Below are 57341 nucleotides of genomic sequence, written 5' to 3' on the forward strand. Positions count from 1 at the left end.
AGCTGGCGGCGCTGGGCGAAGCGGTGGCCGTAGCGCACCAGGGCGGCGCCGTGCTCGTCGCCGAGGCAGACCATCAGCTTGCCTCTCAGCGGCAAGGTGGTCTTGCCGGCGGCCTGCCACTGCAGCTGCAGATCCCCCTCCACGTGGCTGGCGGCGGTCTGCATCGCCAGCTCCCGCAGGGCGGTCAGGTTGTTGAGGGAGAAGAAGGACTGCAGGGCGGCCTTGGCCTGGTGGGGCACATAGACCTTGCCCTCCTTGAGGCGGCCGAGCAGCTCCTTGGGGGGGAGGTCGATCAGCACCAGGCTGTCGGCCTCCAGCAGCACCTGGTCGGGCAGGGTCTCCTTGACCCTGACCCCGGTCAGCTGCCACACCAGATCGTTGAGGCTCTCCAGGTGTTGCACGTTGAGGGTGGTGTAGACGTCGATACCGGCCCCGAGCAGCTCCTCCACATCCTGCCAGCGCTTCTCGTGGCGGCTGCCGGGGGCGTTGCTGTGGGCCAGCTCGTCCACCACGGCGATGGCGGGTTTGCGGGTCAGCAGGCCGTCCAGATCCATCTCCTCCAGCCGCTGCTGGCGGTGCAGGTGCAGCTTGCGCGGCTGGATGGCGAGCTTGTCGAGCAGGGCCAGGGTCTCCTGGCGACCGTGGGTTTCCACCACCCCGATCAGGATGTCGACCCCCTCCCTGGCCTGTTCCCGCACCGCCTGCAGCATGGCGTAGGTTTTGCCCACGCCGGGGGCCGCGCCGAGAAACACCTTCAGCTTGCCCCTGTGCTCCTGTTCCAGGCTCGCCAGCAGGGCGTCCGCCCTCACCTCATCACGCATCCCCGCGCTCCCGTTGCATCGGCCGAACTGCGGCCGTGACCTCATTGCTCATGCTTGTCCCCGTTGTCGAAAGGGAGCCTTCCCGAACGGCAAGGAGCGCCCTCAGGCGCCCTTTTGATGATCGAGTTGCAGGTTCAACTGGAGAATGTTGACCACCTGCGGGCCAAGGATACCAGCTTGTGCCGCCGACTTGACCTGCTCCGTCAACTGAACGGGATCCAGCCCCCGTTGCCCGGCGACCCGCTCCACCTGAGCCAGCACCGCATCGAGCGGCAGATGGGGATCGAGGCCGGAGGCGGAGCGGGTCAGCAGGGCGGGGACCCTGGCTTCCGACTGCGCCTTGGCCGCCGCTGCGGCAAACTCGGCTCGCAGCGGCGAGCTCATCCCCAGGTTGCTGGCGCCGCCACCTATGGTGGCGAAGTCGCTGGCGGAGGGGCGGGAGTGGAAGTAGTCGGCCCGCTCGAATTTCTGGGCCAGCAGGGCGCTGCCGACCACCTGTTGCTTGTCATTGGTGAGCAGGCTGCCATTGGCCTGCCAGGGGAAAATAAGTTGGGCCAGCCCGGTGACGGCTAACGGATAAGCCACCCCCAGCAGTAGGGTCAGGGTCAGCAGGGTTCTGATTGCTATCATGATTCTCTTGCTCCAAATACGTTGGTTGGATGCGGGTCTGCCCCGCATCCGGTGATGCCGTTACACCAGCCCCAGGCCGGTGATGACCAGGTCGATCAACTTGATTCCGATAAAGGGCACAATCAGACCGCCAACGCCGTAGATCAGCAGGTTGCGGCGCAGCAGGCTGGCTGCCGTGCCCTGCAGGCTGACCCCGCGCAGGGCCAGCGGCACCAGTGCGACGATGATCAGGGCGTTGAAGATGATGGCCGACAGGATGGCGCTTTCCGGGCTGCCCAGCTGCATCAGGTTCAGCGCCCCCAGCTGCGGATAGGCGGCGATGAACAGGGCCGGCAGGATGGCGAAGTACTTGGCCACGTCGTTGGCGATGGAGAAGGTGGTCAGGGCGCCACGGGTTACCAGCAGCTGCTTGCCTACCAGCACCACGTCCAGCAGCTTGGTGGGGTTGGAGTCGAGATCCACCAGGTTGCCCGCCTCCTTGGCGGCCTGGGTGCCCTCGTTCATGGCCAGCCCCACGTCGGCCTGGGCCAGAGCAGGGGCGTCGTTGGCGCCGTCCCCGCACATGGCCACCAGCCGGCCGTCGGCCTGCTCCTGGCGGATGTAGGCCAGCTTCTTCTCCGGCGTCGCCTCGGCGATGAAGTCGTCCACCCCGGCCTCGGCGGCGATGGCGGCGGCGGTCAGCGGGTTGTCACCGGTGATCATCACGGTGCGGATCCCCATGTGGCGCAGGATCTGGAAGCGAGCCTTGATGCCCGGCTTGATGATGTCCTTGAGGAACACCACCCCCAGCAGCTTCTCATGGGTGCAGACCAGCAGCGGGGTGCCGCCCTGGCGAGCTATGCTGTCCACCGACTTGAGGATGGGCTCGGGCACCGCCTTGCGATCGAGGGAGAGGTAGCGCAGCACCGCATCCACCGCCCCCTTGCGATATTGATGACCGTTGCGATCCAGCCCGCTCAGCCGGGTCTCGGCGCTGAAGGGGATCAGGATGTCGCTCTCCAGCTGGCTCGGTCTGGTGTGGCTCTTGCCAGCCAGAGTCAGGATGGACTTGCCCTCCGGCGTGTTGTCACCGAGCGAGGCCAGCATGGCGGCCTGGGCCAGCAGGGCCGGATCGATACCGGGGGCCGGGATCAGTTCATCCGCCATCCGGTTGCCGAAGGTGATGGTGCCGGTCTTGTCCAGCAGCAGGGTGCGCACGTCGCCGGCGGCCTCCACCGCCCGGCCCGACTTGGCGATCACGTTGAGCTTCACCAGCCGGTCCATGCCGGCGATGCCGATGGCGGAGAGCAGACCGCCAATGGTGGTCGGGATCAGGGTGATGAACAGGGCCAGCAGGTAGAGCCGGGGCACCTGGGTACCGTTGTAGTCGAGGAACCAGGGCAGGGTGGCCACCACCAGCAGGAAGATCAGGGTCAGTCCCACCAGCAGGGCGTCCAGCGCCATCTCGTTGGGGGTCTTCTGGCGCTTGGCCCCTTCCACCAGCGCAATCATGCGATCCAGGGTGCTTTCACCCGGATTGTTGCTGATGCGCACCCAGATCTCGTCGGAGACGACGGTGGTGTTGCCGGTCACGCCGCTGCGATCGGTGCCCGACTCGCGGATGACGGGGGCGGATTCCCCCGTGATGGCGGCCTCGTTGACCGAGGCGATGCCGGCGACCACTTCGCCGTCGGCGGGGATCATCTCGCCGCTGCGCACCAGCACCAGATCGCCCTTGCGTAGGTTGGTGGCTGGCACCCACTCCCCCTTGTCATCCTGCGGATGGGTGACCCGGCGCGCCCTGAGCTGGCTCATGCCCGCCTTCAGGCTGTCGGCCCGCGCCTTGCCGCGCCCCTCGGCCAGGGTCTCGGCGAAGTTGGCAAACCAGAGGGTGAGCCAGAGCCAGGCGGTCAGCTGCCAGGCCAGTGAAGGGGCGACGCCGGAGACAGGCTGCCCCAGCAGGGATTCCACGCTGGCCATCACGGCCGCCAGCCAGAGGGTGAACAGGATGGGGCTGCCGAGCAGCGCCCTGGGGTTGAAGCGATAGAGGGCTTCCACCATGGCCTGCATGATCTGTGATTTCTGTTTCTTGCCCTTCACCTTGAGGGTGTCGGTGCTCATTGAAGCGGACTTGCTCATTGGAAAGCTCCCAGCATCGAATAGTTGACCACGGCGATCAGTGGGGTGTGCAGCATCAGAAGGCACCTCCCAGCAGGCTCAGGTGTTCCGCCACCGGACCCAGCGCCAGCACCGGCAGGAAGGAGAGGCCCCCCATCAGCAGTACGGTGACGATCAGCAGGGTGATGAAGAGCGGGCCGCTGACGGGGAAGTCCCCCTCGCTTCGCTCCTGGCGCGGGGCGCGGGCCAATTGGCCGGCGATGGCCAGCACCGGAATGATGTAGCCGAAGCGGCCGAGCAGCATGGCCAGCCCGATGGCGATGCACTGCCAGCTGTCGGCGGCGGCCAGGCCGGCGAAGGCGGAGCCGTTGTTGCCGGCGGCCGAGGCGTAGGCATAGATCAGCCGGGACAGGCCGTGGGGGCCGTCGTGACCGATGACGGTGGCGGAGTCCGGCATCAGCAGGGTAATGCCGCCGATCACCAATACCCCGACCGGCATCACCAGCATGCTGGCGACCACCCATTTCATCTCGGTGATGCCGAGCCGTTTGCCCAGATAGGTCGGGGTACGACCCACCATCAGGCCGCACAGAAACACGGTCAGCAGCACGAACAGCATCATGCCGTAGATGCCGGAGCCGACCCCGCCGAAGATGACCTCGCCGAGCAGCATGTTGATCATGCCGACCATGCCGCCGAGGGGAGTGAAGCTGTCGTGCATGGCGTTGACCGCACCGTTGGAGGCGCTGGTGGTCGCCACTTCCCAGATGCTGGAGAGCAGGGGGCCGAAGCGGCTCTCCTTGCCTTCCCAGTTGCCGGCCATGCTGCTGGCGTCAGTGGAGAGCTGGGCGAGGGCAGGGTCCGGTTTCAGCTCCTGGGTAATGGAGACGAAGAGCCCGATCACCATCATCAGGGTCATGGCGACGAGGATGGCGCGGCTGTGGGCCAGGTCCTTCACGTAGCGACCCAGGGTGCAGACCATGGCGGCGGCCAGCGTCAGCAGGGCGACCATCTCCAGCCAGTTGGAGAGGGCGGTCGGGTTCTCGAACGGATGGGCCGAATTGACGCCGAAGAAGCCGCCGCCGTTGGAACCGAGCTGCTTGATGGCGATCTGGGAGGCCGCCGGGCCGAGCGGCAACAGCTGCTCCTGGCCTTCCAGCGCGTGGAACGGCAGGTAGGCCGACAGGCTCTGGGGTACCCCCTGCCAGACCAGCAGCAGCGCCAGGATCAATGCCATCGGCAGCAGCACGTAGAGGCAGAAGCGCACCAGATCCTGCCAGAAGTTGCCGAGGTGGGTGGTCTGCTGGCGGGCGATGCCGCGGAACAGGGCGATGGCGACGGCGGCGCCGGTGGCGGCCGAGACGAAGTTCTGGGTGGTGAGCCCCACCATCTGGCTGAAGTAGGAGAGGCTGGCCTCGCCGGAGTAGGCCTGCCAGTTGGTGTTGGTCATGAAGCTGACCGCGGTGTTGAAGGCGAGTTGCCAGTTCAGCCCGGGCAGCTGTTGCGGGTTGAGGGGCAGCAGCCCCTGCGCCAGCAGGATCAGGAACAGCAGGCCGAAGCCGGCGCCGTTGAAGGCCAGCAGGCTGAGGGCGTAGGACTTCCAGTCCTGCTCGCGCCCGTCCGTGCCGCAGCAGGCCAGGGTGGCGCGCTCGACGGGAGCCAGCCAGCGACTCTTGCCCTCAAATACCCGATACAGGTAGTTGCCAAGCAGAGGCGCCGGCAGCAGCACCAGCAGTACGAACGCGACGGGATAGATGATCTCTTGCCACATATCCGGTTCCTCACTCATGGGTGCGCGCAAGGGCGCGCAGCAGATAGCCCGCGAGGGCGAGGACCAGCAGCAGATATAGCCAATTCATATCGACTCCATTGGTGTAATTGACGACCAAATGGTAGGAATAACCGGCGTAAAGGCGCCATAAAGCCGGATTTGGCAGGCGTAAAATCGGCGTAAAAAAGCAGGTGTGGGCGCGATTTGGGGGAGGGGAAAGATCGAAAAACCCGGCCTGAGCCGGGTTTGGTAGCTGGTCGCTGAGGCTGACCTGATAGTGACAGGCCAGCTTCAAACATGCTTATCGCATTGTCACAAACTCTTCCGCGCTGGTGGGATGGGGAGTGGGAACGCAGTGGCCGGTTTGACCTCTATGCCCTAGCTCCCTCAGCGCATGGTGACAAACTCTTCCGCACTGGTCGGATGGATGGCAACGCAGTTGTCGAAGTCCGCCTTGGTGGCACCCATCTTCATGGCGACGCCGAAGCCCTGCAGGATCTCGTCCATGGCGAAGCCGATGCCGTGCAGGCCGACCACCTTCTCTTCCGGCCCGACGCAGACCAGCTTCATCCGGGTGGGCTGGCGATGCTGGGTCAGCGCCGAGTACATGGCGGTGAACTGGCTGCGGTAGACCTTGACCTGATCTTCACCGTATTCGGCGACGGCTTCCGGCTCGGTCAGCCCTATGGTGCCGATGGGCGGGTGGCTGAACACCACGGTCGGCACCAGATCGTAGTTGAGGTGCTCGTTCGGCTTGTTGTTGAACAGCCGCTCGGAGAGACGGCGGCCCGCCGCGACGGCCACTGGGGTGAGCTGGATGCGGCCGGTGTTGTCACCGACGGCATAGAGGTTGGCGACGGCGGTATTCTGGAACTTGTCGGTCGGGATAAAGCCCTTCTCGTCCAGCGTGATACCGGTGGCGGCCAGGTTGAGGTTGTCGGTGGCCGGGACGCGGCCGATGGCCCAGATCAGGCAGTCGACGGTGAGGTGGCGACCATCTTCCAGCTGCAGGGTCAGGCTCTCGTCGGCGTTCTTGACCACGGCTTTCGGAATGGCGTGGGTGTGCAGCTTGGGTCCTTCCTGCGCCATGATCTCCACCAGGGTCTCGTGGATCATGGGGTCGAAGTTGCGCAGCGGTGCGTGCTTGCGCACCACCAGGTGGGTTTCGGAGCCGAGCGCCTGCATCACGCCGGCGATCTCCACCGCGATATAACCGGCACCCACCACCGCAACCCGCTTGGGTTGTTCTTGCAAGTCGAAGAAACCGTCGGAGTCGATGCCCAGTTCGGCACCCGGAATGGCCGGCACTTCGGGGCGGCCGCCGGTGGCGATCAGTATGTGATCGGCGCTGTACTGCTCGCCGTTCACCTCGATGGTGTTGCTGCTGACGAAGCGGGCGAAGCCCTTGATAACGGTGATCTGGTTCTTGCCCAGCACGTTCTGGTAGGACTGATGAATGCGGCCGATATAGGCCTGGCGGGACTCGACCAGCTTGGCCCAGCTGAAGTGGTTGAGAGTGGTGTCGAAGCCGTAGTCGGCGCCATATTTCAGGGCATCGGCGATCTGGCCGGCATACCACATGGCCTTCTTCGGCACGCAGCCGACATTGACGCAGGTTCCACCCAACTCTTTGGCTTCAATCAGGGCAACTTTCTTACCGTACATGGCAGCCCGGTTGGCCGAGGCGATGCCGCCGCTGCCGCCGCCGATGGCGATATAGTCAAAATGCTGTGCCATTGCGAGGTTCTCCGCTCATTAAGAATGCAATCACAGCATGATGGGGATAAAGCGGCTGGCTCACAAGAGCCAGCACTCAGTTATGTTGGATCGGCAGGCGAATATGGAACTGGGCGCCTTGCTCCGGTTCGCTGATGCAGTTGATACGGCCGCGCAGCAGCTGCACCACCAGGTTGTAGATGATGTGGGTGCCGAGCCCGCTGCCACCCTGGCCCCGCTTGGAGGTGACAAAGGGATCGAAGATGCGCGGCAGTATCTCGGGCGGGATGCCGCGGCCGTTGTCGCTGTAGTCGATCAGCAGCTCTTCACCCTGCTGTTCCACCTTGATGGTGATCTTCTTGGGTTTGTCCCAGTTGTCGAAGCCGTGGTTGATTGAGTTGAGGATCAGGTTCGAATAGATCTGGGTGAAGCTGCCGGGGAAGGAGAAGATCGACAGCTTGGGATCGCACTGGATATCCACCTCGCACTGGGCCTTCTTCAGCTTGTGGCCGAGGGAGACCACCACCTGATGCAGGTTGTCGGCGAGGCTGAAGTTGTAGCGCGCCTCGGACGACTGGTCCACCGCTACCTGCTTGAAGCTGGCGATGAGCTCGGAGGCGCGGCGCAGGTTGCCCTGCAACAGCTGCATGGATTCATCCAGATTGACGGTGAATTCGGTGAGATAGGAGCGCGACAGCTGCTTGGAGTCGATGTGCTGCTTGAAGTCGGCCACCCGCTCCTGCAGGTAGGAGGAGGCGGTCACGCTGATGCCGATAGGGGTGTTGATCTCGTGGGCCACGCCGGCTACCAGGGAACCGAGGGAGGCCATCTTCTCCGACTCCACCAGGGTCTGCTGGGCCTGTTTCAGATCGTCGTACGCCTTGCCCAGCTGGTCGTTGGCATCGCTCAGGCTGCGGGTACGCTCCACCACCTTGCCCTCCAGCTGTTCGTTGAGCTGGATGATCTCCCGCTCCACCTTCTTGAGGCGGGTGATGTCGTAGCCGAAGCCGATCAGGTATTTGAGGTTGGGCCCCTCGTAGAAGGGGGCGAAGGTCCACTGCAGCACCAGCTCGTGGCCCTGCTGGTCATGCATCATGACCTCTTTGTCCTCGATGGAGCCGTGATCGGCCAGGGTGGCCGCCAGCTGGTCGCGCTGCTCCTTGCTGACGAACAGATCCAGCCAGTTGTGCTGCAGTATCTCCTGCTGGTGGTAGCCGGTCAGCAGGATGGCCGCCGGGTTGATGCTGGCGATGTTGAGGTCCGGCTCCATACAGCAGATGACCATGTTGGCGGAGTTGATCAGGGTGGCGGAGAAGTCCCGCTCCTGCTGCAGCTGTTCGGCGGCCTGATGGCGCGCCGCAAATTCGTCGAGCAGCCGGGTGCGCATCTGGTTGAGGGTGGCGACCAGGGTGTCGAGCTCGTCAGGTTTCTTGCGGGGCAGCTGGCGCCCCTCCAGGGTCAGCTCGTTGGTGAGCCGGTCCAGATTCAACTTCTGGGCGTAGTGGGCGATGCGGTTGAGGTGACGCACCACCAGGTAATAAATGATGATCAGGATGCAAAACGAGACCACCAGGGTCTTGATGGTCTGGCTGACCATGATCAGCACGGATTTTTCGATGAGGCGCTGGTAGATCTGCTCCAGCGAAGCGGCGACGAACAGCTTGCCCACCACTTCGCCCTGATAGGTGAGGTTGAACTCGCGGGAGATGTCGTAGCTTTCCCGTTCCACCCCCTGGGTCAGCAGCGGCACTTCCGAGTTGCCGAGCATCTCCTTCACCATCACGAACTGCATGTTGGGCAGGTTCATGATGCCCTCGATCTGCACCTTCACCTGCTCTTCATCCAGGTTCCACAGGCTGGCGGCGATGGGCTGCAGGAAGGAGGCCTCGATCTGGCCGATGCTGTCCTCGATGACGGCCACGTCCTTGCGGTAATCCCAGGCAAGCTGCAACACCGTAATGATCATCGCCAATACGGTACTGCACACCAGAATGTAGGAGAGCAGGCGGTATGAGAGTCCGTTACGGCCGACGGCCCTAGCGGTCTTGGAGAAGAGTCCTGACATGGCGTCCTTGCGGTCTGGATATATTGCCATTTAGTTTAACTGCTTCATGCACTTATGTCGTGTTTCGTTCACGTGATAAAAACAAGGCCCCGAAACGGGGCCTTGTTGATTCAAAAAGGTTTTTAATGACTCCCTTTCGCCTTGGGCGGAATGGATTCATCAAATACCGGCAGCGGTTTGTGTTCGGAGGCCAGGTAGGTGTAGATCACCGGCAGTACGAACAGGGTGAACACGGTACCTATGGCCAGACCGGCCACGATCACGATGCCGATGCTGAAGCGCTGGGCAGCCCCGGCCCCCGTGGCATAGAGCAGCGGGATGAGACCGGCGATCATGGCGGCCGTGGTCATCAGGATGGGTCGCAGACGCACCTTGGCGGCAGTCATGACGGCTTCTATCCGGTTGCGGCCGTGCAGCAGCTGCTCCTCCTTCGCCACTTCACAGATCAGGATGCCGTGCTTGGTAATCAGGCCGACCAGGGTGATCAGACCCACCTGGGAGTAGATGTTCATGGTGGCGGCACCCCAGGCCAGGGCGATCAGCGCCCCGCTGATGGCCAGCGGCACGGAGACCATGATCACCAGCGGGTCACGGGCCGACTCGAACTGGATCGCCAGCACCAGGAAGATGATGGCCAGCGCCAGACCGAAGGTGGCGTACAGGGCGCTGCCCTCGGTCACGAACTGGCGGGCCTCGCCCATGAAGTCGTAACGGTAGCCCTGCGGCAGCTTCTCGTCCGCCGTGGTGTTGAGCCAGTTGATGGCGTCACCCATGGTGGTGCCAGGCATCAGCACGGCACCTATGGTGGCGGAGTTGAGCTGGTTGAAGTGGGGCAGGGAGCGCGGTTCACCGATCACCTCGATGCTGATCAGGCTGCCAAGCGGGATGGATTTGCCATCGGCCGCCCGTACGTAGTAGCCCTTGATCGACTCGGGGTTGAGGCGGTATTTGCGCTCGACCTGCGGGATCACCTCGTAGGAGCGGCCATCCAGGTCGATACGGTTGACGTAACCGTCCGACATCATGGTGCCCAGGGTGATGCCGATGTCCTGCATGGTGATGCCGTAGGCACCCGCCTTGTCCTTGTCGATCTTGATCTTCATGGTGGCGGAGTCGTACTGCAGGTCCAGCTCGGAGTAGACGAAGCGTCCGCTCCCCTGGGCTGCGGTCAGGATCTCGCTGGCCACCTGATAGAGGCTCTCGAAGTTGTTCGGCGTGGTGATGACGAACTGCACTGGCAGGCCGCTCGAGGCGCCTGGCAGTTCCGGGAACTGGAAGGTGGTGATGGACATGCCGGGCACGTCTTTCACCAGCCCGGCCACCCGGTCCAGCACCTCTTTCTGGCTCGCTTCACGCTGGCTCCACGGCACCATGGAGGCGATGCCGAACGCCTGGTTGGCGTTGAACACCCCGGAGAAGACCTGGGAGAAGGCCACTTCCGGCTGGGAGTCCAGCACCTTGTTCACCTGCTCCATGGTCCCCTGGATGTAGTCCAGGTTGACGTTGGAGGGGGCGGTCCCCAGCACGGCCATGACGCCCTTGTCCTCGTTCGGCGCGAGCTCGCTCGGGATGAACTTGAACAGCATCGGCAGGCTGGCGAACACGATAACGGCGAACAGCACCACCACGATGCGCTTTTGCATCACGGCGTGCAGCATGGCGTCGTAGCGTACCGTCATGCGCTCGAGCAGGTGGTGTACCGTGCTTTCGAACTTGCCCGGCTCCTCGTTGGCCTTGAGCATCTTGGCGCACATCATGGGCGACAGAGTCAGGGCTATGATGCCGGAGACGAACACGGCGCCCGCCAGGGTCAGCGCGAACTCCTTGAACAGGGAGCCGGTGATGCCCCCCATCAGGGCGATCGGCGCGTACACGGCGGCCAGGGTGACCGTCATGGCGATGACCGGCACGGCGATCTCGCGGGTGCCTATGATGGCGGCACGGAACGGATCTTCCCCCTCCTTGACGTGACGATCCACGTTCTCCAGCACCACGATGGCGTCATCCACCACCAGGCCGATGGCCAGCACCATGGCCAGCAGGGTCATCAGGTTGATGGAGAAGCCGAACATCTGCATCACCATCACCACGCCGATCAGACTGAGCGGGATGGTGATAATCGGGATGATGACCGCGCGGAACGAGCCGAGGAACAGGGTGATCACCACCAGCACGATGGCGGCTGCCTCGGCGATGGTCTTGATCACCTCATGGATCGATTCGTTGATGGCCACGGTGGAGTCATAGAGGACGTTGGCCTCCATGGTGCTCGGCATGTTGCTCTTCAGGCTCGGCAGCATCGCCAGCACGTCGTGGGCGATGTTGATCGGGTTGGCGGTCGGCGCCGCGTTGATGGCCAGTACCACGGCCTCGCGGCCGTTGGCGGTGGCGCGATAGGTGTCGTGGCTCTTCTCCAGGGTCACCTTGGCGATGTCGGCCAGGCGGATCACCTTGCCGTCACGGGTGGAGACCACCAGGCGCTCGAGCTCCTCGGTGGTGTTGACCTGGGTCTCGGCGTTGCCGTTGTAGAGGGTGAAGTAGCCGGTAGCCTGGCCGGTGGCGGACTGATAGTTGTTGCTGTTGAGCACGTTCATCACGTCCGCGGCGGTCAGGTTGAACGCCGCCATCTTGGCCGGATCCAGCCATACCCGCAGGGCGTACTTGGTACCGCCGTACATGTCGACCTTGGAGACGCCGCCGACGGTGAAGAGCTGGGGCTTGATGACCCGCTCCAGGTAGTCGGTGATCTGGCTGGCGTTGAGCTCTGGGCTGGTGAAGCCGATGTAGAGCACCGCCGTGGTGGAGCCGGTGGACATGGTGACCGAGGGGTCTTCCGACTCCTTGGGCAGCTGGGATCGCACCGAGTTGACCTTGGCCAGAATGTCGGACAGGGCGGCGTTGGGATCGGTGTTGAGCTTCATGTAAGCGGTGATGGTGGAGCTGCCGAGCTGGGTGGACGACGTCATGAAGTCGATGTTGTCCGCCTGGGCGATGGCCTGTTCCAGCGGCTGGGTGATGAAGCCCTGGATCAGGTCGGCACTCGCGCCGTAATAGCTGGTGCTGACCGTGACGACCGTGTTGGTCATCTCGGGGTATTCCCGCACCTGCATCTTGAACACGGCCTGCAAACCCAGCAACGCGATCAGGAAGCTGATCGAGATGGCCAGGATGGGCCGTTTGATGAATATGTCGGTAAAGCGCATCTGTCTCTCCGCGTTTTACAGCATGGGAGCCTGGTCAGGAACCTTCAGACCCTGGTCCTGCACGATTTTTACCTTGGCGCCGTTGCTCAGGCGTACCTGGCCGGACATGACCACTTCGTCACCCGCCTTGATGCCGGAGACCACGTGGGCATCGTTGCCCTTGCGCTCGCTCACCTTGACCACCACCTGCTCGACGCGCTTCACGCCGTCCTGCTCCTTGACCAGGTAGACGTTCTCGCCGTACAGGGTGAAGGTGATGGCGGTCTGCGGCAGCACTATCTGGTCCTTCTGGGCCGGCAGCAGGATGCTGGCGCGGGCAAACATGCCGGAGCGCAGCAGGCCGTCGTTGTTGGGGATGTTCGCCTGCACCTGGATCAGGCCGCTCTGGTAGTTGACGGCCGGCTCGATGGCGCTGATGTGACCCTTGAACTGGCGGTTCGGGTAGGCATCCACGTTGATCCGGATCTCCTGATTCAGGCTGATGCGGGAGATGTCGGTCTGTGGCACGGTGAAGCGCAGGCGCATCACGCTGGTGTCTTCCAGCCGCACTATGTCGGTGCCCGGCTGCAGGTACTGGCCGAGGAAGACGTTGCGCAGGCCGACCACGCCGGCAAACGGTGCGCGTACTTCGCGGCGGGCGATGGTCGATTTCAGGCTCTCGATGTCGGCCTCGAGGGAGCGATAGGTCGCCTCGGCATCATCCAGCTGGTCGCGGGAGATGGAACCCTTGGTAAACAGGTTCTGGTAGCGTTCGTACTTGGCCTTGGCCGCCGGCAGCTTGGCCATGGAGGCGCGCAGGTTGGCCTTCTCGACGCTGGCGTCCAGGCTCAGCAGCAGCTGGTCCAGCTTGACGGTGGCGCCGGATTCGAAGGAGATGCTGTCGATGGTACCGGACTGCTCGGTCGACAGGGTCACCCCCTGATTGGGTTCGATGAAACCGATCGCCTCGATGGTCGGTACCCAGTCACGGGTCTCCACCTTGTGGGTGGTGACCGGGAACTCGGGCTCCGGCATGTTGGCCATGTAGTTGGCTATCATCTTTTGCTTGAACAGGTTGAAGCCAATCACGCTGCCGAACAGGGCCAGCGCGATGAGCAACATGATGCTCATCCACTTTTTCATGAACTCTCGCTCCTGAGATATGAGTGCAATGTTTAAGGGGTCAAAATGGCTCGCCAGCTGGCCCGGATCACGGCTTCCAGCTGCTCTTGCGTCAGTTCGAATTGGTGCACCTGGCTTTGCAACGCCAGGTTCGCCACACAGTCCAGGCTCAGCACCTGCAGTACCCGAACGGGCAGGTTGATAAACAGACCCTGTTCTATCCCCCGTTCGTAGAAGCGATCCAGCGGGGCCCAGGCGGCCTGGATGACCGGGTCCTGCTCCAGCTCCGCTCCCAGCGGGGATGTTTCATACTGCAATTTGCATTTGAGCGCGTTCGGTTCGTCGACAAAGATGGCGTGGATGTTGAGCCACAGCCGCCGAAATTGTTCGAACGATACCTCCTCTGTCTGCACGCCTTCCATGACCAGGGGATGACACTGGAGGATGGTGTGCCGATAGAGTTGACGGATCAGGTCATCCTTGTCGCTGAAATAGCGATAGATGGTGCCTGCCGCCACCCTGGCTTTCTTGGCCACCACGGCAATGGAGAGGCCGTGGAAACCCTGTTCGCCGAGTACTTCATGAGCCGCATCGAAAATGCGTTCTTTCTTGTTCATGATTGGATGATCACAACGACTGAATGAACGTTCATTCATTCTAGGGAGGCTTTGAGGCAAGTCAAGTTTTGCCCATCGCTGTCAGCAATATGGTGGGGGTCAAAAGTAGCGGGGAGGGGGCGGAACCGGCTTGAATAACACAAAATCGCTTAAAAAAAGCCAGAAACGATGGAAAAACAAGCGGTTGATTCGGCTTGATAAAAAAAGGGTAGACAAGGTGGGTCCTCATCATTAATATTGCGCCCCGTTCGACAGCGTAGCGCCCGTAGCTCAGCTGGATAGAGCGCTGCCCTCCGGAGGCAGAGGTCACAGGTTCGAATCCTGTCGGGCGCACCATCAAAAGTGCGCCGGTTAAACGGGCGAGTTGAAGAACGAAAACAGCTGTGGTGGCTGTAGCTCAGTTGGTAGAGTCCCGGATTGTGATTCCGGTTGTCGTGGGTTCGAGCCCCATCAGCCACCCCATTTTACAGCTTGTCAGGTACGCGAAGGTGGCGGAATTGGTAGACGCGCTAGCTTCAGGTGTTAGTGCCCCCCGGGTGTGAGGGTTCGAGTCCCTCTCTTCGCACCATACTTGCTGTATAACGAGGATGACCGCATGGTCGTCTTTGTTTTTTGTAGAATCAAAATATTCTCGGTGATTAGCGCAGCCCGGTAGCGCATCTGGTTTGGGACCAGAGGGTCAAAGGTTCGAATCCTTTATCACCGACCACATTCTGAAAAACCTCGCTTCGGCGGGGTTTTTTGCTTTCCGCCTTGCCTATCATCCCGGCTTGCCGCGTCGCTGTAACGTTTGTTTACACTCTATCCGGGCAGTCTTGTCCCCCCTTCAGTTATCCTGCCAGCTGGAGTCCTTGGTGACCGGATGTCACAGACCTCTTTCAGGCTTTTTTATGCATAACAAAATCTCGATTTTCTCCTGCAGACCCGCAGTCATGGCCGCCCTGCTGCTGGGCGGTTGTACCCTCAAGCCGCCGATGGATGAGGTGATGAACTCCATGGTCTCCCAATCGCAGAGCGAGTCTGCCTCCTCCCTCTTGCTGACCTACAACGGCTTCTGTGTCGGTGTTGCCGGGCAGCAGGCCGTCACCCAGGTGTGCGGTGGCAAAGACACCAGGTCGTTTGAGTGGGCGCTGGGGGAGCTGAAGATGCAGGAGACATGCCTGCAGGCCAGAAGCGGCAATGAGCTGATCCTGGCTCCCTGCGATGGTCATGCCCAGTGGGTGTGGCGGGAGGACAAGCTGTTCAACAACAAGGCCTCCCGTTGTCTGGATGTCGCGGGGCGGCGTCATACCCCGAATACGCCCTTGCGTTTGGCCGAGTGCTATGGTGGTGCCAATCAGAGCTTCCTGGTCGGGGGGATTGAGTGATGCGTCCATCTCCTTTGATTGCTGCCTGTCTCTCGCTTTCGCTGGGAGGGTGCCAGAGTCTGGACTCTTCGGATTTTCTGCTGGGGGCCGTGGTGATCGGTGCCATAGGCGCTGCCGCCTACTACGACCACAAGCAGGAGAAGAAGGAAGCCCGCAAGCGAGAGGAGTCGGGGGGGCAGTTGCTGGCAGCCAATGGCAAATGCCTCGACATTGCCGGTGGCGTGCGCAATGGCAACCAGTTGCAGCTTTGGGACTGCAACGGCGGAGAGAACCAGCGCTTTCGTCTGGATGGCAAGGCGGTGAAGGTCGGCGGCAAGTGCCTGGATGTGGCCGGCGGGGATCGCGACACCGGGGCCAGGGTGATCGCCTGGGATTGTCATGGCGGCAGCAATCAGCAGTGGCGTTGGGAGCGGGATCGGCTGGTCAGCCGCAGCAGCCACCTCTGTCTGGATGTATCCAAGGATGGCAGTGCCAATGGCACTCCCCTGATCCTCTGGCAGTGCCATGGGGGCGACAACCAGCGCTTTCGAAGAAAGTAACCCCGGATTGCCAATGCCAGTCAGCATCAACTGACTGGCATTGTTTTTTGGCGTGTCCCGGTGAACGGGGATCAGTAGTTGACGACTTTTTTGGCGTTCCACACCGTCATGGCGAGCAGCATGGAGACCACGGAGGCACCGAGCCAGAAGTACTGGGCACTGCTGAAGTCATAGTGGGTCACGCCGTCGATCTCGCTGGTCTTGATGAGGGCCGCGGAGACCAGCTCCTGGATGGAGGCGGCGATGTAGGAGCAGAGGCCGATGAAGCCTTTCACGGCACCGACTGCCGTCTTGGGCATCAGGTCGCAGGCGGTCAGGCCGGCCAGGAACACCACCAGACCACCGATGGCGTAGCCGATCAGGGCCAGCGCGACGGCATCCATCATGCGGCTCTGCGGGCCCCAGAACATCAGGCACATGCCGGCCACGTTGGCCAACCCGTACAGCAGGGTGGGGATGTGGCGGTTGGCGTTGAATACCTTGTCGGAGATGATCCCGGCCAGGATGGCGCCAAGGAAGCCGGCGATGGGGTAGGCCGACATGGCGAAACCGGCGTCGATCAGGCTATAACCCTTCTGCTCCTGCAGGTAGAGCACGGCCCAGGAGCTCATGGCGTAGCGGGACATGTACATGCAGGCGCAGGCGGCGGCGATGAGCCAGACGACGGGCTGCTTGAGCACGAACAGCTGGGCGCGGCGGATTTCGGCCGGATCCACCTTCTTGGCGATCTCGGGGGCTTCACCAAAGGCGACGGCCGGCTCCGGCAGGGCGTAGGTTTGCGGCCGATCTTTCAGCACCAGATACATGCACAGGGCGGCGATCAGGGAGGCGATGCCGGCGCCGATGAAACCGGCCTTCCAGCCGAAGTAGCTGACGATGGTGGCGGTCAGGATCCAGGAGATGCCTTCCCCTATGTTGCGCGAGCCACCCCAGACCGAGTAGACCGAACCCCGCTGCTTGGGGGAGAACCACTGGAAGATGGAGACGCAGGAGGGGGCGGAGCCGACGGACTGGAACCAGCCGTTCAGGCCCCACATCAGCACCAGGAAGAAGGTGGCGGTGTTCATGCCCATCAGGATGGTGCAGATGGACGAGAGCCCCAGCGAGACCGACATGAAGCGGCCTATGTTGGCGTAGTCGGAGAGGAAGCCGTTGGAGAACTTGCCGACGGCGTAGGTGAACAGGAAGGCGGAGCCGATGACCCCCAGCTCCTCCAGGGTTACCACGCCGGAGTCCAGCATAGGCTTCTTGACCACGTTGAGGCTCATGCGCACGACATAGAACATGGCATAGCCCAGTACCAGCCCCAGGAAGACCTGCCACTGGTACTTGCGGTAAATTGAGCGGATTTTATCGGGCGAGGCATCCATGACCGGCAGGTCGGCTCGCGTCTTGAAGAAGTTGAACATGGGGTTCTCCGTTTCTATTTTGGCAGCATGGTTTCAGAGGGAGCTCTGATAGCGGCTGCCATCATATGAAGGGAGAAATTCAGCCGGCAAAAAGCCGGATATGGGTCAACTCTGACTCAATCATGGGAAAACCATGAGTCAAAAATGACATATTTGAACTGTCCTATTGATATTCGATGAATAACAATAGCCGCGTGCCGAGGCATAATGAGTCAGAACTGGCTCATCCTCGTGAAAATAAAAATTACGGCATGTGCCTAATATTAGATGTACTGCACATATTCCTGAATTAACGCGCGAGTCGACCGATAGTCATGCACCTCTTTTGCCGCCGGCTGGCCCTGTTCATGGGCTGCGTTTTGTTGCCATTCAGCACCCTGCAGGCCGCTTCACTGACGGTGCTCACCTCGTTTTCGGAGGCGCCGGTCAAGGCGGTGATCGAGGGTTTTGCCGAACAATATCCCGGGATCCGGGTCGAAGTTATTTATCGGCGCACCATTCCCTCCTTGCGCTTATTAACGGAAGCCGATGCACCGCAAGTCGATATTATCATGTCCTCTTCGCCGACTTTTTTTAACACGCTGGACAAAGCCGGTTTGTTGGCGGCTTTGCCAAATGAAACTATGCCGCCCAAATGGCTCGCTCCCCATACCCTGGGGCTGGGCAATAAAGTGGCCGTGGTCGGTTATTCCAGCAGCGGCATCATGTATAACCGCCATTATCTGGCCAAATATCAGCTGCCGCAGCCCACCAGCTGGCAGCAACTGGCGTCCCCGATCTTCATGGGGCACGTGATGATGAGCTCGCCCTCCCAGTCCGGCACCACCCACATGATGGTGGAGAGCGTGCTGCAGCAATATGGCTGGCAGCAGGGCTGGGCCCTGCTGATGCGGCTGGGTGGCAACCTGTCGGCCATCACGGCGCGCAGCTTCGGGGTGAGCGACGGCATCAGCCGCGGTCTGGCGGGGGCCGGCCCGGTGATCGACAGCTACGCCCTCACCAGCCAGGCCCGCTTCGATCACGTCGGCTTCAACATCATGCCCGACTCGGTGATCCTGCCGACCTATCTGGGGGTACCCCGTCGCTCGGACAATCCGCACAGTGGCGCCCTCTTCATCCAGTACCTGCTTTCCGACAAGGGGCAGGGGATCCTCGCCACACCCGGCATGGCCAAGGCCACCCTGAGCCAGCCCGGACTGGCCAGGCAGACCCGCTACGTCACCGACAAGGCGCTGCTCTATCGACGGGCAGGCCTGCTCAAGGCCCTGTTCGAGCAGGCCATCACCCAGCAGCTGCCCAGGCTGAAGATGACCTGGCAGGGGATCAACGGGTTGAATACCCACGGCGAGCCCTGGCGGGTTGCACTGCTGGAGCAGGCCGTCACCAAGGCGAGCATGCCGCCGCTGAGCGAGCAGGAGGCGCAGGATCCGGCTCTGCTGGCGCTGTTTGACGGCCTCTATGACCGGGAGCAGGGCAATCCGCAGGCGGAACGGGTGATGCACCAGTGGCGCCAGGCGACCGAGGCGCGCCTGAACGAGGCGCAACGGCTGGTCGAACAGGCGGCCAGGCCATGAGCCGGCTGGGGCACCTGCTGGCCATGCCGCGCAGCCTGGGGCGGCGGCTCATCCTCGCCTTCGTGGCCATCACCGCCCTGACCGGCGCCATGGGCATGGCCGCCTATGTGATGTGGGATCGGCTGGGCCGGCAGATCCACCTCATCGTGGAGGAGAGCCTGCCCGCCATCGACAACGCCTATCAGCTGGAGCGGGCCAGTTCCCGCCTGTTGCTGCTGCTGGCCCAGCTGCGCGACACCCGGGATCCGGTACAGTACCAGCGCCTCTCCCACGCGGTGTCGACCACCCTGGGGGACATCCAGCGTGCCTACCGGCTGGGCACCCCGGGGGATCAGGAGACACCCTCGCAACGCCAGGCGTTCGGGGAGCTGAGCGCGCTGGTGGCGGATCATGGGCGCTACCTCAAGCAGCAGATCGAGCACGCCGAAACCCTGCAGCAACTGCAAAAGCGCAGCAACTGGCTGCATCAGGATCTGGTGGATGATGCCGCCCCTCTGCTGCAGGAGGTGGAGTGGCACCTGACTGGCATGGTGGCCAGCCCGGACGACATGAGCGAGTTTGGCGACGTCATCAAGGAGTTCTCCGCCCTGCAGGATCTCACCTTCAAGGAGAACGAGCTGCAGTCCCTGGTCGGCGAGGTGATCGCCCAGCGTTATCAGCAGGATCTGGAGAGCGCCTTCCTGTTCATCGGCTACAAGATCGACGAGATAGACGAGCTGACCTCGCGGCTAGCAGAGTACCCCTCGACCGTGAGCTACCGCCAGATCCTGCAGGACATCATCACCCTGGTGAAGCCGGATGGCCCGCTGCACCGGCTGCTGCTGGCGGATGTGCAGACCCATCAGCAGCTGACGGCCCTGCGCCCCCGGCTGGACGACGCCGTGTCGCGCTATCACCAGAAGGTCAGCCTGATGGTGAGCGATGCCAACCGCTCCCTCAGCGCGCTGGGGGAGGACAGCAGCCAGCAGGTGGCGACCGGCAAGCTGGTGATCCTGGTGGTGCTGGCGCTCACCCTGCTGCTCAGCATCTTCGTGCTGGTGGTGCTGATCGGCCGCCGGCTGATCAAGCGGCTCGACCTGCTGGGGCAGGAGCTGGACAGGGTCGCGGCAGGCCGGCTGGACGTGCCGGTCAGCACCAGCGGCCGGGACGAGATCGGCCGACTGGGCGACAGTTTGCGCCACTTCAGCCAGCAGTTGCAGCAGATGGAGCGGGCCAATGCCCTCAACCTCATCAACAACACCCAGGCCTGCCTCATCACCTGCCATCCGGATGGCACCATAGAGTCGGTCAACCCGAGCGCGCTCACCCTGTTCCGGCAGACCGGCGTCGAGCCGGGCCGGCCGTTGTGGCAGGCCTTTCCGGCAGAGGCGAGGGCGATGCTGGCGGAGCAGTTCGGAGCGGACCAGCCGCTGCACCGGCTCGGCCACAGCGAGTGCACCCTGGCCTGTGCTCAGGACGAGACGCCCCGTTTCCTACATCTCAACCTGCGCCGCTTCGAACAGGGGCGCGGGTACAGATTCATCATCACCATCACGGATGTCACCCGCCAGGAGCTGACGGCCAGGGAGCTCGGCCTGCGGGTGGCGGAGCGTACCCGCGAGCTGACCGAGAACAACCGGCTGCTGGCGGAGGAGGTGGTGCAGCGCCAGCAGGCGGAGCGTACCCTGCTGCAGACCCAGGATGAGCTGATCCAGGCGGCCAAGATGGCGGTGGTGGGGCAGGCGATGACCAGCCTGGCCCACGAGCTGAACCAGCCGCTGTCGGCGATGATGACTTACCTCTACACCAGCCGGGCGGCCCTCGCCGCCGGCCAGCTGCAGGCTCTGGACCAGGATCTGGGCAAGCTCGACAAGCTGGGGCGGCGCATGAGCCGCATCATCAATGCGCTGCGCCATTTCGCCCGCAAGTCGCCGGCGGAGGAGGTGCGGGTCCGGCTCGAGCTGGGGACGCTGGCCGAACAGGCCATGTTGCTGCTGGAGACGCGGGCGAAACGCGATGGCTGCACCCTCTGCAACGAGTTGCCGGAGGGGCTCTGGCTCGAGACCGACCCCGTGCTGCTGGAGCAGGTGCTGGTCAATCTGCTGGTAAACGGGCTGGACGCGGTGGCCGGGCTGGCGCGGCGGGAGATCCGGTTGCAGTTGCTGGAACAAAACGAAGCCCGGCTGCGACTGGCGGTGGTCGACAGCGGCGCCGGCTTCGGCGAGGCGATCCTGCCCAGGTTGTTCACCCCCTTCACCACCTCCAAGGAGGTTGGACTGGGACTGGGGTTGACCATCTGCCGTTCCCTGCTGGCCCGCTGCGGCGGCGAGATCATGCTGGGCTCGGCGCTGACTGGCGGCGCCATGGTGATAGTGGAATTGGCGGCGGTCGACCCTGCCGGGTCGATCGCCCATCAGAACGAGGAGAGTGCCATCTATGCTGTTGCCCGCTAACCGTCCCGCCAACGTGCTGCTAGTGGACGATGACGAGGACGTGCTGGAATCCTATTGCCACCTGTTGCGGCTCTCCGGCTACCAGCCGAGGGCGACCACCTCCCCCCACGAGGCGCTGGAACTGCTGGCCGACCAGTGGCCTGGGGTGCTGGTCTCTGACATCTACATGCCCGCCATGAACGGCATGGAGCTGCTGACCCGGGTGCACGAGATAGATGCCGAGATCCCGGTCATCATGATCACCGGCCATGGCGACATCCCGCTGGCGGTGAAGGCGGTGAAGCAGGGGGCATTCGACTTTCTGGAGAAACCGCTTCATCCCCAGGATCTGCTGGGCCTGCTGGAGCGGGCCTGCCAGCAGCGCAGCGCCGTGCTGGCGCGCCGCAGCGAGATCCAGGCGACGGTGGATGACGAACTGATCGGCACCAGCCCGCAGATAGTGGCGATCCGCGGCCAGCTCAACCAGCTGGCGCAGACCGACAAGGATCTGCTGCTGGAGGGGCCGGCCGGCTCTGGCCGCCACACCCTGGCCCGGCTGCTGCACAGGATCAGCGCCCGGCGGGAGCAGGCCTTCCAGCTGCACGACTGCGGGTCGGCACCCAGTCTGGCCGAGGTGCAGGCCAGCCTGGCGCAGGCCGATCAGGGCACATTGGTGCTGCAATCCCCGGCCCGCCTGAGCGCCGACTGCCAGCGCTGGCTCGGCAACCACCTGCTGGATCAGGAGCGCAAGGGAGGCAAGTCGCTGCGCACCATAGCGCTGTTCGAGGAGTCGCCGGAGGCGCTGGTGGAGCGCCAGCAGCTGATGCCTGAGCTCTACTACTTCCTCTCCCAGGTGCGGCTCAGGCTGCCGCGGCTGGTGGAGCGCAGCTGCGACATCATTCCCCTGTTCCGGGCCTTTCTGCGACAGGGCTGCAAGCGCATCGGCCGGCCGGTGCCGGCGGTGGATCGCGCCTATCTGGAGACGCTCAAGCGGCATCAGTGGCCCGGCAATCTGCGTGAACTGCGCAACGTGGCCGAGCTCTATGCGGTGGGGATCGTCAAGCTGGCCGGTGCGGAGCGGGCCATGCCGCTGGCCAGTGGCAAGGAGCCGCTGGACGATCTGGTGGAGGAGTTCGAGCGGCGGGTGATCGAGGATACCCTGTTCCTCTTCTCCGGCCGGGTGACCGACGCCGCCCAGTACCTCGGCATTCCGCGCAAGAAGCTTTACCTGCGCATGAAGAAGCACCAGCTCGACAAGGAGCAGTTCAAGCCGGCCACCTGAGGGGTTGCCGGCCTGCTCGTTCGGAGGATTATCCGGGCGGGAGCACGCCATGAGCCGCAGCGTGGCTCATGGCGCCTTGTCTCAGGCGACGTCGACGCCCTGCAGGGCGAACAGCTGCTCCAGATAGACGGCGACGCCGTCCTCGTCGGAGCTCAGGGTCTGCTCGTGGCTGGCCAGCGCCAGCTTGAGCCGGTCGTGGGCATTGCCCATCACCACGCCGCGGCCGACCATGCTCAGCATCTCGAAGTCGTTCATGCCATCGCCGAAGGCCACCGCCTGGGACATCTCCAGCCCGTGCTGCTCCAGCACGGCGCGCACCGCATTGCCCTTGTGCACCCCGGCGTGCATCACCTCGAGGCAGTCCGGCAGGGAGAAGGTGACGTTGAGCCGATCACCATAACGCTGGTTCAGCTCTGCCTCGATCTGCAGCAGCTTCTCGTGTTCGCCGATGTAAAACACCTTGTTGACCTTGTCCAGCGGGTGGCTGGCGAGATCGGTCAGGCGGTAGCTGAAGCCGGATTCATGATGGAACTGCAACAGCCAAGGCATCTCCTCTTCTACCAGCCACTCGTCGCCGTAGTAGAGGTTGATGTGGATGGAGGGGTCGCGTTCCAGCGCGATCAGCTCGGCCGCCACGCTGTCCGGCAGTGCCTGGTTGAAGATCAGCTGATCCTGCTTGTCGTGCACCACGGCGCCATTGGAGGTGATGAGATAGATGTCGAGCCCGAGCGTGTCGCGGATGCTGCGCACATCCACATGGTGACGGCCGGTGGCCACCACGAACTTGACCCCCTGATCCACCAGTCGGTGCAGGGTATCGCGGGTGCGGGGGGAGATCTGGTGCTGCCCGTTGAGCAGGGTGCCATCGAGATCAGATACAACGACCTTATACATCATCACCTCGGGGTTACGAATGAAAGCGGGAGCAGTGTACAGCAACCGCTCCCGCGACCCCATTTATTTAGGGATACAAAAAATAACCAGCCGCTAGTAGCGCGCGAAGAAGGCCAGGGTGGCGTTGAGCGCGGCCTGGCGCTGGGGATCGGCCTCCATGAACAGCTCGTGCCAGGCCCCTTCGATGCGCAGCGGCTTGCCCCCTTCGCAGCGGGCGAGCACGCAGAAGGCATCCTGCGCCGCGTTGTCCACCACGCCGTCGTCGCCAGCCTGCAGCAGCAGCAGCGGCGTCTTGATGGCACCGGCCTCGGCCACGGCGGCGTCCGCCCCCGTCAGTCCCTGATAGATCCAGTGGGCGGTGGCGCCCCCCAGCTTGATCTGCGGGCGCTGCTCATAGAGCTCGCGGAAGGCCTGATAGCGGGCTTGGCTGTGGCTCAGACCGTTGTCGGCAAAGGCGTGGCTCTCGTACGGGCCCTGACCCGGGCCGTAGGGAGGCTCGCCCAGCCAGCCGCCGACCGTGCCTATGGTGGCCGCCAGCCCCTTGGCCAGCCACTTGGGCATGCCGCCCAGGTTGATGCCCATCATGGGGGAGGAGAGCACGGCCGCCTCGATGTCACCGGGCCAGCGCTCCAGATAGCGGGCCGAGATGGCGCCGCCCATGGAGTGGGCCAGCAGGAACAGCTTGGCGGGTTGGTCCTGGGCGATCACCTCGTCATGAAACTGCTTGAGATCGAGTACATAATCGTCGAACTGGTCGACATATCCCTTCTCTTGGTCGGCCAGCAGCCGATCGGACAAGCCCTGGCCGCGGTGGTCGATGAGGTAGAGGCTGTAGCCCTGACGCCACAGATCCCAGGCCAGCTCCTGATACTTGAGGTAGCTTTCGACCCGGCCGTTGACGATGAGGATGGCGCGATCGACCTTGGCCTGGCGCAGGGCGGCATAGCGGATGGTGACGCCATCCTTGCCCTTGAAGGTGCTCTCGACGGCGTGCTGGCGCCAGAAGTCGGGCAGCGTCTGCTGATGGAGGGTGGCGACGTCGGCTTCCGGCGTCAGCTGGTAGGGATTGTTCACGGCGAGGGCTCCGGCGGAAAACAGGGTCAGGGCCAGCAGGGCGGGCGACATCAGCTTCATGATGCCGACTCTTGCTGCCAGTGCTGGTAAAGCCCCTCGATGTCGCCCGAGCAGAGCAGCGGCATGGCCGCCTGCAGGCGCGGCAGCGGCCAGTCCCACCACCGCATCTCCTGCAGCAGGGCAATCTGCTCATCGCTGAAGCGGCGACGGATCGGCTTGGCCGGGTTGCCGCCGACTATGGTGTAGGGCTCCACATCCCGGGTGACCACGGCGCGGGTGGCGATGACGGCGCCATCGCCTATGGTGATACCGGGCATGATCATGGCTTCCGAGCCGATCCAGACGTCATTGCCGACCCGGGTATCCCCCTTGCGCTGAAAGCCGCTCTGTACCCCCTCGCCAAAGGTGCCCGGATCGAACGGGAAGGTGGATACCCACTCCATGCGATGGCCCTGATTGCCGGCCAGCAGGAAGGTGGCACCCGAGCCGATGGAACAGAACTTGCCGATGAGCAGGCGATCCACCTCGCCCCAGATGCCGCTCTCCCAGGTCTCCCGGGTCGAGCCGTCACCCAGCAGATAGCGTACGCAGTGATCCTCGAACGTCTTGCCATGGTAGTAGCCGGAGTAGTAGCTGTAGTCGCCCGCCTCGATATTGGGGTTGCTGAGATGATCCCGTATTACCTGGGACTCCAGCCAGCTGCCAAAGGGACTATTCATTATTATTGCTCCTGTAATTGCTCATCTTGCTGTGCTGCCCAGCCTTTGCGGGTCAGCTGCATCTGCTGCCACCACTGCTCGTCAGCCAGGATCTCACCGGCCGGGCCGAGCTGGGGATAGGGCATCTCCTTCTCCTTGCAGAGCTGGGCATAGATGGGATAGCCCCCCTCGAACAGTATGCTGTTCTGCTCTTCCAGACTTAAGGGGCAGCCGCGTTGATAACAGCCGGCCAGCTCGCGTTGGCGCTGGGCCTCGTAGAGGATGGCGGCGGCGGCCACCGAGACGTTGAGGGACTGCACCATGCCCACCATGGGGATGACGATATGGTGATCGGCCAGGGCCAGCGCCTCTTCGCCGATACCGTGCTTCTCCTGGCCCACCAGGATGGCGGTGGGTTTGGTGTAGTCGATGGCGCGAAAATCCACCGAGCTGTCGGAGAGGTGAGTCGCCAGGATCTGCATGCCGGAGGCCTTGAGCTCGGCCACCGCGCTGCCGATGTCCGGGTGCAGCTTCACGTCCACCCAGTTCTGGCTGCCGCGGGCGGTACCCTTGCGCTTGTGGATCCAGCTCTTGGGCCAGACCGCGTGTACCCGGTGGATGCCGATGGCATCGGCGGTGCGCACGATGGCGGCCAGGTTGTGCGGCTTGTGGACCTCTTCCATGCAGACGGTCAGATCGAGCTGGCGCTGGGCCAGCATGTCAGAAATTCGTTTGAAGCGTTCAGGTGTCATGTCAGTTTCTATCGGGTGAGGCTGGTGCGCGCATCGCTTGCATGCACAGGGTCAAATCGGGCCGGCGCCGGGCCAGCATGCATGTCTCTTGAAAAGCAGCAGGCGGCTTGCGCCGCCTGTGTTCAGTTTTTCTGCCGGCTCACCTTGAGCACGTTCGGCATCACCCGGATCTTGCGCATGATGTTGGCGAGGTGGATCCGGCTCTTGGTGGTGATGAGCAGGGTAACCAGATAGACCCGGCCATCCTTCTCTTCGGTGCTGATGGCGTGAATGTTGGCGCCGGTGGCGGCAATCACGTTGGCCAGCTCCGCCAGGGCGCCCTGATGGTTGACGATCTCGATGCTGATGCCGGTACGGAACTCCTGTTCCTGCTCCTTGTCCACTTCCCACTGCACGGGCAGGTACTTGTCCGGCTCCTTGCTGTAGCCCTTGATGTTGCGGCAGGCTTCCTGATGGATCACCAGCCCCTTGCCCGGGCTGATGTGGGCGATGATGGCGTCCCCCGGGATGGGGCGGCAGCAGTTGGCAAAGGTGACCAGCATGCCGTCGGCACCCTTGATCGGCATCTTCTTGCTGCTGGACTTGGGTTGCTCTTCCGGCGGCAGTTCATCCCCCAGCATGCGGCGCGCCACCATCACGCTCATGGCGTTGCCAAGGCCCACGTCGGCCAGCAGGCCCTGCAGGTTCTCGTGCTTGGTGTCGGCCAGCACCTGCTTGATGCGAGGCTCGGGGATGTCTTCGATGTTCTTGGCGCCGAGTGCATGGTTGAGCAGGCGGCGACCCAGCACCACCGACTCCTCGGTGCGCAGGTTCTTTAGGAACTGGCGGATCTTGGAGCGGGCCTTGGTGGTCACCACGAAGTTGAGCCAGGCCGCGTTCGGGCGGGCCCCCGGCGCCGTGATGATCTCCACCGTCTGGCCGGAGTGCAGCGGGCTGCTCAGCGGATAGGGGTGGCGGTCGACCCGCGAGCCGACGCAGGCGTGGCCGATGTCGGTGTGCACCGTGTAGGCGAAGTCCACCGGAGTGGCCCCGGCGGGCAGCTCCATGATGCGCCCTTCCGGCGTGAATACGTAGATCTCGTCGGGGAAGAGGTCGGTCTTGACCCCCTCGATGAACTCAAAGGAACTGCCGGCGCTCTGCTGCAGCTCGAGCAGGCTCTGCATCCAGCGCTGGGCGCGGATCTGGGCCGTGGTGCCCGAGCTGTCGCCATCCTGCTTGTAGGCCCAGTGAGCGGCGACGCCCTTGTCGGCCATCTGATCCATGAATTCGGTGCGGATCTGCACCTCCACCGGCACCCCGTGCGGCCCCACCAGCGAGGTGTGCAGCGACTGGTAGCCGTTGGTCTTGGGGATGGCGATGTAATCCTTGAAGCGGCCGGGGCGGGGCTTGTAGAGACTGTGCATCTGGCCCAGCACCCGGTAACAGGTATCTATGTCCTTCACCCTCACACGAAAGGCGTAGATATCCATTACCTCATGAAACTGCAGCTCTTTTTTCTCCATCTTGTTGTAGATGGAGAACAGGTTCTTCTCGCGGCCGCTGACCTGGGATTCGATGCCAGCCTCGCGCAGCCGGCCTTCAATCTCGCTCTGTATGGAGTCGATGATTTCGCGGCGATTGCCGCGGGCGCGGCGCACCGATTCGCGCAACACCCGCGAGCGCATGGGGTAGAGCGCCTCGAAGCCCAGCTCTTCCAGCTCGTTCTTCATGGTGTGAATACCGAGGCGGTTGGCGATGGGGGCGAAGATTTCGAGGGTTTCCCGGGCGATGCGGCGGCGCTTGTCCGGCCGTAGCGAGCCCAGGGTGCGCATGTTGTGGGTGCGGTCGGCCAGCTTGATCAGAATGACCCGGATATCCTGGGTCATGGCCATCACCATCTTGCGGAAGTTCTCGGCCTGGGCCTCCTTGCGATCGCGAAACTTCAGCTTGTCGAGCTTGGAGACGCCTGATACCAGCTCGGCAACGGCATCGCCAAACAGTTCGGCCAGGTCGGCCTTGGTGACAGGGGTATCTTCGATGACGTCGTGCAACACAGCGGCCATCAGGGTTTCATGATCGAGGCGCATGTCGCCAAGAATGCGGGCAACGGCAACTGGGTGGGTAATGTAGGGCTCGCCGCTGGAACGCATCTGTCCCTGGTGAGCATCACGGGCCACCACATAGGCTTGCCTGAGCTTCTCCACCTGCTCGGGTGGCAGGTAGGAACTGGCTATTTCTTTAAGATTTTCAAATAAATACAAGACAGTCCCCGCAGCGGTGAAACGGCAATCCGTGGATATAGAGGGTATAGTCCTGAGTTTGCGAGGTTTTCGAGCGGTTGTAAATGGGGGAGAACAGTCGGCACCCGGGCGGGCGCCGACTATAGGAAACAGCTGACTTAACCGCGGCCTTCGGCGATGGCGGCAACGGCAGCCAGCTCGGCGGCTTCCTGCTCTTGCTGCTCGTAACGGTCCTGGGTGTCCATCACCTGGTTGTTCACCAGACCCAGTTCGATCTCACGCAGGGCGATCACGGTCGGCTTGTCGTTCTCTTCGTCAACCAGGGGATCTTTGCCTTGAACCGCGATTTGACGGGCGCGGCGTGCGGCGACCAGCACCAGGTCAAAACGGTTACCTACCTGTTTTACAGCATCTTCTACAGTAACGCGTGCCATGCAGGACTCCAGTGTTTGGGCTTTCTCGGTTTAAAAAAGCGGTGTTTAAAAATGACGCAAAAGTTTACTTGTTTTTGGCCTATTCTGCCAGTAGCTGTTGCAGCAAGTTTTGTTGGGCCTGCTGCTGCTGGCGCAATTCCAGCCGTTGGCACTCGATGATGGCCCTGAGCTGGAACAGCGCCTGCTCAAAGTCTTCGTTGATGATGACATAGTCATACTCGTCGTAGTGCACCATTTCGGCAATGGCTTTATCCATCCGGCCCTTGATCACCTCTGCACTGTCCTGGCCGCGGCCGATCAGGCGGCGCTCCAGCTCTTCGCGGCTGGGGGGCAGGATGAAGATGGACTTGGTCGGCATCTGCTCGCGGATCTGGCGGGCACCCTGCCAGTCGATGTCGAGGAAGACGTCGATGCCCTGCGCCAGGCAGGCTTCGATGGCGGCGCGGGAGGTGCCGTAGTAGTTGCCGAACACCTCGGCCCACTCCAGAAAGTCGCCGCGCTCGATCAGCGCCTTGAACTCTTCCACCTTGACGAAGTGGTAGTGCACCCCGTGTTCTTCACCGGGACGGGTGGCGCGGGTGGTGTGGGAGACCGACAGCTGCATCTTGCCTGCGCTGTTGTGCTTGGTCAGCAAGGCATTGAGCAGGCTGGATTTACCCGCTCCGCTCGGGGAGGAGATGATATAGAGAGTGCCCTGTTGCGCCATGTCTGTACCTTTAATCTAAACCCGTGTTTTGGTTGTAGCAGAGGCCGCCGTCTTGTGCCCGAAAGGGAGACAGCCAAATCCGAAACGCGGAAAATTCTTGAAGAAGAGGGATGTAAAGGCGGCGAATTTTAACAGAAGGCGGCGGATAAAAAAACGGCCGGAATCATATTCCAGCCGATCAAAGTATTCGTAGCTTGCTGCGGGAGCGTAACCCACATCAGCCCTCATTCTGCCTGCCGTTGCGGGGGCGGGCCAGCAGATTATCCCTGCCGCTGGCTTCGGGATTTCCGAGTTGCGCGCATCATCAGCGCGGCAGTTGGCGCTCGGCGCAGAGCCGGTCGAAGGCGGCGATGACCCGTTCGCTGGTGATTTTGCCCATGGCGTCCGGATCCTTGAGGCGGGTGCGCCAGCCAAGCTCGGCCAGCGGCTTGCCGGTCTCCTGCTCGATCAGCTCCTGATAGACGCTGACCGCGTAGTCGCGGCATAGATAGGGGCCGGTACGATCCGGGTTGTGATGGGCATAGAGGCCGAGCACCGGCGTACCCACCAGGGTGGCCATGTGAGCCGGGCCGGTATCGGGAGCCAGCACCAGGCTGGCCTCCTTGATCAGCGCCAGCAGTTGCTTGAGGTTGGTCTGCCCCACCAGATCCACCGGCTTGCTGTGGCTTAAGCGCTGAATGTCGGCAGCCAGATCCCGCTCCAGCTTGGCCGGCCCGCCGCACAGATAGACCTGAAACCCCTTGAGGGCGGCGTGATCCGCCAGTGCGGCATAGCCGGCGGCAGTCCAGTTCTTGAACGCCTTGCTGGCGGCGGCGCAGATGAGAAGGGTCGGCTTGCCGTCGACCTTCTCTTTCGCCCAGGCCTGGTGCTCGGCGCTGATGGGCAGTTGCCAGTCCGGGGTCAGATCCTGAATCCCGAGCTCTTTGGCGAAGGCGAGAAAGCCGTCCAGCACGTGGGGCGAGGCGGGGGATGGCACCTTGTGGTTGGTGAACAGCCACTGGCCGTCGCTGGCCCGCTCCCGATCAAACCCGAGTTTGACCTTGGCCTTGATGCCGAGGGTGGCGATGCTGGCCCGCATGGCCGCCTGCAGGTGCAGCAGGGCATCGAACCTGCGCCCCTTGAGGGCCTGCCAGAGATCGCGGTAGCCACGCCAGCCCTTGCTCTTGTCAAAGGGGATGACCTCGACCCCGGGCAGATCGGCAAACAGGGTCGCCTCAATCTTGCCGGTGATCCAGGTGATGCGGGTCTGGGGCCAGGCCCGCTGGATGACGCGCACCAGCGCCAGCGCGTGGCAGCAATCCCCGATGGCGGAGAGCCGCAGGATGCAGATAGAGGAGGGCGGCGTTTGGAACAGCGGCATGATGTGGCGCAACGATGGCAAAATGGATGGATGGCATTATGCAAACTCCCCTGTGGATTGTAAAATTGCGCACGACTGGCAGCCGGCCCCACCGGGCCCCTGTTGCCCTGGCCTTGAGCGCCAACCCGTAGCGATGACCGACCGGAATGACCAAGATGCAAATTCAGACCGAACACAACCAGATCTGCTGGTATGCCGAAGGGGCGTTTCGCGACCCTTCTCCCGAGCTGTTTGATCCGGCCTGGTGGCAGAACAACCGGCAGGTGGTGGGGACCTCCATCGGCCGCGGCGTGACCTGGTTCGTGAAGGATGAATCCCGCCACCTGGTGCTGCGTCACTACTATCGCGGCGGCATGGTGGGCAAGGTGGTGCGGGATCGCTTCTGGTTCGAGGGAGTGGAGTCTAGCCGGGCCATGGCCGAATACAGCCTGCTGGCCAAGTTGAGCGCCCAGGGGTTGCCGGTGCCACGCCCGTTTGCCGCCCGCATGGCCAAACAGGGCCCCTTCTATCGCGCCGACATCCTGATTGAGCGCATTCGCGGTGCCAAGGATCTGGTCGCCCTGCTCAAGCAGGGGCCGATCGCCGGCGAGGTGTGGCACAAGGTGGGCCAGACGGTGCGCCAGTTGCACGACGCCGGGGTCTATCACGCCGATCTCAACAGCCACAACCTGTTGCTCGACAAGGAGGGCAAGGTGTGGGTGATCGACTTCGACAAGGGGGCCATCCGCTCGCCCGGCAACTGGCAGCAGGCCAACCTGGAACGCTTGCTGCGCTCCTTCAACAAGGAGTCCCAGCTGCATACCAGTTTTCACTTCGTGCCGGAGAACTGGCAGGCCCTGATGAACGGCTATCAAGGAAAAGCGAGTTGACCCTGTTGCTCGGCGCGAGAGCCAATGTTACTTATTGAGAAGGTCTTCAGATTCGGTGTCGAGGCGCTCGATGGACATGCTCAAGGCTCCCCTCAGGGAGGCAATTACCCGGTTTGATCTGGCGCTGATGGCGGATGCCATCGCTTTGCTGGAGGCAGGGCTCTGGAGCTGGAGTCCGCAGCAGGGCGTGCAGCGGGATCTCTCCTGTCTGCGGCTGCTGGGAGTGAACGAAGCCGGTCTGGACGACCTCGGCTGGCTGGAGCGGGTGCACCCCGACGATCTGGGGAGCCTGCAGGAGGCGCAGCTGGCCTGCCAGAGCGGGCGGGTGGCCCAGATCCGGCTCGAATACCGCATCCTGCATCACGATGGCCACTATGTCCGGCTGGAAGAGCGGGCCAGGCGCGATGTCCACGGCCAGGTGCTGGGGGTGGTACGTCTGCTCGAACCGCAGGCGGTACAGGTGGAGGAGCGGCACGGTACCGATCCCCTCACCGGGCTGGAGAGCCGCAGCCGCTTCGAACAGCTGCTCGATGAGCGGCTGGCCAGCGCGAGCGGCAGCTTCAGCCTGCTGCAATTCACCGTCGATCACAGAGCCAAGATCCAGCAGCTGTTTGGCGAGGTGGCCTGCGACGCCATGCTGGCCAAGCTGGCCCGCATCGTGCGTCACGAGCTGCGGCGGGAAGATCCCTTCGCCCGCTGGGACGAAGACGGCTTCATCCTGATGCTCTCCCAGACCGACCGGCTGAGCGGCCTCGAGATTGCCGAGCGGCTGCGGATGGAGATCGCCGATGCCAGCCTGCTGCCGCAGCGGCCGGTGACCGTCAGCATCGGGCTGGTGCAGAGTCAGGCCGGCGAGCAGATCGATCACCTGCTGGCCCGGCTGGCCACCTGTCACGGTCAGGCCAGACGGGAGCACAACACAGTCGTTGGCTGATTTTTAGTCAGCGCTCACTTACCCCATGACGCTGGCATACCCAGAGGGAGGCCAGCATCAGCAGGCCGCCCAGGCTGAGCCTGAGCAGGTCGGTATCCTTGCCCCACAGCACTAGGTTGACCAGAAGACCCGCCGGGATCAGGGCGTTGTTCATGATTGCCAGCACGCCGCTGCTGACCTGGGTCGCCCCCTTGTTCCACAGGAAGTAACCAAGGCCCGAGGCACCGATCCCCAGCCACAGCAATATGCCCCACTGCAGGGTGCTGGTGGGGTATTGCGGCGTGCCGAGCAGCCACCAGGCGGGCAGGGCCACGGCCAGGGCGCCCAGATAGAAGCAGCCGAACACCGCCAGTTGCGGCGGTTGCTGTTCCTCCCGTGCCAGCAGTACCTTGTAGCCCACCTGACCCAGGGCGAAGCAGACGTTGGCACCCTGTACCACCAGGAAGCCCAGCACGTAGCTTTCGGTCAGCCCGTCGAAGCGGATGACGGCCGCCCCCAGTACCGCCAGCAGTGCTCCCCACAGATAGACCGGCTTGAAGCGCCGCTCCAGCAGATCGTGGATCAGGGTGACGTAGATGGGGGTGAAGATGGTGAACACCAGCACTTCCGGCACCGTCAGCAGCAGGAAGGAGTGGTAATAGAACAGATACATGATGCCGAGCTGGGTGGCGCCGAGGGCCATCAGCTTGGCCACCAGGTCGGGCCGCAGCCAGCGGCGGCGCAGGAAGGGCAGGAACACCAGGCTGGCGAGCACGATGCGGGTCAGTACCGAGAAGTAGGCATCCACCTGGCCGGCGAGATAGACCCCGATCAGGCTGAAGGAGAATGACCAGAGCAGGGTAACCCCTATCAAGTAGTTCATGTGGTTGATTTGTCGTCAGTTGTCAATTTTGAAGGGGGCTATGATGGCCGAGAAGGAAGCCGTGATCCAGCGTTTATGGCGCCAGTTGCCACAGATCGGAGCATTTGCCTTTAGCGCGAGCAACGGGGCAGGCTCCGCCACCGACTGGAGTGGCAGCGGCGAGGGGGAGGTGGTGGTGACCGATCACCAGGGCGGCTGGTTGTTTGTCGAGACGGGTCGCTATACCACGCCCCATGGCCGGGTGCTGACCATGCACAATCGCTTCTGGTGGCAGCGCGGCGAGCAGGGGATCCGGCTCTCCCATCTGCGCTATGAACAGCCGGTGGTGCTGTTCGAGCTGCTGCCTCAGACGGATGGTCGCTGGCTCACCGCCGAACCCCATCTGTGTGGCCAGGATCACTACAGCGCCGAGCTGACGCCGACCGAGGGCGGTTTTCTGCTCGGCTGGCAGATCACAGGCCCGCGCAAGAACGAGCGACTGAGTTATCGCTATCTGGCGTGATGGGACGGCAAGGCCGCCAGGCGGGCATAAAAAAACCGGCGCAGAGCGCCGGTAGAGGGGACAAATCGGAGGTTTTTTTAAAACGGTCCCAAAAACAGGAGAGATACACTCTCGTCACACATTCAGAAACAGACGTCAGGCGCTCAACGCATAGCTCAGCATGGCTTGCAGCTTGCTGTCGAAGAACCAGGGCAGCAGCACCATCAACAGCCCGAGCAGACCCACCAGCCGCCGGCGATACTGCCAGCCGGCGATCACCACCAGGCCGCCGCAGAGCGTGGTCAGGATGCCTGACATAGGGCAGCCTCCCGCTGGACGCGGCGCTGCTGGGCCCATTGGTTGAGGGCGACCGAGCCCAAGATCAGGGCCAGTGCCACACCTGTGGTGGACTGGATCTGCTCGCCGAGGAACAGGGCACCCAGCATGACGCCGAACAGCGGCACCAGGTAGTTGCTGAAGGAGGCGAAGGTCGGGCCCGCCTTCTGGATCAGCGCCATGTAGAGGAAGTAGACCAGACCGGTACAGAACACCCCGAGCACCGCGACGGCGCCGATGGCCTGCTGGCTCGGCAGGGTGAGCGCGCTCAGATCGGTGACGAACGGTGCGGCCAGCAGCAGCTGGATAGCCGAGGAGATCAGGATGTTGCGTGCCACGACCACCGGATGGTCCTTGGCGAAGCGCTTGATCATCAGCAGGCCGATGGCGAAGCAGCTAGCACCGAACAGGATGGCCATGGCGCCGAGCAGGCCGGCATTCATGCCGCTGGCCAGTTTCGGCCAGAACAGCACCAGTACGCCGACGAAGCCGATGACCACGGAGACGAGACCACCCTTGGTGATTTTTTCACCGGAAACCAACAAGGGTGCCATCAGGATGGTGACAAACGGGATACAACCCATTACCACGGCGGCGATGGCGCTATCCACATACTGTTGACCCCAGGCCACCATGATGAAGGGCAGGGTGGCATCCAGCAGGGCGATCAACATGTAGGTACGCCACGGGGTGTGCTCGCTCTTGAGACGCATGAACAGGCAGAGCAGACCCAGGGTCAGGCTGCCACACAAGGCGCGACCCGCTGCCACCATGATGGGGGGCAATTCGGTGACGGCCTGATGCATGAAAATGAACTGGGAGCCCCACAACAGGCCAATCGCCAGCAACAACAGATAGCTACGCATTTTAATCTCCGATGTAATTTGCCTGCGCATTCTATGCAATCTGCTACTATGCCAAAAATGAATTGTCGTCATCCAACCATGGCCAATATCGATGGAACTGCCCCTTTCCCGCCTCGACCTCAACCTGCTCACCGTGTTCGACATGCTGATGCAGGAGCGCAACGTCACCCGTGCCGCCGAGCGGCTGCACCTCTCCCAGTCCACCGTCAGTCATGCGCTGGGGCGGCTGCGAACGGCGCTTGACGACCCCCTGTTCGTGATGAGCCGGCGCGAGATGATGCCGACCGAGCGGGCCAAGGCGCTGGCCGGCCCGGTGCGCCAGGCGCTGGCCATGCTGGAGCAGGGGTTGCGGCAGGCCAAGGGGTTCGACCCCGCCAGTGCGCGGCGGATCTTTCGCATCGCCACCCCGGGTTCAGTGGAACACGGCCTGGTGCCGGCGCTGGTGGAGCGGTTGCACCGGCATGCCCCGCACTGCCGGCTGGAGGTGTGCGAGCTGGCGGACAGCGACTATGAGCGGGAGCTGGAGAAGGGGGAGCTGGATCTGGTGATCGGTTTCGCCGATGCCAACCACCTCTCGCCCCGGCTGTGGCGCGAACCCTGGTTCAACAACCCGCTGGTCTGTCTGTCGCCCCTTGGCAGCGAGCTGCCGGACGTGCTGGGGCCGGACGATCTGGTCAGCCGGCCCCACATCCACACCTCCAGCTGGGGTCACAGCCAGGCCATGGTGGATCTCTGGCTGGCCCGCTTCGGGGTGGAGCGGGAATTGGGTGTCCGCCTGCCGAGCTTTATGGCGGTGCCGCCGCTGATGGCCACCGGCCGCTATCTGGTGGTGGTGCCCGAGATGATCGGGCGCCACTTCTGTCGTTACTACCCGCTGCGCCTGCACCAGCTGGACCCCGCCATCCCCATCGTCTATCTGATGGCGGGCCACCCGCTCACCGCCCATGACGAGGCGATCGGCTGGTTCAAGGGGCTGTTGCACCGGCTGGCGTTCGAGCGCTACGGCGCGGATGCGCTCGGCAGCCCGGCGCAGCGCGGGGCGGATCAGTTCAATCCGGCGAAGTAGTCGAGCCCCATTGCCCCCTTCACCTCGGCCAGCACCTCGTCGGTCAGGGCGCGCGCCTGCTCGGTGCCCTGCTGCAACAGGCGCAGCAGCTGGCGCTTGTCGGCGATGGCCGCCTCGCGCCGTTCCCGCATCGGGGCGAGCAGGGTCTGCAGGCAGTCGTTGAGCATCTGCTTGCAGCGCATGTCCCCCAGCCCGCCGCGCTGGTAGTGGGCCTTCATCTCGGCCACCAGCGCCTTGTCGGGGTGGAAGGCATCCAGATAGGCGAACACCGTATTGCCCTCCACCTGACCCGGATCGCTCACCTTGAGGTGATTGGGGTCTGTATACATGGCGAACACCGCCTGCTTGATCTCGTCGCTCGACATGCCGAGCTCTATGGTGTTGCCGAGGGACTTGGACATCTTGGCCTTGCCGTCGATGCCGGGCAGGCGGCCGGTGTCGCTCAGAATGGGCTGGCACTCGGTCAGCACCTCCTTGCCAACCAGAGAGTTGAAGCGGCGCACTATCTCGTTGGTTTGCTCCAGCATCGGCAGCTGATCCTCGCCCACCGGCACATGGGTGGCGCGAAAGGCGGTGATGTCGGCGGCCTGGCTGACCGGATAGATCAGGAAGCCGGCCGGCAGGCTGCGCTCGAACCCTTTCTGCTGGATCTCCGCCTTGACGGTGGGGTTGCGCTCCAGCCGGGCGACGCTGACCAGGTTGAGGTAATAGGTCGTCAGCTCGGCGAGGGCGGGCAGGGCGCTCTGCAGGCAGAAGGTGGTTTTGGCCGGGTCGAGGCCGGCGGCCAGGTAGTCGGCCATCACCTCCAGTACGTGATCGGTCACCTTGGCAGGGTTGTGGCCGTTGTCGGTCAGCGCCTGCAGATCGGCGATCATCACGAACTGGCGGTAATTGTGCTGGGCGGCCACGCGCTGGCGCAGCGAGCCGACGTAGTGGCCGATGTGCAGTTTGCCGGTGGGGCGGTCGCCGGTCAGGATAACGGGGTTGTGCATGTCACTCTCTCCAGTTGGGTGAGCCGGGAGGCGACAAAGGGATGAAAACAATGACCGCCTCTCGGCGGTCACGGTGTTTTCTTTGGGAAATTTTACATAGAAAAGCAGTGCCGCCTGTTTAAGAGCAGCACCACCAGTAGTTGTGATTGAATGAGGTCATATTCATGGCAAATGAAACTACGCCTGTTTGATCACTTCTGCAAGGGGACGACCAGCAGATCGCAGGGCACGGTATTCATCAGCTGACGCGCGCTCGACGTGAGCAGGCTCCAGAAGCTCTGACGGTGGCCGCACACCAGCAGGTCTATCTGATAATCCCTGACCGCCTGGTTGACCCGCTCGCTCAAATCGCCGCAGATCACCAGCTTCTTCTCGATGGGGTAGTCCACCGACGCCAGGAAGGCTTCCAGCTTCTCTTTCGCCTCGGCGATCACCTGGTCCTGCACGTTGTCGATGTCGATATCGATCATCTCGGTGTAGAGATCCTTGAGGTCCACATCGACATGGATCACCGACAGCTTGGCGCCGTTGGAGCGGGCCCGGTCGACCGCCTTCTCGATCACCTTGCGGTTGTCTTCCGACAGGTCGATCGCGGCCAGTATGTGTTTGTAATAGGTTCCATTCATGGGAGTTCTCCTCACTGATCCTGAGTCCACTATACCAATGTCTGCTGAAACTAAAATGGTGTCCCCGGCACAGTTTTGGGATTTAAAAGAGTTTCCTATGGAGCTTGCTGTCGATGATGGGCAATAAACTGGCGATAAATCGAACAGGAGTTTGAAGCAGGTCACACCCGCCGGCTTGCCCGTAGCCGGTGACAGGCATAGGATGTGCCCGTGTTTCGCAATGAACACAAAACAACAAAAAGCATCTGAATACCGCTTTGGGGAGCCTCGCGCTCCCTTTTGTTTTTCTGCCCTCTTCCCGCCGATATTCCGCCCGACATCAAGGTAATCCCGCCCCGCTTGGTTATGCTGTAGCCAGTTCCCTTGGCAAACCGTGGCGCGCCGCTGCGTCCCACGGCCGTTCCTGCTGTCGTGTTCCTTTCCCGGAGACTCCTTGATGATCATTCATCCACAAATCCAGGGCTGCGTCGCCCGCAACTGTCACCCCATCGGCTGCCGCGCCGCCGTGCTGCAGCAGATCGCGCGGATCCGGGCGGCGGGCCCGTTCAACGGGCCGAAACGGGTGCTGGTGCTGGGCGCTTCGTCCGGCTTCGGGCTGGCGTCGCGCATCGCCCTGGCCTTCGGGGCCGGCGCCGACACCATTGGCGTGTCGTTCGAACGCGGCCCCTCCGACAAGGGGCTGGGTAGCGCCGGCTGGTACAACAACATCTGGTTTCGCACGGAGGCGGAACAGGCTGGCCGCGTGGCCATCAACCTGATCGGTGACGCTTTCTCAGACCAGATGCGTCAGCAGGCCATCGACGTCATCCGCCAGCAGCTCGGGCAGGTGGATCTGGTGATCTACTCGCTGGCGAGCGGCATCCGGGTACTGCCTGACGGTACTCAGGTGCGCTCCGTGCTCAAGACCACCGGGCAGCCCTTTCGCGGCTGGGGGCTGGATCTGGAACAGGACACCCTGGTGCAGCAGTCGCTGGATCCGGCCACCCCGGAGGAGATCCGCGACACCGTCAGCGTGATGGGGGGCGAGGATTGGCAGCTCTGGCTGCAGGCACTGCAGCAGGCGGATTGCCTGGCGCCCGGCGCGCAAACCGTGGCCTACTCCTATATCGGCCCCGAATCGACCTACCCCCTCTATCGGGACGGCACCATCGGCTATGCCAAGGAGCACCTGCACGCCACCGCCGAGACCATCAACCTGCAGCTGGCGGAGATCGGCGGCCACGCCTGGGTGTCGGTCTGCAAGGCGCTGGTGACCAAGGCGAGCGCCTATATTCCGGTGCTGCCTGTCTATCTGGGCTTGTTGATGGGGGTGATGAAGGAGCGCGGGGTACACGAGGGCTGCATCGAGCAGATGCAGCGGTTGTTCGCCAGCAAAATGTACGGCCCGCAAGGGGTGGTGGCTGACGGCAACCGGCTGATCCGGATGGATGACCACGAGCTCGACCCGGCCGTGCAGGCCGCCATCTCGGCGCTCTGGTCCAAGGTGACGCCGGACAACTTCCACGCGCTGGGGGATTTTGCCGGGCTGCGGCAGGACTTCATGCAGCTCAACGGCTTCGAGCTGGCGGGGGTGGACTATGGCGAGCCCGTGGATGTCGCCTCCCTCAGCGAGCTGCAGCCCTGAGTCAGGGGAGGCTGCGGCTCAGGCCACGCTGCTGGCCAGTGCCTCCGGTTCTTCGGGGCTGCTAGGCTCCGCGGCCAGTATGGTCTGATTGCGGCCCTGGCGCTTGGCCTGATACATGGCCATGTCGGCCCGGTGGATGAGCTGGCCCAGCCCGTCATCGGTGGCCGAGCGGCCGGCCACCCCGATGCTGATGGTCATGCGCGGCTGTTCGATCTGGCCGATGCGCTGGCGCAGTTGCTCTGCCAGATACCAGCAATCCGCCGCCGGCAGCGGCACCGCTACCAGAAACTCCTCGCCACCCAAGCGCCCCACCAGCTGCTGGTCGGGCGCCCAGGATCTCAGCTCCCGCGCCAACCGCTGAATAGCTCTGTCCCCCGCCTGATGGCCGTGACGGTCGTTGATCTGCTTGAAGTGATCGATGTCGATGATGATCAGGGTGAGCGGCCCCTCCTGCTGCCAGCGGCTGGCCAGCCGCTCCAGCAGGGCACGGCGATTGGGCAGCTCGGTCAGCTGATCGAAGGTGGCCAGCTTGTAGAGGTGGCGTGAGCTGCGGTGCAGCCGATGGGTGGTGAGTCCGAGCAGCAGCAGGGCACCGGCCAGCAGGCCGACCAGCATCAGCTGGTAGTGGCGGGCACTCTGCTGATGCAGCAGCTGCTGGCGCTTGTTCTCGTTCTCCTGTTGCAGCACCCGGTTGCTGGCCTCGCTGCGGGCCAGATCCATCTCGGCCTGGAAGGCGGCGGCATGCTGGCTCAGGGTCTGGTTGAAGTGCTGCTTGTAGTCGCTCACGTATTCGCTGAGTGCCTGGTAGGCCTCCGGGTAGCGCCCCTGGTCCGCCAGCAGACTGGCCTGCAGCGCCTTGCTGGCGGCCCCCGCACTCCCTTGGCTGGTCAGCACCTGCAGCGCCAGCTGTTTCTCGCCGCTACCTTGCAGCGCCCGGGCCCGGGTCTCCTGCAGGCGCGTGCCGGCTTCCGGGTAGCCCAGCTGCCGATATAGCGCCTGTGCCTCGTCCAGGGTGCGCAGGGCGCCGGCCCAGTCGTGCTGGGCGTTGAGCGCCATGGCCTGATAGCCGAGGATGATGGCTCGGTAATCCGGCGCCAGCTCCGGGTTTCTGAGCAGGTTGTCCAGCAGCCGCCTGGCCTGGGCGGGTCGATCGGTATCGATATAGAGCCGCGCCATGTTGGCGCGGATGATGATCTGGCTGTTGGGTTCGCCCAGCTGCACCATGCGTTGCAGCGCCTCCAGATAGTAGCCTTCGGCTTCCCGCGCCAGGTTCAGATCGGCATAGAGGTTGCCGAGGGTCATCAGCAGGCGGGCACACTGCAAGCTGGCGATGGGGGAGTCCGGTACCGATTGTTTGAGGCGAAAGGCGGTCTTGAGTTCGGCGATGGCCGGGCTCAGTTGCTGGGTGCGGTAGAGGGCGAGCCCGTTCAGGGCGTGCCACTCCGAGGTCTGCTGCGGATGGCCGGCAACGGCGGGTCTGAGCTGCTCCAGCAGGGTGAGCGCCTGATCCGGCGCCTCGGTGTCCAAGGTGAGGGCGATCTGCTGCAAGCGAAAGTCGAGCAGGCGCAGGGTCTCCTGCTGGGCGCTGGCCAGCCCGCGGGCCCGGGCGTTGTCGAGCAGGGCCTGTGGATAGCGCCCCAGTGCCGCCTGGGCCAGGGCTCTGGCGTAGAACAGCTCCATCTCCTGCGCCGGTTCGGCGTCGAGGCGCTGCAGATAGCCGACGGGATCGCGCGCCGCCTGCAATTCAGCCTCTTTCAGCAAGGAGGGAGCTGCCTGCAACTGGGTCATCCAGAGCAGCGCCAGTGCCATTATGAATCTCATTGAATCCTTTCCCCGACCACTGGCGCCATCATAATGGCTGAATCCACCTACACCATGTTTCTTTGCTTCTCTATAACCGTATGGGGGATAGGATGAGGCGAAAAGCTGTCACAACTGAGAGCTCGGGCAGCGGTATCTGGTTGCTTCATAACGAAACTGTGGCGACAATCGTGACCAAATCACAGTGGAGAATCATCATGTTGGCCAAAGCCATGATCGAGAAGTTGAACGAGCAGATTAATCTTGAATTCTATTCCTCCAACCTCTACCTGCAGATGAGCGCCTGGTGCGAGGACAAGGGCTTCGAGGGGGCGGCCACCTTCCTGCGCCAGCACGCCGTCGAGGAGCGTCAGCACATGGAGCGCCTGTTCACCTATGTGAGCGAGACCGGTGCCATGCCGCTGCTGGGCGCCATCGATGCCCCTCCCCACGAGTTCAAGTCCCTGGGCGACATCTTCCGCACCACCCTCGAGCATGAATACCACATCACCAAGTGCATCAACGGCCTGGCTCACGTGGCGTTCACCACCCAGGACTACTCCACCTTCAATTTCCTGCAGTGGTACGTGGCCGAGCAGCACGAAGAGGAGAAGCTGTTCAAGAGCATCGTCGATCGTCTGAGCCTGGTGGGCGAGGACGGCAAGGGCCTCTACTTCATCGACAAGGAGCTGGCCGAGCTGGCCAAGGGCGCCCCGGCCAGCATCATGGATGGCAACGCCTGATAGTCGTGGACACTTAGTGTTCAGCCAGTACAATGACGGCCCCTCTTAACAGGGGCCGTTTTCTGTTGCTGATGCCCTGAAACCACTGGGCTGGTTTCTGCCGGGTACAATGACGGTCTCTCGTTTGAACAGGGGCCGTTTTTCTTTGGATGGGTGAGTGATGATGAAGCAGTTTGATGTGGTGGTGATCGGCGCCGGGGCGGCCGGCTTGATGTGTGCGGCCCAGGCCGGTTATCGGGGCCGCTCCGTGCTGGTGCTCGACAACGCCAAGAAGCCGGGCCGCAAGATCCTCATCAGTGGCGGCGGCCGCTGCAACTTCACCAACCATCAGGCCGGCCCCCACGCCTTTCTCTCGGCCAACCCCCACTTCTGCAAGTCGGCGCTGGCGCGCTATACCCAGCAGGATTTCATCGATCTGGTGGACCGGCACGGCCTGAACTATCACGAGAAGACCCTGGGCCAGCTCTTTTGTGACGAGAGCGCCAAGGAGATCGTCGACATCCTGCTGACCGAGTGCGACTGGGCCGGCGTGGCCCTGCAGTTCCAGACCGAGATCCTCACCGTCAGCAAGGGCGAAGAGGGCTTCGTGCTGACCACCAGTCAGGGTGAGATAACCTGCCACTCGCTGGTGGTGGCCACCGGCGGCCTCTCCATGCCGAAGCTCGGTGCCACCCCCTACGGCTTCAAGCTGGCGGAGCAGTTCGGCCTCAAGGTGCTGCCGACCCGTGCCGGGCTGGTGCCCTTCACCCTGCATCAGGCAGATAAAGAGGCCTTCGCCGATCTGGCCGGAGTCAGCCTGCCGGTGGCGGTGACCGCCGAGGATGGCACCTGCTTCAAGGAGGCCATGCTGTTCACCCATCGCGGCCTCTCCGGCCCGGCCATCCTGCAGATCTCCTCCTTCTGGCTGGCGGGGGAGAAGATCCACATCAACCTGCTGCCGGAGCTCGACATCGCCGCCACACTCAGGGAGTGGGCCCAGGCCCATCCGGCGCAGGAGCTGAAAACCGTGCTGGGGCGCGAGCTGCCCAAGCGCTTCGTCGACAAGCTGGTGGAGTTGGGCCAGCTGGTCAGCAAGCCGATGCGCCAGTACAACGAGCGGGAGCTGGAGGCGGTGGCCACCCTGCTGGGGGATTGGCAGATCCTGCCGAACGGCACCGAGGGGTATCGCACCGCCGAAGTGACCCTGGGGGGAGTGGATACCAACGAGCTCTCCTCCAAGACCATGGAGGCGCGCAAGGTGGCCGGTCTCTACTTCATCGGCGAGGTGGTGGACGTGACCGGCTGGCTCGGTGGCTACAACTTCCAGTGGGCCTGGTCCTCCGGTTGGGTAGCCGGCCAGTACTGCTGATAGAGGCTGCTTCTGTATCGTCGATGAGCGCGATAGCGGCCTTCGCGATGGCAACTTCCAGTGGGGCTGTAGCCCCGGCGGCTGGGTAGCCGGGCAGTACTGCTGACCACCCCTTGCTCTCATCCACGTCAAACGCGGCCTCTCAGGCCGCGTTTTTTATGGGTTGCATTCCTCGCGGGGTGGCCCGCTATCCCTTTCTAAGGGTTGGCAAGAACACGGTCAGCAGGCCGATGAGCGGCAGGTAGGCGCAGACCCGGTACACGGTTTCGATGCTGGTGGCATCCGCCAGTTGGCCGAGCAGAGCCGCCCCTATGCCCCCCATGCCGAAGGCGATACCGAAGAACAGGCCGGAGATGGTGCCGACCTTGCCGGGCACCAGCTCCTGGGCGTAGACCAGGATGGCAGAGAAGGCCGAGGCCAGGATCAGGCCGATGATGACCGAGAGCACCGAGGTCCAGAACAGGTCGACATGGGGCAGTAGCAGGGTGAAGGGGGCGACGCCGAGGATGGAGATCCAGATCACCCGCTTGCGACCGATGCGGTCACCGATCGGCCCGCCGAGCACGGTACCTGCCGCGACGGCAAACAGGAAGGCGAACAGATAGAGCTGGGCGCTGTCCAGCGACAGGCTGAACTTGTCCATCAGGTAGAAGGTGTAATAGCTGCTGAGACTGGCCATGTAGAAGAATTTGGAGAACATCAGCAGGCCGAGGATGGTCAGCGACCAGCCGATCTGGCGGCGGCTCAGACCGTGACCGAGGTGCGCCTTCATCCGTTTGTGGAAGTTGGCGGCGTGGTGGCTGGACCAGCGTCCGACCAGGCTGAGCACGATGACGCCGACCAGGGCGAACAGCGAGAACCAGGCCGCGCTGCCCTGGCCCCGTGGCACTATGATCAGCGCGGCGAGCAGCGGGCCTATGGCCGATCCCAGGTTGCCGCCGATCTGGAACAGCGACTGGGCCAGCCCGGGCTAACTGCCGGCCGCCATGCGAGCGACCCGGGACGATTCCGGGTGGAACACCGACGAACCGATACCGATCAGCATGGCCGACAGCAGCACGGCACCGAAGCTGGCTGCCTGCGACAACGACAGCAAGCCGATCATCGTAAAGCCCATGCCGAACGGCAATGAATAGGGCATGGGCCGGCGGTCGGTGTAGAGGCCGATCAGCGGCTGCAACAGCGAACCTGTGAACTGGTAGGTGAGGGTGATGAGGCCGATCTGGGCGAATGACAGGTTGAGGCCGAGCTTGAGCAGCGGATAGATGGCCAGCAACACCGACTGCATCATGTCGTTCAACAGGTGCGAGAAGCTGATGGCAGCGATCACCGGATAGCTGGTGCGATTCAGGGCATCGTGCGCGGCAGCAGCGGCGAGTGGTTGATCGGTACTGAGGCTCTTTTCCATGAGGGCGGGTTCTGTGAATCTGGATATGGCTTAACATGCCTGATCCCGACGCGTCTGGACACCACAAAGTGGTGAGTGCGGGGATGTGAAGCCCAGATATGAACGGATCATTGCCCGGCGCTTGTGCTCGGCGGGCGGAGGATTAGTATAGAAACCTCGTCGTCGCATTATGTGGGTCGCTACCCGCCATGGAGGGATCATGTTTGAGAGCCTGGGAGTCATCAACGTCTGGACCTGCCTGAGCGGGCTCTTTTCCAAGTCCAGAGGGGCACGCCATGTTTGAGAGTCTGGGGGTTATCAACGTCTGGACCTACCTGGTCGGGCTCTTCTTCATCATCATAGCGCCGGGACCCAACTCGATTTATGTGCTGCGCACCGGGGCGAGCCGCGGCGTCGGCCCGGGCTACCAGGCGGCCCTCGGGGTCTTCGTCGGCGACGCCATCCTGATCTTTTGCGCCTATCTGGGCATCGCCTCCCTCATTCGCACTACCCCGCTACTGTTCACCCTGGTGCGCTATCTCGGCGCCCTCTATCTGCTCTATCTCGGGGTGAAGATCTTGTACGCCAACTTCATCGCCAGAGGGGAAGGGCAGGCGTCCGTGGTCGAGCACGGCGAGCGCTACTTCTCCAAGGCGCTTACTTTAAGCCTCACCAACCCCAAGGCGATCCTGTTCTACGTCTCCTTCTTCGTGCAGTTCGTCGACTTCAACTATGCCCACACCTGGCTCTCCTACCTGGTGTTGGCGAGCATGCTGGAGGCCATGAGCTTCGTCTATCTGACCCTGCTGATCTTCGGCGGCACCCTGATGGCCCGCTTCTTTGCGCGCAAGGTACGCCTCGCCAGACTCGGCAACGGCCTCATCGGCCTCTTCTTCATGGGCTTCGCCGCCCGGCTGGCTACGTTGTCATCCTGATGGTGAGGACATTGCCCAAGTCCGGGAGCCTGGTTGCTGGTGACTAATCCGGCCAACAGTCCTTGCCAACCCGCACAAAGCGGGATTGATGCACGATCAGCTTCTGGTTGCCTGGCTGACGGATCTTGGGGTTGTGATAGGTTTCGCCGGGTAGCAGATATTTGTTGTCGGCCAGGTTATCGGGCTGGTCACACCCTTGCTTCACCATGAATTCAAAGAAGCTGTTGCCGGTATTGGTGATGCTGCCCGTCATCTGATCGAGGCGGTATGCGAACTGTTCCTGGCGTGGTCTTACTACCAGGATGGACTGCAACGCTATGGTCATCTCGACCGAGCTGCGCTTGCCTGGGTGATCGGGTGTACCGGCCTGTGCCGCCGGTACTTCGGTGAAAACGACCCGGTAGTAGCGCTCCTGCCGATCGCCTGGCCCCTTGTAATAGAGTTTGACGTGTTGCCGCTGGTCGGGATGCAACACAAACCGCTTGGGGGCGAACAACAATTCGCCTGGGGCCATGGGCAGCATGGCCTCGTCCGCCGTCGGACTGGTGATGCGATACGCCGCGAGCTCGTAGAGCTTGGGTGTACTGGCGTTGTTGGTGACGGTGCGGGAGATGAACTCTTCATCGTGCTCCATGATGGCGGTCATGGGACCTATGTCGATGGCCCACGCCAGGGGGCCGGCCAGCAGCAGAGTCGTTAGTCCCAGAGTCAAACCGCGCGCCAAGTTTTTCATTGTCCTGAGATCCATGTTGATTGCTAACGCCAGCTGCCCTTGATGGTCAGGGTGCCGCTCTGGTGTCGTTCTCCTTCCCACATGCTGCCTTCCGTGGTTTGTGCGGCCCTCGGATCGGTCAGGTCAAAGTCCAGTGTGAGCAGATAGAAACGGGTGATGCCGGGATTGCCGTTGGGGTCCACCCAGTTGTGGGCCGGTTGGCTGTCCTTGATGGCGAGCGTCCTGATATCGACCGGCACCCGATCACAGCCGATCGGATGGCGGTAGTTGGCGCCATAACGGGTGGAATCGAACACCAATCTGGCTGGAATGGGCACCGCGTTCTCGGGCTCCTGGCTATCGGCTGGATAGAAGGTGCAGTAGCCCTGATAAGGGTTCCCCTTGTCCTGGGCCAGGATCATCTCCAGCACATCGGCCGAGACCGGGCCGCTGTCCGAAATATTGTATTGAAACGACAGCACGTCTTTACCGATCTCTCCCTCACGATAGGGATTGGTGATCCCTTCGGACGAGAGGATGGAGACGCTGAACTGGCGTGGCTTGATGATGATTTCCGTGGTGCCGCTGAACTCGTAATAGCCGCTTTCAGGGGCATGGGCATTGCGCATATTGAAGTTGATCAGGTCTCGGGTCAGCCGATCCTGCAAACCCAGTCGTACGACCTGCTTGAAGAAGTTGCCCGAGAGAAACAGGGATACGGATTGCTGGTTCTTCAGGTAGCGCGTCGTGTAGTCATAGCCATTCCAGGCCCAGTTGGTCATGTTGGCGGTGACTTGCACATCGGTGGCCGAGATGGCTGACTTGAGGCCTGCATCCTTGATATTGGTAAACAGATAGATGGGATCGAAGGTCTGGCTTCCATCTTCGATGAAGGTGTAATCGAGGAAGCGGCACAGCACTCCGCTGACATTATTCAGTACATAGTTTTCGCAGCCGCGGGAACCTGGCAATACATAGGGATTGCCATTGCTGTCGACGGTCACTTCGCTGATGGCGTTGGTTTGGGTGAACTTGATATGACCCGCCTTCTTGTGTTCTACCTTGCGAACATACCAGTATCCACTTGCCTGATCCTTGCAACGCGCCCCTGTGGCTGCGTTGAAACTGACCAGGGTGGCGCACAGGTTCATTTCACGCAGCAGTCTGCTGCCGACCGGCATGCTTCTCAGGTAGTCGAAGAAACTGGCGCTCAGCTTGGCATGGCCCCAACCCGCTGCCGCGCCAAGCAGACCGTAGAAGCCCTTGTCATCAACTACAGCAGGCTTGTTGACGGCCTCGGCCGTATTGGGATCGCAGCGAGCGTAGCTCATGATGCAGCGTTGGTTGATGTAGGGCTGGTTGATGGGCCCCTCTTCCCACATGTCCACATTCCAGTTATTGATGTCGGTGTTATAGCCGTTGTCGACATAAGCTAGGCTGACCTGGCGGGTGCCCTTGAGAGAGGTCCAGGCGTTGGCCCCGGTAAGGCGGGGATCGAGGGCATCAGTCGGGGCAACAAACAGGTTGTTGTCTTCCTGGTTTTCGATGAACAGAAAATTGCGTAGCGGCGCATCACCCCAGACGGTTTTGGAGACGGCGGCCTGGATGCCAGCACTGGCAAGCATGCCGCCGATAAAGCAAGCCGAGATACCTATTCTTGTCATGTTCATGCCATCAACCTCTTGCCATGGCGTAAGTGGGCAGGCCGCGACAGATCACATCACCTACCCAGGCGGCACCGCTCTGCTGTGCCAGATCAAGTTCTGCCTCACAGAATTCGTTGCCGTGTTTAAAGCTCAATACCGGATTGGCCTTGTCCACATCCAGTGAAAACTCGCCGGTCTCATTGGTCACTGTGGTACCGATATGGTTGTCGATCCTGGCGTTGGCGATCACGCTGCCATCCTCGGCGCGGATGATGCCAAAGACGGTGACCATCTCCTTGATCGAGCGGGTTGCATCCAGCTTGGCCACGTTGCCGGGAAACAGGGTATAGCGCTGCTTGCCGGTGTTGATGTCATAGCTGTCTTTGGTCGTCTTGCTGTTGAGCAGCTCCACTTCGTATTCCTGAAAGGGGGAGAGGGAGACAAAGGTCTTGCTGCCTTCCAGCGAGAACTCCTGGCCGTTGATCTTGGCGAGCATCTTGCCCTTCTTGCCGATGCCGGTATCGATCAGCAGGCCCGAGCCGGAGCGGTTCTGGCTGGAAGCCAGGATTTCATCCCCCGTGGTGATGACAGAGCCACGTGCAACCAGGTTGCCGTTCACGTCGCCCCCATGGTTGCGACCCAGGGTCAGGGTGCCGCCCGTCACGCTGTTTTCGAAGCCAAGGGTGCCCGAGAGAGCCAGATCTTTTTGTTCCGCACCACTGATGACTTTGGCGCCGTTGAGTGTTGCCGTATTGATGAAACCTTCCATGCGCCGCTGATAGCTGAGATTGGCCGTGGTGTGCCCTTCTTCATTGCTGCTCATGCCCAGACTGAACAGGTTGTCGAACGGGATTGAGTAGTCCAGTGTCAGGCTCTTGTTGTTGAACCCGCTCAGGGTCGCGCTGCTGCTTTGCAGGCTGGTGCGCAACGACAACTGGCCATAACGGCCGGAGTAGAGGCCCTGGTAATAGTCGATATAACTGCGGTCACTCCCCTGTTCGCGGTCGTGCGTGGTGTTGAACGAGAGGTTGCCCAGCTTGTCATGCCAGCCGCTCAGGTTGATGCTGACGCCGGCGGTATAGAGATCCAGGGCCGCCATGGTCAGCTTGTTGCCCCTGTTGAGCTTTTCTTGACTGAGCCAGAGCGAGACGTTGTCGTGTACCTGTGCCGTTACGCCGGACGAGACTCGCCAGGAGGTATCCGAGGCCAGCATCCCCTGCAGCTGGGTACTGATTCTGTCGGTCAGTTGCCAGCTGGCCTGGCTCTCGCTGACCAGGGCATCCTTGAAGCCATAGCCAGTCAGAGTCAGGTTGGTGGTGTCGAAGGTACGAGCCAGCGACAGCCCCAGCAGGGGAGAGCGGGTACCATCCAGGCTGGCTTCAATCAGTCCGCCCCATGACTGCCAGCCCCACTCCTGGTCGAAGCCCAGGTTGTTGTTGAGTTTGGTGACGCGCTGATTGCTGGACTCTGTCATACGACCGTCGATATGGACCTCGACCGTGACGCTGTAGGAACCATGAGGGAAGCGGCTGGTATCGATCTTGTGATTGCCGATAGAGAAATTCTGCAGGCCGATCAGCTTGCCATCCCGATAAACCCGGACCTCGCCTGCCGAGGGCATGAAAACCTGGACAGGAGTGGTGGACTCGCTCTCGTTGATGGTGCGTGAGCGCGCCTGGTTGCCGTAAGAGAGCCCGTAGATCCGGCCGGCGTTCAGGGCTGATACGCCCCCCAGGGTCTGGAGATCCCAGGTCGATACCATGCCGGTCGCAAAGCGGCGATCTTCGATATCCCGCTCATACATGGCGCGATAGAGTGAGCCGCTCTGGTTTGTTTCCCCCAGATTGTAGAGAGAGCCATCAAGATCCAGATGGTGTTCGCTGTACCCCACCAGACTGTTGAGCTGGGCGAAGTTGGTGCTGGTACTGCCCGCCTGGTGGCTGTTGGCAAAGGAGTAGCCCAGATTGTAACGGTTGACGCTGGTCAGTGTTTCAACGGTGGGGGTCAGGCTGGTCTTGGCCGCGCTGATGCGTTTCTCACCAAAGGCGGCCTTGGTGACCTGTATGGTCAGCAGCATGGCGATCAGATCGAGCTGCAGGGTGGCGCTGTCGTTGATGACCAAGCGTCCGTCGCTGGAGAAGGTACGCAGCTGATTCTGTTGCAGCAGATCCACCAGCTCCTGGCGCAGGGCTACTTCGCTCTGTCCCTGATTGAAGTCCAGGTTGAGCAGATGCAGGGCGCCGTCCCGCAGGATCAGCGTGGCGTTGCCGATGGACTCTTCGGTGGTGGTATCGAGTGCCAACGCCTGATCCCGGTACTGCAGTCTGACCGGTACGGCAATGCCTTCTGCCAGTGCGCTGGCAAAGCTGGCAGGAATGATGACGTTGGCAATTTTCAGTGGTGCTGCTGCGCTGGCCGAGGTTGACATCACGATCAGCAATGAGGCTGGCAACAGGCAGGCTTTTTTCAACATATCACACACCATGGTTTCAAATTTCGGCAAAACAACACCGCCACTCGACCGGGTGGTGGGGTAGTACCAGCACATAAGGGTTATTTGATGACGACGAATTCCTGGCCCAGCCAGAGGCCGACATGGCTCTTTGGATCGCGAAGGTCGACCTGGCGGAAGTGACGCTGTTTACCCGGCAGGTCGTAATAGGTTTCCTTGCACTGCTCCTGGCGCTGTTTCAGACAGGTGCCATAGGCCACCGTGCGGTATGAGGCGTTCCCTTTGTTGATCAGAACGTTACCCTGCAGAAGGTAATCAAACTTCTGCTGGCGTGGCGTGACCACCAGGATGGTGCCTATCTGGGCCGAGGTCGTGGCGATGGCTTGGCGGCGATCATTGCGCTGGTCGTCCATCGACAGTGCTGTATCCAGCCAGCGGATACGGTAATAACGCTCCTTGCCATCCTGCGGGCCCTTGTAAAAGAACCGCACGTTGTTCTTGGCGTTGGCAGGCAACATCAGCCGGCTCGGCGACAGCATGAGTTCGCCGTCCACCTCCATAGGCATCTCTTGTCCGCCCTCCTCCGGGGAGGAGATACGCGTGACCGTAATGGTGACCAGCCTGGCCTGATCGCTGGCGTTCTCGATCTCTTTGGCGACATCCTGACTGCCAGCATCAATAAAGGTGGTTACCGACCCGACGTTGATCGCCTGGCTTGTTCCGGGGATAAACAGCATCCATGCCAACAGCATCTTCGGGTTCATGTCATCTCCTGTGAATACAAAGGGCCCCGCAGGGCCCCGAGTGATATGTGTCGAGGTGTCAGGCCCAGTTGGCAACGAATTCGACGTTGACCTCACCGCTCCACAGGCCATCGGGCAGAGCTTCAAAGGTGGCTGTGCTGCCGTTGGCGGTCGCACTCTCAATGTTGAAACTGAAGGATCCCTGCGCCGTGGTTCGTTGGGTGTCTTCCTTGAAACCTTGGGCTATGGGAGATAGGTTGCCGCCACTGATGCCTGCCGCCGTATCGATCAGGGTGGTGTAGGCCGTGGTGCTGACCGGTGCACCGCCCCACAACACGCCCACATCGACGGTGGAGTTACCACCCAGATGGTTCAGGGTGCCATTCAGCTTCTTGGCTTTCAGGGTAAAGGAGGTCGCGCTGGCATCCCCCTTGATGGCAACATCGAACAGGCCATTGACGGTGTTGAACCCCTTGATCCCCTCGGCATACTGGAAGGAGAGGCTGGAGAGCGGAGTGACAACCAGCTCGGAGGTGGTGTCTTTTTTGGCGGTTGCCTGCCAGGTGGCAACCGCGGATGCTTCAACGGCAGCCTGAGCTGTGGCGGCAAAGCCCAGACCAGTCACTGCCAGTGCAATCAGAGTCTTTTTCATCTTGATATTTCCTACACATTTCCTGATAGGGGGCGTTTAGCCACCCTTTTGATTTCACGCACCCGGGGTGCGTCCGCTTTCCATCTTGCCGGACTTGTTTGTCCAGACGGCTTTGCCAGTTGCCGAAGCATAAAGCTCCATCAACCAGCTCATCTTTTCGTCAATCAAGATAGCGGCCCGACCTGTTTGGATCGATCTAATGCTGTGTAGGAAAAGTCTTAAAAGATGGTTATGACCTGCAACTTAAAATAGACCTTGTTCCCATGATGAGCATGGGGGTTTATTTTTCTTATGATTTTGATTTTTAAGTATTTTGGTGCTTACCTTAACCAGATGAACCGGTGCGTTGGTGGGTTATCTCAGATGAGATTGAAGTGCTGGAAATAGTGCAAGCCAAAATAGAGATTCAAAGGAATATATCTGTTTGTAAGTGTCTGATGATTATATGTAAAAAGGCATAATTAAATTTGTTTATAAGTAATGAAACCCGCAATCCACAGATGTGTGTAACATATCATTAATATTTAAGTGTCATATGGTACACGCACTGATTTTGTAGTTACTATATGCAGAATCAAACGGGTTAAGGATAGGTAACTATATGGCAAAAATATTAATAGTCGATGACCATCCAGCGATAAGAATGGCCGTTAATATTTTATTGAAACAGGCGGGTCATCATATTCTGGCAGAAGTTGATAATGGTGTTGATGCTATCTCTTTAGCTAGAAAAAATAAACCTGAGATGGTTGTTCTAGATATAGGAATCCCCAGGCTGGATGGTATAGAGGTCATCAAGAGGTTGAAGGATATGGATCCCGCCATCAAGGTGGTAATATTATCTGGACAAGCTACACATCATATTATGGTACGCTGCCTACAGGCTGGTGCGGATGGATTCATATCCAAGCTTGATGACCTTTCATTATTAAATGCCGCCCTTGATAAAATAAAAAAAGGTCAGCTCTATTTTCCTCGAGATATTATTGCTGGAGCCAGGCATGCCCACGAGGTGGATCGTGCTGATCTGCTGTCTACACTCTCTGACAGAGAGATGAGTGTCCTGCTTTTGATATGCCAGGGGCACACCAACAAGCATATTGCCGAAAATATGTTACTCAGTGAAAAGACAGTCAGTACATACAAGACCCGGCTCATGCAAAAACTTAATGTAACTAACATGGTTGACCTGATCAGTCTGGCCAGGCGCCAAGAGTTGTTGTGAGCATGATAAAATTTTTCACGACCATACTGGTCAGCCTTTGTACATTCTGTTCCTTTGCCCATGAGCTGGAGACAGAGCTGCTGCACATCTATGCGCGCAATGATAGCGAGTATCTCGAGAAACGGAGCCTGCCTCTGCATGCGGAAGATTGGTTGTGGCTGAGAAATCGTGGTCGACTGCTGCTCGGAGTACCCAGGCCAGACAATCCCCCGATGGATATCACCTTGCGTGCCAATGCCTATGAAGGGGTCACTGCCGACATAGCCGGTATGTTGAGCCACCTGTTGCATGTCGAGATCGTCGTAAAGACCTATCCCTCTCGCGCGGCGGCCATTGATGCGCTCAAGAGGGAAGAGATCGACTTGCTGAGTACCTCAAATTCCTATGAGGAAGAGCAGCAATTATTACTGACTGATAAATATATGCCGGATGATCCAGCCATATATAAAAACATTCACGTAAAGGAGCGTGATATAAGAACGGTGGCCATCCCGGAGTATTATCTGCCAGCCATAGATATAATGCGATACTTGCCTGATGTTAAAATAAAGATATATCCCTCTCGTTATAGTGCGTTATCTGCAGTGGCATATGGCCAAGTCGATGCCGTCATGATAGACATGATTTCTGGTAATTTCATCGTCAATAAGTTTTATCAGGATAGCATTCAGTTATCTAGACCATTATATATTGATACGCATGGTTTTTCGTTCTCCCTTGAGAAAAAAAACCAGCGCCTCAGGAAAATATTGAATATTGCCTTGGGTGAAATATTTGATGGTAAGCGTGAAGAAATAGCCAAACGTTGGAATGGTGGCGGCTTATCGATAGGGGCCCGCAAGGTTGGGCTGACTAGTGAGCAGTGGGCCTGGTTGGGCCAGCAGAAAAAAGTCCGGATTGCAGTCAACAGCGGGGTGCCGCCACTCAGCTTCCTCGATATCAACGATACCTTGCATGGTGTCGTTGCCGATCTGCTACAGGTTTTGAGAGCCAAATAGGGCATCGAAATCGAAGTGGTGCCGGTCAAAACACCAAAGCAGATGCAGCAACTGCTGGATGGCGGGTTGGTGGATGTTGCCGTGTTGAGCCCGTCTGCGGAGCGTCGACATCGTTATCTGTTCAGTCGCGCTTTTGTGCTTGATCCCCTGTCATATGTGGTTGGTATACAGCATGAGGCGAGCCCGCCAGAGACGCTGCTGAGGTCCGGCACCGTCGCCATGATCCGGGACTTTATCTCGGAGCAGGCCATCGCGGAGAGATATGGCAAGCTGGCCACCAGGCAATTTGACCGGATTGAGGATGCCCTGCGATGCGTGGCGACCGAGCTCTGCGATGTAGCCGTGTTGCCGTTGCGGGTGGCCAAGTACTACATCAACAGCAAGTTTCCTGACAGCCTGCTGATAACGGGGGAGTTGTTTGATTCTATTCCGATAGGTGCGGCCTTTGCCGTTGCTCCCGATCGTCAAATATTGCGCGATATTCTGGACAAGGTGATCACCATCATACCGCCGGATGAGTTGGAAGGGCTGTCCAACCGTTGGCGCGTGAGCTCCCAGCAGGAAGCGATTACTTGGCAGGAGTTTGTGCGAGAGTTTGCGGTGTTCATTGTATTGGTGCTGCTGTTGACCATCTGGGTCAGTCTCTGGGGCCTCTCTTTACACAAACAGGTACGCCAGCGTCGGGTTGCCGAGATGGCTTTGAGTGCTCAGCTCAAGTTCATCGAAGACCTGGTGGATGGAACGCCCCATCCCATTTATGCCCGGGACAGGGAGGGCAGGCTGATTCTCTGCAACAGCAGTTATGCCGGTTTCTTCGGCGATGAGAAACATCGCTTGCTGGGGTCGAGTATGGAGGAGGATTGTCGGCGCTGGCCCTTTATGGCCCCTCTGTTTGAGGACCTGAGCACGGCTCGTGTGGTGCGTTGCACTCATCAGGGCGATCATCGCCTGCCCATGCCAACTGGCGCCGTGGATGTCTACCATTGGGTGCAACCTTATTATGACTTGGAAGGTAATGTACAAGGGGGGATTGGCGGCTGGATCGATGTCAGTGAGCGCCAGCGTTTGCTGGATGAGCTGGCTCTGGCCAGCCAGGATGCCCAGGAGGCCAATCGAGCCAAGTCGACTTTTCTGGCAACCATGAGTCACGAGATCCGCACTCCCATGAACGCAATCATAGGGTTGCTGGAGCTGACTCTGCGCCGTGGCAGGTTGCATGAGGAGGACAAGTCGTCGCTCACCATTGCTCATGGTTCGGCCAATGACCTGCTCAGTTTGATTGGCGATATTCTCGATATTTCAAAAATTGAATCGGGCCGACTCGAACTGATGCCTGAGCCCCATGACATTGTTGCGCTGACCGGTGCTGTCGTCACCGTCTTCAATGCATTGGCCAGACAGAAAAATCTGCAACTGGAGTTCGTCGCCGACGATCCCCGTTGGGTGCAGATCGACGGCCTTTGCTACAAGCAGATCCTCTCCAACTTGGTCAGCAATGCCATCAAGTACACGGAACAGGGATCGGTGCAGGTCGAGTTGCAATCAAAAACCAGCGATGGATGGTGCACCTTGTATCTGGTGATCAGGGATACGGGCATCGGGATCGCGCCTGCGGAGCAAGCCAGGCTGTTCCAACCCTTTGGCCAGGCCAGCCAGCCAGAGCACATCCAGCGCTCCGGCACCGGACTTGGGTTGATGATCGCTCGCTCTCTTTGTGAATCCATGGGGGGCTCACTGCAGCTTGAGAGTGAGCCTGGACGCGGTACTTGCATCAGCATAGAGATGAAATTGCCACTGGCTGTCGCACCTGAGCAGGAGTCGGCCGTGGATGTGGTGGCTGTAGCCGAGTACAGCCGACGGTTGCGGGTCATGATAGTGGACGATCACCCTACCAACCGTCTGTTGGTCAGCCAGCAACTGGCATACCTCGGGCATGAGGCCACGGCTGCTGAATCGGGTGCCGAAGCGCTGGCACTGTTTGCCCACACACCTTTTGACGTGATGATCACCGACTTCAACATGCCCGGCATGAATGGTTTCGAATTGACACGGCAATGCCGGGGGTTGGAGCAGGACACTGGCGCTCATCGTTGTCTTATCCTCGGGCTGACGGCGGATGCTCGCCAGGAGCAAGTCAGTGAGGGGCTGGCAGCCGGCATGGACGACTGCCTGTTCAAGCCGGTCGGGCTGGAAGAGCTTGAGCGTTGTCTGTGCCGACATATACAACGGGAAGAGCAGTCCAGAATTGTCAGTTGCATGCAGGGAATAAAGCAGAGTCTCGGGCCATTGACCGGTAACCAGCCCGCGTTGATGCAACCCTTGCTGAGTGAGTTTGTGCGTGCCAGCGACGATGATCTGCTGGGTTTGCAGCAAGCGGCTGAAGCTGATGATCTGGCTGGTTTTCTGGATTATGTCCACCGGCTGAAGGGGGGGGCCAGGATCATGGGAGCGATGACACTGGTTGCCGTGTGTGGCGAGATAGAATCTGGCGAACTGCAACGACAGGGGTTGCCGACGGCCTTACTGCAGTTGCAGCATGCCTATGGCATTGTCAGACAGGCCATGGTGCGAATGCAGTCCGAACCGGGGTAAATAAAAATGAAGGCATGTTCAACATGCCTTCATGGAGGGTCAACCGTGCCAGTAGACCAGCAGCTCGTAGGCGGCTTCACCGGTTTGATCCGGTTTGGCGGCCGGGGCCTGATAGCTCAGGAAGTAGCGGGTGGCCTGGGTCAGGGGCTGGGCATGGTGTCGTGGCAGTGACTGGCCATTGAGCGCCAGCTTGAAGTCGGCGCCTGCCTGTGCGGGCAAACTGGCATACAGGGTACGTGCCTGCAATTGGTAAGTGGTGTTGAAATCAGGATTGCTGAGGTTGATGGCTTCGGTCTGGATAGGGTTGGCTGTGGAAGCGGAATTGACGGGTTGTTGGCCCGGGTGGGTGAGCGAGATTTCCATCCCGCTACTCTTGCTGGCGGTGGCGGGCCAATTGAGCTGATAGGTTTGCGTGCCGGCCTGAGCAGCCATCGCGCAGCAACCAGCCAGTAGTGCCACCAGAACTCCTTTCTGAGACATATGATTATCTCCTGGATATCGAGGTTACCCCGCTGCAAGGGGGTCACTCATCTATCGACCCGTCAGCAGCAAAGCTTAATCTGGAACCCACTATTCGGAATGAGCTGACACGGGATACGGGGTATGATCCCTCGCCTTGTCCTCCCTTTAGTCATAGATACGGAATCCCTGTTTTGCTCGAAAATCAGATGATGTTGTTGGCGGTGTTCGAACGGGCGGCGCTGATGCTGAT

At 61.4% G+C, this 57341-nt stretch carries 48 protein-coding genes, 4 tRNA genes and 1 pseudogene (2 of these 53 only partly in view); 21 read left to right on the forward strand and 32 right to left on the reverse strand.

The features are described from left to right. The 10 genes from AB5Y81_RS19315 to AB5Y81_RS19360 form a co-directional block, all read right to left on the reverse strand. Positions 1-821, reverse strand: partial view of a sensor histidine kinase KdpD gene (locus AB5Y81_RS19315; protein ID WP_279485084.1) — the beginning only. 1768 nt of this gene lie to the left of the window's left edge; only the first 821 of its 2589 coding nucleotides appear in the window; its start codon is at positions 819-821; its stop codon lies off the left edge, out of view. Positions 822-923: 102 nt separating this feature from the next. After that, on the reverse strand, positions 924-1451 hold the full coding sequence (locus tag AB5Y81_RS19320) for a potassium-transporting ATPase subunit C (RefSeq protein WP_279485085.1): 528 nt from the start codon (positions 1449-1451) through the stop codon (positions 924-926). A 60-nt stretch (positions 1452-1511) separates the two neighbouring features. Continuing rightward, entirely contained in the window at positions 1512-3569 is a 2058-nt protein-coding gene (gene kdpB, locus AB5Y81_RS19325; protein WP_279485086.1) for a potassium-transporting ATPase subunit KdpB, read from the reverse strand. Between the two features lie 55 nt (positions 3570-3624). Then, positions 3625-5319: a potassium-transporting ATPase subunit KdpA gene (gene kdpA / locus AB5Y81_RS19330; protein ID WP_279485087.1), complete on the reverse strand. Its 1695-nt coding sequence runs from the start codon at positions 5317-5319 to the stop codon at positions 3625-3627. A 10-nt stretch (positions 5320-5329) separates the two neighbouring features. Next, positions 5330-5614, reverse strand: a complete 285-nt coding sequence (locus AB5Y81_RS19335) for a hypothetical protein (protein ID WP_279485088.1) — start codon at positions 5612-5614, stop codon at positions 5330-5332. 92 nt (positions 5615-5706) lie between these two features. Further along, positions 5707-7056, reverse strand: a complete 1350-nt coding sequence (gorA, locus tag AB5Y81_RS19340; protein WP_279485089.1) for a glutathione-disulfide reductase — start codon at positions 7054-7056, stop codon at positions 5707-5709. Between the two features lie 76 nt (positions 7057-7132). Continuing rightward, positions 7133-9100: an ATP-binding protein gene (locus AB5Y81_RS19345; protein WP_195879599.1), complete on the reverse strand. Its 1968-nt coding sequence runs from the start codon at positions 9098-9100 to the stop codon at positions 7133-7135. A 122-nt stretch (positions 9101-9222) separates the two neighbouring features. Beyond that, positions 9223-12303, reverse strand: a complete 3081-nt coding sequence (locus AB5Y81_RS19350; protein ID WP_010635626.1) for a multidrug efflux RND transporter permease subunit — start codon at positions 12301-12303, stop codon at positions 9223-9225. A 15-nt stretch (positions 12304-12318) separates the two neighbouring features. Beyond that, positions 12319-13425 carry an efflux RND transporter periplasmic adaptor subunit gene (locus AB5Y81_RS19355; protein ID WP_005307097.1) on the reverse strand — a complete coding sequence of 369 codons (1107 nt, stop codon included), beginning with the start codon at positions 13423-13425 and terminating at the stop codon, positions 12319-12321. 32 nt (positions 13426-13457) lie between these two features. After that, on the reverse strand, positions 13458-14021 hold the full coding sequence (locus AB5Y81_RS19360; RefSeq protein WP_279485090.1) for a TetR/AcrR family transcriptional regulator: 564 nt from the start codon (positions 14019-14021) through the stop codon (positions 13458-13460). Positions 14022-14280: 259 nt separating this feature from the next. Here AB5Y81_RS19360 and AB5Y81_RS19365 point away from each other — a divergent pair. From AB5Y81_RS19365 to AB5Y81_RS19390, 6 genes are all read left to right on the forward strand, one after another. Further along, positions 14281-14357: transfer RNA gene (locus AB5Y81_RS19365), tRNA-Arg, on the forward strand. Positions 14358-14407: 50 nt separating this feature from the next. Further along, positions 14408-14483: transfer RNA gene (locus tag AB5Y81_RS19370), tRNA-His, on the forward strand. Between the two features lie 20 nt (positions 14484-14503). Continuing rightward, positions 14504-14589: transfer RNA gene (locus AB5Y81_RS19375), tRNA-Leu, on the forward strand. A 64-nt stretch (positions 14590-14653) separates the two neighbouring features. Beyond that, positions 14654-14730, forward strand: a tRNA-Pro gene (locus AB5Y81_RS19380). 223 nt (positions 14731-14953) lie between these two features. Beyond that, positions 14954-15388: a ricin-type beta-trefoil lectin domain protein gene (locus AB5Y81_RS19385; protein WP_010635629.1), complete on the forward strand. Its 435-nt coding sequence runs from the start codon at positions 14954-14956 to the stop codon at positions 15386-15388. Further along, positions 15388-15927, forward strand: coding sequence for a lectin (locus AB5Y81_RS19390; protein WP_005307089.1), 540 nt, complete (start codon positions 15388-15390; stop codon positions 15925-15927). Before AB5Y81_RS19385 ends, AB5Y81_RS19390 begins: the two co-directional genes overlap by 1 nt. 71 nt (positions 15928-15998) lie before the next feature. Here the strand turns inward: AB5Y81_RS19390 and AB5Y81_RS19395 are convergent, their stop codons facing one another. After that, positions 15999-17336 (reverse strand): MFS transporter, encoded by a 1338-nt coding sequence (locus AB5Y81_RS19395; protein WP_005307086.1) that lies wholly within the window; start codon positions 17334-17336, stop codon positions 15999-16001. Between the two features lie 347 nt (positions 17337-17683). On the opposite strand from AB5Y81_RS19395, the gene AB5Y81_RS19400 reads away from it, so the two are divergent. The 3 genes from AB5Y81_RS19400 to AB5Y81_RS19410 are packed head-to-tail and all read left to right on the forward strand — an operon-like array spanning position 17684 to position 22603. Further along, positions 17684-18910 carry an ABC transporter substrate-binding protein gene (locus AB5Y81_RS19400; protein ID WP_240035990.1) on the forward strand — a complete coding sequence of 409 codons (1227 nt, stop codon included), beginning with the start codon at positions 17684-17686 and terminating at the stop codon, positions 18908-18910. Continuing rightward, the gene (locus AB5Y81_RS19405; protein WP_279485091.1) at positions 18907-21342 is read left to right on the forward strand and encodes an ATP-binding protein; all 2436 of its coding nucleotides are present in this window, start codon (positions 18907-18909) and stop codon (positions 21340-21342) included. Before AB5Y81_RS19400 ends, AB5Y81_RS19405 begins: the two co-directional genes overlap by 4 nt. Then, positions 21326-22603: a sigma-54 dependent transcriptional regulator gene (locus AB5Y81_RS19410; RefSeq protein WP_279485092.1), complete on the forward strand. Its 1278-nt coding sequence runs from the start codon at positions 21326-21328 to the stop codon at positions 22601-22603. Before AB5Y81_RS19405 ends, AB5Y81_RS19410 begins: the two co-directional genes overlap by 17 nt. Positions 22604-22684: 81 nt before the next feature. Here AB5Y81_RS19410 and AB5Y81_RS19415 read toward each other — a convergent pair whose 3' ends face one another. The 8 genes from AB5Y81_RS19415 to AB5Y81_RS19450 all read right to left on the reverse strand — a co-directional run bounded on the left by AB5Y81_RS19415 (position 22685) and on the right by AB5Y81_RS19450 (position 30740). Further along, on the reverse strand, positions 22685-23497 hold the full coding sequence (locus AB5Y81_RS19415) for a Cof-type HAD-IIB family hydrolase (RefSeq protein WP_010635634.1): 813 nt from the start codon (positions 23495-23497) through the stop codon (positions 22685-22687). A gap of 93 nt (positions 23498-23590) precedes the next feature. Continuing rightward, on the reverse strand, positions 23591-24631 hold the full coding sequence (locus AB5Y81_RS19420; protein ID WP_368146768.1) for an alpha/beta fold hydrolase: 1041 nt from the start codon (positions 24629-24631) through the stop codon (positions 23591-23593). After that, positions 24628-25290: a CatB-related O-acetyltransferase gene (locus tag AB5Y81_RS19425; RefSeq protein WP_279485093.1), complete on the reverse strand. Its 663-nt coding sequence runs from the start codon at positions 25288-25290 to the stop codon at positions 24628-24630. The genes AB5Y81_RS19420 and AB5Y81_RS19425 overlap by 4 nt, the downstream gene beginning before the upstream one ends. 2 nt (positions 25291-25292) lie before the next feature. Continuing rightward, on the reverse strand, positions 25293-26021 hold the full coding sequence (trmH, locus tag AB5Y81_RS19430; RefSeq protein ID WP_017780340.1) for a tRNA (guanosine(18)-2'-O)-methyltransferase TrmH: 729 nt from the start codon (positions 26019-26021) through the stop codon (positions 25293-25295). Between the two features lie 122 nt (positions 26022-26143). After that, a complete protein-coding gene (gene spoT, locus AB5Y81_RS19435; protein ID WP_005307064.1) occupies positions 26144-28261 on the reverse strand; it encodes a bifunctional GTP diphosphokinase/guanosine-3',5'-bis pyrophosphate 3'-pyrophosphohydrolase in 2118 nt (705 codons plus the stop codon). Between the two features lie 137 nt (positions 28262-28398). Continuing rightward, positions 28399-28674: a DNA-directed RNA polymerase subunit omega gene (rpoZ, locus tag AB5Y81_RS19440; RefSeq protein ID WP_005307060.1), complete on the reverse strand. Its 276-nt coding sequence runs from the start codon at positions 28672-28674 to the stop codon at positions 28399-28401. A gap of 79 nt (positions 28675-28753) precedes the next feature. Next, complete coding sequence (gene gmk, locus AB5Y81_RS19445) at positions 28754-29380, reverse strand: guanylate kinase (protein WP_010635638.1); 627 nt, start codon at positions 29378-29380, stop codon at positions 28754-28756. Positions 29381-29684: 304 nt separating this feature from the next. Then, positions 29685-30740, reverse strand: a complete 1056-nt coding sequence (locus AB5Y81_RS19450) for a glycosyltransferase family 9 protein (protein WP_279485094.1) — start codon at positions 30738-30740, stop codon at positions 29685-29687. 155 nt (positions 30741-30895) lie between these two features. Between AB5Y81_RS19450 and AB5Y81_RS19455 the strand changes: the two genes are divergently transcribed. Beyond that, the gene (locus tag AB5Y81_RS19455) at positions 30896-31609 is read left to right on the forward strand and encodes a 3-deoxy-D-manno-octulosonic acid kinase (protein ID WP_026141425.1); all 714 of its coding nucleotides are present in this window, start codon (positions 30896-30898) and stop codon (positions 31607-31609) included. A 70-nt stretch (positions 31610-31679) separates the two neighbouring features. After that, entirely contained in the window at positions 31680-32543 is an 864-nt protein-coding gene (locus AB5Y81_RS19460; RefSeq protein WP_279485095.1) for a sensor domain-containing diguanylate cyclase, read from the forward strand. 7 nt (positions 32544-32550) lie between these two features. Here the strand turns inward: AB5Y81_RS19460 and AB5Y81_RS19465 are convergent, their stop codons facing one another. After that, positions 32551-33405, reverse strand: coding sequence for a carboxylate/amino acid/amine transporter (locus AB5Y81_RS19465; RefSeq protein WP_024942369.1), 855 nt, complete (start codon positions 33403-33405; stop codon positions 32551-32553). A gap of 43 nt (positions 33406-33448) precedes the next feature. On the opposite strand from AB5Y81_RS19465, the gene AB5Y81_RS19470 reads away from it, so the two are divergent. Then, positions 33449-33907: a DUF6314 family protein gene (locus AB5Y81_RS19470; protein ID WP_026458963.1), complete on the forward strand. Its 459-nt coding sequence runs from the start codon at positions 33449-33451 to the stop codon at positions 33905-33907. 135 nt (positions 33908-34042) lie between these two features. Here the strand turns inward: AB5Y81_RS19470 and AB5Y81_RS19475 are convergent, their stop codons facing one another. Together AB5Y81_RS19475 and AB5Y81_RS19480 are read right to left on the reverse strand one after the other, a co-directional pair. Next, positions 34043-34204 carry a hypothetical protein gene (locus tag AB5Y81_RS19475; RefSeq protein ID WP_017780345.1) on the reverse strand — a complete coding sequence of 54 codons (162 nt, stop codon included), beginning with the start codon at positions 34202-34204 and terminating at the stop codon, positions 34043-34045. After that, positions 34189-35088, reverse strand: a complete 900-nt coding sequence (locus tag AB5Y81_RS19480) for a DMT family transporter (RefSeq protein WP_172442892.1) — start codon at positions 35086-35088, stop codon at positions 34189-34191. The genes AB5Y81_RS19475 and AB5Y81_RS19480 overlap by 16 nt, the downstream gene beginning before the upstream one ends. Positions 35089-35179: 91 nt before the next feature. On the opposite strand from AB5Y81_RS19480, the gene AB5Y81_RS19485 reads away from it, so the two are divergent. Beyond that, positions 35180-36154: a LysR family transcriptional regulator gene (locus AB5Y81_RS19485; RefSeq protein ID WP_017785115.1), complete on the forward strand. Its 975-nt coding sequence runs from the start codon at positions 35180-35182 to the stop codon at positions 36152-36154. Here AB5Y81_RS19485 and trpS read toward each other — a convergent pair. Both trpS and AB5Y81_RS19495 read right to left on the reverse strand, forming a co-directional pair. Next, positions 36133-37146: a tryptophan--tRNA ligase gene (gene trpS / locus AB5Y81_RS19490; RefSeq protein WP_279485096.1), complete on the reverse strand. Its 1014-nt coding sequence runs from the start codon at positions 37144-37146 to the stop codon at positions 36133-36135. The genes AB5Y81_RS19485 and trpS overlap by 22 nt on opposite strands. 191 nt (positions 37147-37337) lie before the next feature. Next, complete coding sequence (locus AB5Y81_RS19495; RefSeq protein WP_010635648.1) at positions 37338-37772, reverse strand: universal stress protein; 435 nt, start codon at positions 37770-37772, stop codon at positions 37338-37340. Between the two features lie 436 nt (positions 37773-38208). On the opposite strand from AB5Y81_RS19495, the gene fabV reads away from it, so the two are divergent. Next, positions 38209-39396 (forward strand): enoyl-ACP reductase FabV, encoded by a 1188-nt coding sequence (fabV, locus tag AB5Y81_RS19500; protein WP_201882064.1) that lies wholly within the window; start codon positions 38209-38211, stop codon positions 39394-39396. Positions 39397-39414: 18 nt separating this feature from the next. On the opposite strand, the gene AB5Y81_RS19505 is transcribed toward fabV, so the two are convergent. Next, positions 39415-41205: a GGDEF domain-containing protein gene (locus AB5Y81_RS19505; protein ID WP_279485517.1), complete on the reverse strand. Its 1791-nt coding sequence runs from the start codon at positions 41203-41205 to the stop codon at positions 39415-39417. 209 nt (positions 41206-41414) lie between these two features. Here AB5Y81_RS19505 and ftnA point away from each other — a divergent pair, with 209 nt between their 5' ends. Further along, the gene (ftnA, locus tag AB5Y81_RS19510; RefSeq protein ID WP_005307011.1) at positions 41415-41939 is read left to right on the forward strand and encodes a non-heme ferritin; all 525 of its coding nucleotides are present in this window, start codon (positions 41415-41417) and stop codon (positions 41937-41939) included. Between the two features lie 163 nt (positions 41940-42102). Further along, positions 42103-43287, forward strand: coding sequence for an NAD(P)/FAD-dependent oxidoreductase (locus tag AB5Y81_RS19515; protein ID WP_162513137.1), 1185 nt, complete (start codon positions 42103-42105; stop codon positions 43285-43287). 187 nt (positions 43288-43474) lie between these two features. Here the strand turns inward: AB5Y81_RS19515 and AB5Y81_RS19520 are convergent. Next, a pseudogene (locus AB5Y81_RS19520) lies at positions 43475-44695 on the reverse strand (MFS transporter). Between the two features lie 275 nt (positions 44696-44970). Here AB5Y81_RS19520 and leuE point away from each other — a divergent pair. Beyond that, positions 44971-45609, forward strand: a complete 639-nt coding sequence (gene leuE / locus AB5Y81_RS19525; RefSeq protein ID WP_017780353.1) for a leucine efflux protein LeuE — start codon at positions 44971-44973, stop codon at positions 45607-45609. Positions 45610-45652: 43 nt separating this feature from the next. Here the strand turns inward: leuE and AB5Y81_RS19530 are convergent, their stop codons facing one another. The 5 genes from AB5Y81_RS19530 to AB5Y81_RS19550 form a co-directional block, all read right to left on the reverse strand. Then, on the reverse strand, positions 45653-46342 hold the full coding sequence (locus AB5Y81_RS19530; RefSeq protein WP_017780354.1) for a fimbria/pilus periplasmic chaperone: 690 nt from the start codon (positions 46340-46342) through the stop codon (positions 45653-45655). A 23-nt stretch (positions 46343-46365) separates the two neighbouring features. After that, the gene (locus AB5Y81_RS19535; protein WP_026141427.1) at positions 46366-47991 is read right to left on the reverse strand and encodes a hypothetical protein; all 1626 of its coding nucleotides are present in this window, start codon (positions 47989-47991) and stop codon (positions 46366-46368) included. A gap of 4 nt (positions 47992-47995) precedes the next feature. Continuing rightward, the gene (locus AB5Y81_RS19540; RefSeq protein ID WP_279485098.1) at positions 47996-50440 is read right to left on the reverse strand and encodes a fimbrial biogenesis outer membrane usher protein; all 2445 of its coding nucleotides are present in this window, start codon (positions 50438-50440) and stop codon (positions 47996-47998) included. A gap of 80 nt (positions 50441-50520) precedes the next feature. Continuing rightward, positions 50521-51183, reverse strand: coding sequence for a hypothetical protein (locus AB5Y81_RS19545; RefSeq protein ID WP_017780357.1), 663 nt, complete (start codon positions 51181-51183; stop codon positions 50521-50523). Between the two features lie 58 nt (positions 51184-51241). After that, positions 51242-51814 (reverse strand): common pilus major fimbrillin subunit EcpA, encoded by a 573-nt coding sequence (locus AB5Y81_RS19550; RefSeq protein ID WP_010635658.1) that lies wholly within the window; start codon positions 51812-51814, stop codon positions 51242-51244. Positions 51815-52415: 601 nt separating this feature from the next. Between AB5Y81_RS19550 and AB5Y81_RS19555 the strand changes: the two genes are divergently transcribed. Genes AB5Y81_RS19555 through AB5Y81_RS19565 form a run of 3 tightly spaced genes read left to right on the forward strand, consistent with a single transcriptional unit; the run spans position 52416 to position 56629 of the window. Beyond that, positions 52416-53039, forward strand: coding sequence for a response regulator transcription factor (locus AB5Y81_RS19555; protein ID WP_017780358.1), 624 nt, complete (start codon positions 52416-52418; stop codon positions 53037-53039). Positions 53040-53041: 2 nt separating this feature from the next. Next, on the forward strand, positions 53042-54037 hold the full coding sequence (locus AB5Y81_RS19560) for a transporter substrate-binding domain-containing protein (RefSeq protein WP_279485099.1): 996 nt from the start codon (positions 53042-53044) through the stop codon (positions 54035-54037). 9 nt (positions 54038-54046) lie between these two features. Next, positions 54047-56629 carry an ATP-binding protein gene (locus tag AB5Y81_RS19565; protein ID WP_341536321.1) on the forward strand — a complete coding sequence of 861 codons (2583 nt, stop codon included), beginning with the start codon at positions 54047-54049 and terminating at the stop codon, positions 56627-56629. Between the two features lie 39 nt (positions 56630-56668). On the opposite strand, the gene AB5Y81_RS19570 is transcribed toward AB5Y81_RS19565, so the two are convergent. Continuing rightward, positions 56669-57109: a hypothetical protein gene (locus tag AB5Y81_RS19570; protein WP_017766465.1), complete on the reverse strand. Its 441-nt coding sequence runs from the start codon at positions 57107-57109 to the stop codon at positions 56669-56671. 173 nt (positions 57110-57282) lie between these two features. Here AB5Y81_RS19570 and AB5Y81_RS19575 point away from each other — a divergent pair, with 173 nt between their 5' ends. Continuing rightward, positions 57283-57341, forward strand: the 5' end (the start) of a protein-coding gene (locus AB5Y81_RS19575) for a sensor histidine kinase (RefSeq protein ID WP_279485100.1). It continues 1615 nt past the right edge of the window; the window shows 59 of its 1674 coding nt (coding positions 1-59); the start codon lies at positions 57283-57285; its stop codon lies off the right edge, out of view.

Origin of the sequence: Aeromonas sp. s2 (assembly GCF_040907935.1) — a bacterium.
Taxonomy (GTDB): Bacteria; Pseudomonadota; Gammaproteobacteria; order Enterobacterales; family Aeromonadaceae; genus Aeromonas; species Aeromonas dhakensis.

Bases quoted from the DNA above. Each gene is read 5' to 3' on its own strand.
- AB5Y81_RS19320 (WP_279485085.1), bottom strand. From the start codon at position 1,451: ATGATAGCAATCAGAACCCTGCTGACCCTGACCCTACTGCTGGGGGTG.
- kdpB (WP_279485086.1), bottom strand. From the start codon at position 3,569: ATGAGCAAGTCCGCTTCAATGAGCACCGACACCCTCAAGGTGAAGGGC.
- kdpA (WP_279485087.1), bottom strand. From the start codon at position 5,319: ATGTGGCAAGAGATCATCTATCCCGTCGCGTTCGTACTGCTGGTGCTG.
- gorA (WP_279485089.1), bottom strand. From the start codon at position 7,056: ATGGCACAGCATTTTGACTATATCGCCATCGGCGGCGGCAGCGGCGGC.
- AB5Y81_RS19345 (WP_195879599.1), bottom strand. From the start codon at position 9,100: ATGTCAGGACTCTTCTCCAAGACCGCTAGGGCCGTCGGCCGTAACGGA.
- AB5Y81_RS19350 (WP_010635626.1), bottom strand. From the start codon at position 12,303: ATGCGCTTTACCGACATATTCATCAAACGGCCCATCCTGGCCATCTCG.
- AB5Y81_RS19355 (WP_005307097.1), bottom strand. From the start codon at position 13,425: ATGAAAAAGTGGATGAGCATCATGTTGCTCATCGCGCTGGCCCTGTTC.
- AB5Y81_RS19360 (WP_279485090.1), bottom strand. From the start codon at position 14,021: ATGAACAAGAAAGAACGCATTTTCGATGCGGCTCATGAAGTACTCGGC.
- AB5Y81_RS19385 (WP_010635629.1), top strand. From the start codon at position 14,954: ATGGCCGCCCTGCTGCTGGGCGGTTGTACCCTCAAGCCGCCGATGGAT.
- AB5Y81_RS19390 (WP_005307089.1), top strand. From the start codon at position 15,388: ATGCGTCCATCTCCTTTGATTGCTGCCTGTCTCTCGCTTTCGCTGGGA.
- AB5Y81_RS19395 (WP_005307086.1), bottom strand. From the start codon at position 17,336: ATGTTCAACTTCTTCAAGACGCGAGCCGACCTGCCGGTCATGGATGCC.
- AB5Y81_RS19400 (WP_240035990.1), top strand. From the start codon at position 17,684: ATGGGCTGCGTTTTGTTGCCATTCAGCACCCTGCAGGCCGCTTCACTG.
- AB5Y81_RS19405 (WP_279485091.1), top strand. From the start codon at position 18,907: ATGAGCCGGCTGGGGCACCTGCTGGCCATGCCGCGCAGCCTGGGGCGG.
- AB5Y81_RS19410 (WP_279485092.1), top strand. From the start codon at position 21,326: ATGCTGTTGCCCGCTAACCGTCCCGCCAACGTGCTGCTAGTGGACGAT.
- AB5Y81_RS19415 (WP_010635634.1), bottom strand. From the start codon at position 23,497: ATGTATAAGGTCGTTGTATCTGATCTCGATGGCACCCTGCTCAACGGG.
- AB5Y81_RS19420 (WP_368146768.1), bottom strand. From the start codon at position 24,631: ATGAAGCTGATGTCGCCCGCCCTGCTGGCCCTGACCCTGTTTTCCGCC.
- AB5Y81_RS19425 (WP_279485093.1), bottom strand. From the start codon at position 25,290: ATGAATAGTCCCTTTGGCAGCTGGCTGGAGTCCCAGGTAATACGGGAT.
- trmH (WP_017780340.1), bottom strand. From the start codon at position 26,021: ATGACACCTGAACGCTTCAAACGAATTTCTGACATGCTGGCCCAGCGC.
- rpoZ (WP_005307060.1), bottom strand. From the start codon at position 28,674: ATGGCACGCGTTACTGTAGAAGATGCTGTAAAACAGGTAGGTAACCGT.
- gmk (WP_010635638.1), bottom strand. From the start codon at position 29,380: ATGGCGCAACAGGGCACTCTCTATATCATCTCCTCCCCGAGCGGAGCG.
- AB5Y81_RS19450 (WP_279485094.1), bottom strand. From the start codon at position 30,740: ATGCCGCTGTTCCAAACGCCGCCCTCCTCTATCTGCATCCTGCGGCTC.
- AB5Y81_RS19455 (WP_026141425.1), top strand. From the start codon at position 30,896: ATGCAAATTCAGACCGAACACAACCAGATCTGCTGGTATGCCGAAGGG.
- AB5Y81_RS19460 (WP_279485095.1), top strand. From the start codon at position 31,680: ATGGACATGCTCAAGGCTCCCCTCAGGGAGGCAATTACCCGGTTTGAT.
- AB5Y81_RS19465 (WP_024942369.1), bottom strand. From the start codon at position 33,405: ATGAACTACTTGATAGGGGTTACCCTGCTCTGGTCATTCTCCTTCAGC.
- AB5Y81_RS19470 (WP_026458963.1), top strand. From the start codon at position 33,449: ATGGCCGAGAAGGAAGCCGTGATCCAGCGTTTATGGCGCCAGTTGCCA.
- AB5Y81_RS19475 (WP_017780345.1), bottom strand. From the start codon at position 34,204: ATGTCAGGCATCCTGACCACGCTCTGCGGCGGCCTGGTGGTGATCGCC.
- AB5Y81_RS19480 (WP_172442892.1), bottom strand. From the start codon at position 35,088: ATGCGTAGCTATCTGTTGTTGCTGGCGATTGGCCTGTTGTGGGGCTCC.
- AB5Y81_RS19485 (WP_017785115.1), top strand. From the start codon at position 35,180: ATGGAACTGCCCCTTTCCCGCCTCGACCTCAACCTGCTCACCGTGTTC.
- trpS (WP_279485096.1), bottom strand. From the start codon at position 37,146: ATGCACAACCCCGTTATCCTGACCGGCGACCGCCCCACCGGCAAACTG.
- AB5Y81_RS19495 (WP_010635648.1), bottom strand. From the start codon at position 37,772: ATGAATGGAACCTATTACAAACACATACTGGCCGCGATCGACCTGTCG.
- fabV (WP_201882064.1), top strand. From the start codon at position 38,209: ATGATCATTCATCCACAAATCCAGGGCTGCGTCGCCCGCAACTGTCAC.
- AB5Y81_RS19505 (WP_279485517.1), bottom strand. From the start codon at position 41,205: ATGGCACTGGCGCTGCTCTGGATGACCCAGTTGCAGGCAGCTCCCTCC.
- ftnA (WP_005307011.1), top strand. From the start codon at position 41,415: ATGTTGGCCAAAGCCATGATCGAGAAGTTGAACGAGCAGATTAATCTT.
- AB5Y81_RS19515 (WP_162513137.1), top strand. From the start codon at position 42,103: ATGAAGCAGTTTGATGTGGTGGTGATCGGCGCCGGGGCGGCCGGCTTG.
- leuE (WP_017780353.1), top strand. From the start codon at position 44,971: ATGTTTGAGAGTCTGGGGGTTATCAACGTCTGGACCTACCTGGTCGGG.
- AB5Y81_RS19530 (WP_017780354.1), bottom strand. From the start codon at position 46,342: ATGAAAAACTTGGCGCGCGGTTTGACTCTGGGACTAACGACTCTGCTG.
- AB5Y81_RS19535 (WP_026141427.1), bottom strand. From the start codon at position 47,991: ATGAACATGACAAGAATAGGTATCTCGGCTTGCTTTATCGGCGGCATG.
- AB5Y81_RS19540 (WP_279485098.1), bottom strand. From the start codon at position 50,440: ATGTTGAAAAAAGCCTGCCTGTTGCCAGCCTCATTGCTGATCGTGATG.
- AB5Y81_RS19545 (WP_017780357.1), bottom strand. From the start codon at position 51,183: ATGAACCCGAAGATGCTGTTGGCATGGATGCTGTTTATCCCCGGAACA.
- AB5Y81_RS19550 (WP_010635658.1), bottom strand. From the start codon at position 51,814: ATGAAAAAGACTCTGATTGCACTGGCAGTGACTGGTCTGGGCTTTGCC.
- AB5Y81_RS19555 (WP_017780358.1), top strand. From the start codon at position 52,416: ATGGCAAAAATATTAATAGTCGATGACCATCCAGCGATAAGAATGGCC.
- AB5Y81_RS19560 (WP_279485099.1), top strand. From the start codon at position 53,042: ATGATAAAATTTTTCACGACCATACTGGTCAGCCTTTGTACATTCTGT.
- AB5Y81_RS19570 (WP_017766465.1), bottom strand. From the start codon at position 57,109: ATGTCTCAGAAAGGAGTTCTGGTGGCACTACTGGCTGGTTGCTGCGCG.